Raw genomic sequence first — 49979 nt, 5'->3', positions numbered from 1 at the left:
GCGTCACACGAGCTCTGCGGTCTTCTCCGCCTTCTTGCGGCGCAACCGCAGCACGAACGCCGTCGCCAGGACGATGACGAGGATGCTGTACGTGACCGCCGCGAACGGGCTGGAGACCAGCGCGCCGAGCGAGCCCTCGCTGATCTGCAGCGTGCGCCGGACCTGCTCCTCGGCCATCGGCCCGAGGATCAGGCCGACCACCAGCGGCGCGACCGGGTAGCCGTGCCGCCGCATGAAGAAGCCGACCACACCGATCACCAGCAGCACGATCAGGTCGTCCACGACGAAGTTCACCGCGTAGGTGCCCAGCGCCGCGAACAGCAGGATGCCCGCGTAGAGGTACGGCCGCGGGATCTGCAGCACCTTCACCCAGATCTTCACCAGCGGGAGGTTCAGCACGAGCAGCATCACGTTGCCGATGTAGAGCGACGCGATGAGCGCCCACACCATCGCCGAGTTGTTGGTGAACAACAACGGTCCCGGCTGGATGCCGTAGCTCTGGAACGCGGCCACGATCACCGCGGCCGTCGCCGATGTCGGCAGGCCGAGCGTCAGCAGCGGCACGAGGACACCCGCCGCGGCCGCGTTGTTGGCCGCCTCGGGTCCCGCGACGCCTTCGATCGCACCCTTGCCGAACTCCTCCGGGCGCTTGGAGAGCTTCTTCTCCGCCGCGTACGACAGGAACGTCGACACGTCCGCGCCACCGGCCGGCACGGTGCCGATCGGGAAGCCGATGAACGTGCCGCGCAGCCACGGCTTCCACGAGCGCTTCCAGAACTCGCCCGTCATCCACTTGCCGCCTACGGGAATGACCTCGATCGGCCCGTGCCGCAGCCGCGACGCCACGTACAGCGCCTCGCCGACGGCGAACACGCCGACCGCCACCACGACCACGTCGATGCCGTCGGCCAGCGTCGCCACCCCGAGGGTGTAGCGCTGCTGCCCCGACAGCGTGTCGGTGCCGACCAGGCCGATGAACAGGCCGAGCCCCAGCGAGGCCAGGCCGCGCACCGGGGACGACCCGAGCAGTGCCGCCACCGTCGTGAACGCCACGACCATCAGCGCCACGTAGTCGGCCGGGCCGAGCTGCACCGCGACGTCCGCGATGGTCGGCGCGAGCAGCGTGAGCAGGATCGTCGCGATCGTGCCCGCCACGAAGGACCCGATGGCGGCCGTCGCGAGGGCGGCTGCCCCACGTCCGGCCTTGGCCATCTTGTTGCCTTCCAGCGCGGTCACGATCGATGCCGACTCGCCCGGGGTGTTGAGCAGGATCGAGGTCGTCGAACCGCCGTACATCCCGCCGTAGTAGATGCCCGCGAAGATGATCAGCGCGGCCGTCGGGTCGAGCGTGTAGGTCAGCGGCAGCAGCAACGCCACCGTCATCGCCGGGCCGATGCCCGGCAGCACGCCGACCGCGGTGCCGAGCGTGACGCCCAGCAGCGCGTACAGCAGGTACTCGGGTTGCGCGGCGGTCGCGAAACCCTCCAGGAGGGCTGTGAGGCTATCCATCGAGGAGTGGCACCCCTTCGAAGATCCCGGCGGGCAGCGACAGCCCCAGCCCGGAGGCGAAGACCACCTGCACGACGAGTGCGAGCACGATCGCGATCGGCAGCGCCCGCCACCAGGTCGCTCCCAGCGTCCAGGCGGCGCCGAAGAACAGCAGCGCCGCCGCGACGGGCCAGCCGACGAGGTCGATCAGCACCAGGTGCACCACGAGCACGGCCACGAGCTTGGCCACGGTCACCCAGTCGGTGCGGATCGACTCGTCGACGTCCTCGGCGTCCTCGGCCTGGCCGAGCTTGCCCCTGGCCGTGGCGATGATCGCCGCGATGCCCGTGACGACGAGCAGAATGCCCACGGCGTAAGGGAACGCGCGTGGTCCTACGGCGTTGTCGTCGCGCGCGGCGATCGTGGTCGCGTCGACCAGGGTGAAGACCCCGACCGCCGCGACCAGACCGCCGAACGCGTACTCCTCGACCTTTTCAGCAATCACTTGACGAGCCCGATGTCCTGCAGTGCGGGCTTGACGCGGCCGATCTCCTTGAACATGAAGGTCGAGAACTCGGTGCCGGTCAGGAACGTGTCCGTCCAGCCCTTCTTCTTGAGCTCTTCCTTCCACTGGTCGCTCGCGTGCATGTCGGTGACCAGCTTGGTGAGGCGGGACTTGGCCTCGGCCGAGATCGAGGCCGGGGCGACGACGCCACGCCAGTTGATCAGCTCGACGCCGAGGTCCTTGAAGGTCGGGGCGTTGACGTCGGGGTTCGGGTTCGGGCCCGAGGTGCCGAGCGCGCGCAGCTTGCCGGCCTTGATCTGCTCCTTGTACTCGCCGACGCCCGAGATGCCCGCGTCGACCTTCTTGCCGAGCAGCGCCGCCAGCGACTCGCCGCCACCGGAGTACGGCACGTAGTTGAGCTTGGCCGTGTCGACGTTCTTCGCCTTGAGCAGCAGACCGGCGAGGATGTGGTCGGTGCCGCCGGCGGAACCGCCGGTGATCGAGACCCCCTTGCCCTTCTCGTTCACGGCGTTGAGCAGGTCGTCGATCGTCTTGTACGGCGAGTCGGCCGGGACCACGACGACCTCGTCCTCGGCGGTGAGCCGGGCGATCGGCGTGACCTCCTCGAGCCGCGCCTTCGACGCGTTGGTCTCCACCGCGCCGACCATGACGAGGCCGGTGATCATCAGGAACGACTCGGAACGCTCCGAGGTGAGCTTCTGCAGCCCGACCGTGCCACCGGCACCGCCGACGTTGCTCACCTGGACCGAGTTGGCGAGCTTGGCCCCGCTCACCGCCGCCTGCATCGCCCGCGCGGTCTGGTCCCAGCCGCCACCGGGGTCGGCGGGCGCCATGATCTCCAGCTTGGCGATCTCGGAGTCGTCGCCGGCGCTCCTGGCCTTCTGGCCACAACCCGCGAGCACCAGTCCGACAGCGGCGAGCGCCACTGCTCGTCTCCAGCCCCTACCCATCGAGGAAATCTCCTAGTTTCGTCTCGAACGTTGGGCGGGGACGCTAGGTAACCGCTGCGCCACACGTAAGTGTTCGGTCGTAAGTTCCGTATTGGTCGTTTAGTTCGTGACATGATTCACAGCCGATACGACAGAATCCCAAGCATGTTTCGGCGGTCGGTGTCGTTTGGGGCTTTGCTGCTCGCGTTGCAGGTGGTCATCGTGCTGATGACCACTTGTGCCGCCGGCCTGCTCGCGGCCAAACTCCAGAGCGACCGGATTCGGGAGTCGTACAAGGACAGGATGCTGTCGGTTGCGGAAAGCGTGGCGCAGTTACCCTCTGTGGTCGACGCCTTCGGTTCGAATGACCCGACCGTGACGATCCAGCCGCTGGCCGAGGTGATCCGGAAGGCGTCCAACGTGACGTACGTGGTCGTCACCGACCGCAACGGCGTCCGCTACGCGCACCCGGACCCCGCCCGCATCGGCGAGCGCGTCTCGACCGATCCGAGCGTGGCCCTGTCCGGCGAGATCTTCGTGGGCACGGAAACCGGCACGCTCGGCACGTCGTTGCGCGCGAAGGTGCCGGTGCGCTCCCGCGACGGGCAGATCATGGGCATCGCGTCGGTCGGCATCCTGGAGAGCGAGCTGTCCGACGACCTGGCGGAGGACCTGCCGGAGCTGATCGGCTGGCTGGCCGCCGCCGCGCTGGTCGGCGTGCTCGGCGCGGCACTGGTCACCCGCCACTTCCGCCGCCGCACGTTCCGGCTGGAGCCGGCCGAGATCGCGCAGCTGCTCGAGACCAGGCACGCGATGCTGCACGGCATCCGCGAGGGCGTCGTCGCCGTGGACGACCGCGAGCGGCTGGCCCTGGTCAACGACGAGGCGAAGCGCCTGCTGGGCCTGGACGAGGACCCGAGCGGGCGACCGGCGGCGGAGGTCCTCGACGAGAGCCTGCTGGACCTCGCGCGCGGTGACGACGACGTCGCCGACCGGCTGGTCCTCGCGGGCGAACGCGTGCTGGTCGCGAACCGCACCACGGCCAAGACGCACGACCGCGCCGTCGGCGTGGTGCTCACGCTGCGCGACCGGACAGAGCTGCACGACGCGCTGCGTGAACTCGACGGCCAACGCACCGTCACGGAGGTCCTGCGGGCGCAGGCCCACGAGTTCTCGAACCACCTGCACGTCATCGGCGGCCTGCTCGACCTCGGCCGCGGTGCCGACGCCGTCGCCTACATAGAGAGGGTCGGTGGCGCGGGCTCGGTCACGGCGGAGATCATCGACGGTGCGAACGCGGACCCCGCGCTCGCGGCGCTGCTGCTCGCCAAGTCGTCGACCGCCCACGAACGCGGCGTGCAGCTGAGACTCGACCCGGAGAGCGCGGTGGACGTCCGGGCGGGCGACGACGCGCTGACGGTGCTGGGAAACCTGGTGGACAACGCCGTGGACGCGGTCGAGACGGGAGGCACGGTGCGCGTGCTGGTCCGCTCGTCGGTCAGCGGGGTGAGGGTGGTCGTGGACGACGACGGGCCCGGAGTGGCGGAGTCGCAGCGCGGCCGCATCTTCGACCTGGGCGTGAGCTCGAAGGACGCCGAGGGCGCGCACGGCAGGGGAATTGGACTCGCATTGGTGTCGAGGGTGGTGACCCGGCGCAGCGGCCGGGTGGCGATCAACGACTCGGAGCTCGGCGGCGCGTCGTTCGACGTGTGGCTGCCGGAAACGGGGAACCGATGAGCGTGCGAACGCTCGTGGTTGATGACGACTTCGCGGTGGCCGCGATCCACCGCGGCTTCCTGGAGGCGATGCCCGAGTTCGAGGTGGTGGGGGAGGCGCACCGGGGCGGGGAGGCGTTGCGCGCGGTCGACGCGCTGCGGCCCGACCTGGTGCTGCTGGACATCCACCTGCCCGACATGTCGGGCCTCGAGGTGCTGTCGCGGCTGCGCGCCCGCGGCGGGACACCGGTCGACGTCATCGCCGTCACCGCCGCACGCGAGCGGGAGACGGTGCGGCAGGCCATGTCCAGGGGCGTGGACAACTACCTCGTGAAGCCCTTCACCCGCACGGCGTTCCTCGACCGCATGCGCGAGTACCTGGCCCAGCGCATCGAGGTGCAGCGGTTCGGCCAGGTGCTGGACCAGGACGAGGTCGACCAGCTGATGCACCACCGGCCGCGCACGGCGGCCATGCCCAAGGGCCTGTCCGCCGTGACGCTGAGGCTGGTGATCGACGCGTTGCGGGACTGCCAGAGCGACCTCTCGGCCCAGGAGGTCGGGGACAGGGCCGGGCTGTCCCGCGTGAGCGCGCGCCGCTACCTGGAACACCTGGTGACGATCGGGAAGGCCGAGGTGCAGCCGCGGTACGGCATGGCGAACCGCCCCGCGCACGGTTACCGGCTGACCTGAGCGTCCCAGTCGATGCGGTAGTTCTGGTCCCTCGTGAAAGCGCGGCGTCCCACCGTCTTCATCACGAGGGGCATCAGCAGCCGCGTGATGGGACCGATGCCGCGCTTGTTGCTGTTGGTGCGCGCCGCGCGCGCAGCGATGCCCTCGACGCGAGGGCGGCGCAGTCGTTCGTAGGTGGCGAAAGCCGTGGGGATGTCACGGATGTCGCGCAGGCACCGCGCCAGCTGCACCGCCGACTCCGCCGCGAGCGAGGCGCCCTGACCGGAACTGGCGCTGGGTGCGTGCGCGGAGTCGCCGACGAGCACCATGCGGTCGCGGTGCCAGCGCGGCACGCTCGGCATGATCTCCAGCGGCCCGGCGCCGATGACCTCGCCGCTGTGCGGCAGCAGCTGCTTGGCCGGCATGTCGTCGCCGTAGGCCTCGCGCAGCCGGGCGAGCCAGGTGGCGTTCGGGACGGCGTTGATCTCGGCCGTCGTCATCGGCTCCGGGACCGCGAGGTTGCTGAACCACGCGACCGTGCCGTCCGGCTGGCCCCAGTAGCCGAGGAACGAGCTGCCGAAGACGAAGTACATCGTCTCCGGATCCGCCCGCACACCACTGCCCGCGGCGAACGACCCGAACCCCAGCAGGCCGACGTACTCGGGTCCCGGCGCGTCGGCGTCGATGATCGTGCGGACCGTCGACCGGATGCCGTCGGCGCCCACCAGGACGTCGCCCGACTCGCTGCTGCCGTCGGAGAACAGCGCCGTGACGCCGTCCGCCCGCGTCCGCACGTCCACGAGCCGCTTGCCGTGCTCGACCTTGATCCCCTGCGCCGTCACGAGATCCCGCAGGCGGCGGTAGAGGTCCGTTCGCCACACGACCCGGCTGGGGTCGCCCTCGACGGCACCCAGCGCGTGCCCGGCGCCGTCCGCTATCACCATGCGCCGCACGGGTTCCCCGAAGCCGGGGTCGAGGCCGACGATCCCCAGCGCCGCCAACCCGTTCGGCGCGACGTTGAGGATCCCGCCGACCCCGTCCGCCGCGGCGTCGTACGCCTCGAACACCACCGACTCGATGCCGGCCTTGCGCAACGCGAGCGCCGTGACGGGCCCCGCTATACCGCCCCCGATGACCAGTGCCTTCACTGTTCCCCTCCGAAGTGCTGACGCCACAACCGCTGGTACTCGGCCTTGCCGAGTTCCCCCCTGAGCCTGTCGACGAGCCGCAGTTCCGCCTCCAGCAACGAGATCCGGTACTCCTCCTCGACGAGGAAGATCCACTCCAGGCCGTCGCCGGTGGCCTCGGCGACCAACCTCCGCGTCTCGTCGAGGTCCGCCGTCAACGCCTCCGCGCGCGCTCGGAGCAGCTCCACCGTCTCGACCGGGTCCAGCACCGAGATGAGCGACAGCGCCACCCCGAACCGCGGGTACTCCTGCACCGGGTCGCGGACGAGCTCGCGCATCCAGTCGTGGAGCTCGTGGCGCCCGGCCTCGGTGAGCGCGTAGATCGTGCGCTCGGGCCGCTGGGTGTCCTTGACGGTCTCCTGCTCGGCGACGAACCCGGCCTTCCGCAGCTGCTCGACGACCATGTAGAGCGAGCCGCGGTTGAACTTGATGTTGCGGTCCTTGCCGGTGTCCTTGAGCTTTTTGCCCAGCTCGTAGGGGTGCATGGGCCCCATGGCGAGATGAGCCAGCACTGCCAGTGCCAGCGGGTTCGACACCTTGCGCCGCATCCGGACCTCCGTTGGTTGAAGTCAACTATCCGAGTCTAGCTAGTCGATGTCAACTAATTTAGACCGTGTGGCATGATCGCGGACATGAGAACTGGGGGCAAGATTCTCGTGTTAGCGGCTGCGTTCGCGGGCCTCGTGGGGTGCGGGACGCGGCCGCAGGCGCCATCGCTCCCGGAACCGACGGTCGAGCGGCCGGTCTCTCTGGTCACGCCGACGAACGAGCCCGCGTGCGACACGGGTCTGCGCTTCACGGCCGGTGCCACCGAGGCGGCGTCGGGGCTGCGGGTGATGGCCGTCGAGGTGCTCAACTGCGGCACCAAGCCCGTGCAGCTCCACGGTTATCCGCAGGTCAAGCTGCTCGACGAGGGATGGCAGCCGCTCACCGCCGAGATCGTCCAGGGCTCTGGCGGTATCGCGTCGGTCGCGGGGTTCGACGACGCGCCGCAGCCGATCGCGGTGGCGCCGGGGGAGCGCGCCAAGACGGCGTTCCTGTGGCGCAACACCCACACGTCCGTCGACCCGCCGCAGGTGGGCAGCCACGTCGACATCGCGGCCGCGGCGGGCGGCACGTGGCAGACGCTGGCGCCGGCCTCGCCGGAGCGGGGGATCCTCGTGGACCTCGGCAGCACCGGGCGGATGGGCGTGCGCGCCTGGTACCGCTAGCGGCTCGTGTCCGGCGTGTTAACTCTTCTGGTGCTCCAGCCGTTCCGTGTTCTGATGGCGGCATGTCGACCGCCGCGCTGCTGAGTTTCACGCTCGTCGCGCTCCTGACCGTCATCACGCCCGGACTGGAGACGGTGCTGGTGCTGCGGACCGCAGTGCTGGTCGGCCGCCGTGCCGCGATGGGGGTCGTGGTGGGCAGCACGCTGGGGTGCCTGGTGTGGGCGGCGGCCGGACTGGTCGGGCTGACGGCGTTGCTGCAGGCGTCCGAACTGGCCTACGACATCGTGCGCTGGCTTGGTGCCGGATACCTGATCTACCTGGGTGTCAAGGCCTTGTGGAACTCACGCCGTCCCGTCGAGGTCGCCGAGCCCGCACCGGTGCCGTCGGTGCGCGTGGCCGTGCGGGTCGGGCTGCTCACCAACCTGCTGAACCCGAAGCCGGGCGTCTTCTACATCTCGTTGCTGCCGCAGTTCCTCCCGGTCGGGCAGCCGGCGTGGGGCGCGGTGCTCGTGGCGATCCACCTCGGCATCGGTCTGCTGTGGTTCCCGGTGCTGATCACCGCGGCCGGTCGCGCGCGTGCATTCCTGCTGCGGCAACGGACTCTGCTCGACCGCCTGTCCGCTTCAGCGCTGATCGCGTTCGGCTTGAAGACCGCGGCCGACGCCCGCTGACCTGTGGTCTGATGGGCGCATGTCGACCGCCGCACTCCTGAGCTTCTCGATCATCGCGCTGCTCACCGTTCTCACCCCGGGTCTCGACACGGTGATGGTGCTGCGCACGGCGTTGCTCAGCGGCAGGCGCGCGGCGCTGGGCGTGGTGCTGGGCATCTCGCTGGGATGTCTGGTGTGGGCGGTGGCGAGCCTCGCGGGTCTGACGGCGCTGCTGACGGCGTCCGAGGTGGCCTACGACGTCGTGCGCTGGCTCGGAGCGGCTTACCTGATCTACCTGGGCGCCAAGGCGTTGTGGAACTCCCGCAAGGCGGTGTCGCTGCAGGACTCACGTCCGGTGCCGGGCGCGCGGGCGTCGTTGCGGGCGGGGCTGCTGACGAACCTGCTCAACCCCAAGGTCGGCGTCTTCTACCTGTCGCTGCTGCCGCAGTTCATGCCCGCCGGGCAGCCGGCGTGGGGTGCCGTGCTCGTGGCGGTGCACCTCGGACTCGGTCTGGTGTGGATGCCGTTCCTGGTCGTGGTGGCGGGCCGGGCGCGTGCTTTCCTGCTGCGCCAGCAGGTCCTGCTCGACCGGCTGACCGCCTCGGTGTTCGTCGCGCTGGGGTTGAAGCTCGCGCTCGACGCGCGTTAGTGCTCTCCCGACGTTGAACGGTGCCACGCCGCGAGGGCGCCCCTCGTCGGCAAGCCCAGTTTGACGCGGATGTTGACCACGTGGCGATCCGCTGTTCTCGGTGAGATGAACAGCCGTGAGCCGATCTGGTTCGACGTGAGTCCTTCCGCGACCAGACCGGCGATCGTGAACTCCTGCCGGGTCAACCCACCGGGCAGCAGCGGCTTGGGCGGCCGGCGTTCGGTGTCCGGCACCGGTTCGAGGGCGAACTCCATCGCCTGGTCCGGGCGCAGGTCGAGGCCCAGGGTCGTGATCACCGGGTAGTCGTCGGCGAGCGCGCGGCGCACGGTCCGGTCCGCGCGTTCCAGCAGCGTGCGGAACGGGCTCATCGTGGCGAACGAGATCCGCGAGACCCGTTCCTGCGACCGAACCGCGCCGAGCAGCCGTGCCGCGCGGTCGAACGCGCCCAGCTCCGCGCAGGTGCAGGCCAGCAGCCACAGGCTGTACGCGGGACCCCACGCGTCGCCGATCGCCAGCTGGGTTCGCAGCGCCTCGATCGCCAGCGGGTGCACCTCGGCCGGGTCGCCGTGCAGCAGTTCGTACAGCCCCCGGTGCCACAGGCCCCAGGCACGCGACCACTCGACGCCGCTGTCCTCCGCTGCTCGCAGCAGCCCGGTCGTGGCCTTGTCGGCGGCTTCGGCGTCGAGCAGGAAGCACGCCGCCATCGCGTGCATCAGCTCGGTGAAGTAGGCGTCACCGGGTGGTGCGTACTGCTTGCAGAGCTCGACGTGCTCGTACAACGGAACGCAATCCGCCGAGCCCTCGACGAAGAAGAGGTGCGTGGCCTCGACGATCATCAGGTTCACGTCGGTCGCGGTCTGCCGCGGTAACGCTCGGGCCTCGTTCATCAACGGGATCGCCGTCGCCATGTCTCCCAACGCCTGCGCCATGTACGCGCAGTGCGCCAGCAATGCCGTTCGCAGCGGTGTCTCGGTGACGACCTCGCGTGCCGTGGCGAGCAGATCCCGCGCCTGACCGAGCCTGCCCGCGGACGCCGTGAACCGCGTGCGCTGCACGTTCATCGCCATCAGCGTGCCGGTCTCGACCAGGTCCGGCGTCCGCAGCGCGTGCCCGATGGCGGCCCGGACGTTCGGCCACTCCTCCCGCAACCGCCCCAGCCACCACGCCTCGTCCGGCGAGAACCACAGCCGCGTCGCCTCGTCGACGAACGCGTTGTAGTGCAACGCATGCCGCCGCAACGGTTCGCCGGTGTCACCGAGCAACCGCGCACCGAACTCCGCCACCGCGTGCGGCAACCGGTGACGACCGCTGCGATCCACCGACACGATCGACTTCCGCACGAGCGCGGCCACCGCCGCCCGCGCGTCCGCACCCGCGACCGCCTCCGCCGCGGCCAGGTCGAAGTCCGCCGGGAACACCGACAGTGCAGCCCACACGCGCCGTTCCTCGTCCGTGCAGTGCCGCGCCGCCCACTCGAGAACGTCGTCCAGCGCCCCCGTCCCGAGCTCGTCGAGCACCTGGCCCGCCGACAGCTCCGGCCCGCGCGCGGCCACCAGTTCGACGGCGAGCGGCAGCCCGCCCACGGCCTGGCACAGCGCTTTGACCTCCGGCAGGGTCTCCTCGGCCGGCGCCACGTCCGCCCTGGCGAGGAACAGCTTCAAGGCCTCGTCGCCCAGCGGCGGCACCCGCACCACGCTCTCGCCGTAGACGCCGAGCGGCTCCCGCGAGGTCACGAGGACCGTGACGCCCTCGCACTCCCGCAACAGGTGGTGCACGAAGTGCCGGACCGCCTCCAGCAGGTGGTCGACGTGGTCGAGGACGAGCAGCAGGTGCTTGTCGTACAACGACTCCACGAGCCGCCCGAACCCCGAGTCCGGCGAGTTGTCGACGATCCCCAGCTCGGCAGCGACCGTCCTGGCGAGCAGAGCCGGCTCGCCGAGGTCGCCGAGCCGCACCTGCCGGACGCCGTGCTGGAACGACCCCGCCCCCGCCGCGGCGCGCCCGATCTCCGCGGCGACCCGCGACTTGCCCACGCCCGCGACCCCGGCGAGGGTGATCAGCCGCGCCCGGCCGAGGTGCGCCGCGGCGTCGGCGAGCACGGTCTGGCGGCCGACGAACGTCGTGGTCTGGGCAGGCAGATCGCCCCGCGCGGTCATCGGCGCATCTTCGCCCAGCCGGGCTCGGGTGCGCGGGTGGGAACCGGGTCTCCACCCGTTCGGACCAGGAAGTGGTGCAAGCGTCCGGTCCGCGGTCATCCGGACGAGGGAGCGGTGCCCCGCCGGAAGACCGGCGCACGGCTAGCTGGTCCGGCTCGGCGAGGTCGGCCGCTCGCGCGTCCGGATGATCATCTTGGTCGCCAGCCGGAGGCCCTGGCGCGCGTTGAGGTGCGGGAGGTACGCGCGGCTGACGGCGTTCGCGATGCGCGGCAGAGCGGCCGAGTCCGGGTACGCCATGAACATCGGCCGGTACTTCGGCTGGAACTTCGCCTTGAACGCGAACAGCGAGCGGAAGCCGTACACCGGCTCCAGCACCTGCCCGGTCAGGTCGAGGACGCGCTGCAGCGCCCGCGGGCGTTCGCCGCGGTCCAGCCGCGCCAGCGGTGCTCCCGACAGGCTCAGGAACTTCGCGCCCTCGGCCTGGAGCTGTTGTGCCGCCGAGGCGATCAAGAACTCCATCGAGCCGCGGAACCCGTGCGTGCGACGGCGCATGAAGTCGAGCGTCCAGCCCACGACCTCGCCGTCGGCGTACACCGGCAGCCAGCTCGTGATGCCGTGCACCGTGCGGTCGCCGTCGACGGCCAGCAGGCAGCGCACGCCGTCGCCGGTCAGCTCCTCGAGGCCGCCCAGCGTGAAGCCCATCTCGGGCAGGCCCTTGTCCGCCACCCACTCCGCCGAGATCGACCGGATCTGGTCGGTGATCGCGAACGGCGCGTCGGCGTAGGTGCACCACTCGGCGGTGATCCCGGCCTTGGCGGCCTTGTTCAGCGCCGTGCGCACGTCCTGCCACTTCTTACCCGTGAAGCTCAGCTCGTCGAGTTCGATCACGGTGTCCTCGGCGACCTGCACCGCAGACCACCCCAGTTCCTCGACCACCTCCCTCGTCTCGTTGCCCACGCTGTAGAGGCACGGCGTCCAGCCGTTCTGCGCGCAGAACTCCGCGAACCCGCGCACGGCACCGGCACGCGCCGGGCCGATCGGGTCGCCGACCGTCAGCGCGATCGTCGCCACCACCCGGTAGGCGATCGCCGTCTCGCCGTCGGGCGTGAACCAGTACTGGTTGCCACGCCACGTCGTCATGTACGACAGCGACGAGCCACCGTGGCGCCGCATCAGCTCACGGGCGCGTTCCGCCTCCTTCTCGCAGGTCGCCGGCCACGACCGCCACGACGCCATCAGCAGACCCGCCAGCACGATCAGCCAGAACACGACGCCCGTGTACTCGAACAGCAGCGCCCCGGCGAAGCCCTCCGCCGAGAACTGCAACGGCACCAGGCCGAGGTAGCCCGGCGGCAGGAACCGCGTCGGCAGGTCGGCCAGCAGCGCGCCGAAGCCCGGCTCCGGCGCGAACTGGTCGCGGACCAGGTACCCGCCGAAGACGTACAGCGCCGACAGCAGCGCGACGCTGCCCGCCGTGAACCGCCAGAACTTCCTGACGGCGTGCCGCGGCAGGCGCACGGTGAAGTGCCGCCGTGTCACCAGCAGCACGACCGTGATCGCCAGCGGCGCCAGCATCGGGATGCCGAAGGAGAACGCCATCTCCACCGCACCCACGTCCGGAATCCGCGCGGCCTCCACGACGTACCACCCGATGAAGGCGGTGCACGCCACGTTGCACACCAGCGCCGACCACCACGCGAACTGGCGGCCGCGTCGCAGCCCCTCCGCCAGCACGAGGAGCAGCATCGCGGGCAGCAGCGACATCACGAGCGCGGGGAACCGGCCGTACGACAGCTGGATCACCATCGTCCGGCAGACGTCCACCACGTCCGCGCCGCACACCTCGTCGACGTACTCCTGCGACGGCTGGGCCACCGCCACCAGGTCCGCGAACCACGCCAGCGGGCCGTTCGGGTACGGCGACATCATCGCCACGACCGGCCCGAGCGCCGACGCGGCCAGCAGCAACGCCACCAGCACACGCGTTTCCTGCAACGACCGCGGCGTCCGCGCCGGACCGCTCTTCACGAACAACGCCCCGATCAGCAACCCGGCCACGCCACCGGACAGTCGGAGCAGATCTTCGAGCCAACCTGAGTACAGGGTAAGCACGAGCACCGACAAGATCGTCAGCAGCCGGACGCGGCGCCTCCACAGCGGCGGCATCCGGAACGTCAGCGCCAGCGCCAGGCCCACTCCGCCGATCGACGGCCCCGCGGCGACCTCGCCCACCAGCGACTCGAGCCACGACCAGTGCACGTCCCGGCCGATCAGCACCAGGCCGAGGCCCAGGAACGAGCCCAGGACGTGCGAGGAGAGGAAGATCGCCGCGGTCTTGGCCGCACCGAACGAGCGCTCCGCCACCGGTCCGAAGACCAGCAGCAGGACGGTGGTGGCCACGTAGCCGAGCAGGTCCATCGACCAGAACGCGGAGCTCAGCACCGTCCACAGGGGACTCCCGGTGCCGAAGCCGGTCCACGCGAGCAGCGCGTCGTTTTGGTCGCCGACCGCGCCGGTCAGCGCCCCGGCCGTCCAGAAGACGATCAGGAAGACGCAGGTCAGCGGCGCTCCGCGGAAGAGGCGGGTGATCATCTGGTGAGTCCTGTCCGCGCCGCGAGCCACGGCAGCGACCCGAAGAGGCCCTCCCGCGCCATGTTCCAGTCGTGACCGTTCGGCAGTTCTTTCCACAGCACGTCCATTCCGGCCTTGCGGCAGGCTTCGTACACCTCGGCGTCCGGCTTGCGGTACATCGGGTCGTCCCTGCCCGCGACGACCACGCCCGCGGTCCGGGGGAACCGCTGGCGCGCGAGGATGTCCCTGGGGTTGATGCGGGTGAACGCGGCTTCGTCGCCGCCGAACACCGTCTTCACCGTTTCCTGCCGTGTGCTGAGCGTGGGCTCGCCTTGGGGCGCGAGAGCGATGAAGTTGCCGTAGACGTCCGGCGCGCGCACGGCCAGCTGTACGGAGCACGTGGCGCCTTGCGAGAAGCCCGCGACGGTCCACGCCTCACGGCGTTCGTCGACGGTGAGCCGCTGCTTGATCCACGCGGGCACGTCGCGGGCCAGGAAGGTCTCGGACTGGCCCAGCTTCGAGTCGAGGCATAGCGGGTTCGCGGTCGTGGAGCCGAGCTGGTCGGCCACGACGACGATCGGCGCGAGCCCGTCGTGCGCCCGCGCGTAGGCGTCCAGGTTGTCGAGGATCCGGCCGCCGTCGAACCAGTCGCGCGGACTGCCCGGCTGACCCGCCATCAGCACGATGACGGGCAGGCGCGGGCGTGGCGTCGTGGCGTAGGCGGGCGGCAGGTACACCCACGCCGGCCTGGACTTGAACGCGCCGGGGATCTCCGCCTCGGAGACCGTGCCCTTGTCCGGCAGGCCCGCCGGCCTCGTCCAGACGTCGGCGAGCGTCTTGCCCACGGGCACCTCGACGACGCCGTTCGCCGGGGGAGCGGCCTCGTTCAGGTCGACCCGGTCGTTGCGGAAGACGTCGAGCATCGCGCGCGTGTTGGGGTACTGCCCGAAGTGCGCGTTCGTCGCGACCACGGCGCTGGTCATCACGCCGAGGGCCAGGAGCACGCCGAACGTCCGGCCGTACCACCGCCCGGACCTCAGTCGCGCGATCGCGAGGGCCACCGCGGTCAGCGCCGCGCCCAGCCACACCATCAGGACCACCGGCAGCGGTTCGGGCCACGGCTTCCACAGGTGGTTGATGACGAGCGTCAGGCCGGTCACGAAGAGTGCGCACGACAGCACGACGACCGGCAGCACGCGGGTCCACCAGGACCTGTCCCTGCGAACTGCCAGAAATGTCAGTGCGAGAGCGGCCGCGACCGTGGCGACCTGGGGGATCGGTCCGTTTATCAGGGACAGATCCAACGGGCTGAGCATGTCCGCAATGCTTCAGGAACTCTTCAGGTCCCACATCGGAGGTTCGTCTCTGTTCACGGCCGTGAACATCAGCCTTAAGAATGACAACCCATCAGCCGGGGGATGCGTCGCGCCACGCATTGGTCAACACCCGCAGCGCGTCGGGGTGCTCGGCGATCTCCGCAGCACGGGGCAAATCGGACTCAGCCATCCCCAGTTCGCGCAACGACGTGGCCGCGCCGAACCGGGTGGCCGTGTCGTGGATGCGTTTCACCAGGTCTTGCGGTGCGGTGTGTGCGAGCAACGCGGTGTGTGTGGCGGCATGCGGCAATCCGAACGTACCGCCCAGAACGTGCGCCAGCTTGTGGTGCAGTCCCATCGGGACGGACGCCAGGCAGGTGCCCGCGAGCCACGCCGAGGACAGCAGTTCGGTGCGCGCATCCACAGTGGACGGGTTTCCGCCCAAAGCGTGCAAAACCCCCTCGATCGCCTTAGTCGCGATGGCGTCGACCAACGGGTTCTCGTTGCCCCTCGCGGCGACGGCGTGCGCGAGGGCGTTGAGCGCGCTCGTCACGGTGACGTCGAGCGGCAGGTCCAGCGTCAGGTCGACGTCGTAGATCACCGCGCCCGGCTGGACGGCCGGGTCGCGCCGCGTCTTCTTCAGCCCCGCCGCCGTCTCGCCGAGCACCGGCGTGACCTCGGAACCCGCATAGGTGGTCGGGATGACGATCTGCGGCACGCCCGCGCGCGCCGACAGCGCCTTGGACAACCCGGTGCTGGACCCGCCGCCGACTGACACCACGCAGTTCGCGCCGTGTTCGCGCAACGACGCGAGCGCGCGCTCCGTGACTTCGACAGGCGTGTGCATGACCGCGCCGGTGAACCGGGCGGCGAGCAGCGTGCCGAGCCCGGCCGCCACCTTGTCGCCGCCGTGCCGGGCGATCAGCAGGACCCTCGTCGCGCCGAGCCGTTCGGCTTCCTCGCGCACGGAGGCGGCGGTGCCGCGGCCGAAGACGACACGGGTGCGGCCTGGTTCGAAGGTGAAGCTCACGAAGGTCGAATATTCGCCACGAGGCGTAGCGGCGCAACCGAGGAGGATCAATCCTTTCGGCTCTGACGGGGTGACTTCATCACTCCTTAGCGTGAAAACTCATGAAGCGTGTTCGTGTTGTAGTGGCGTTGGCAGGGGCCCTGACCCTGACGCCACTCCCTGCCACAGCGGCGACACCGGCGTTCACCCTGTCCGGCGGCGTGTCCGCGCCCGTCCACTCGATGGCCGACGCGGTCCGCGAGACCGTCTACGTCGACTCCGGGCTCGACGTCGACGGCGACGGCACCCGCGACCGGGTCGCCGCCGACATCATCCGGCCGTCCACGACCGGGCGCGTGCCCGTGATCATGGAGGCCAGTCCCTACTACCAGAGCACGGGACGCGGCAACGAGAGCGAGGTCAAGACCTACGACTCCGCCGGCGTGCCGGTGAAGTTCCCGTTGTTCTACGACAACTACTTCGTGCCGCGCGGCTACGCGGTCGTGCTCGTCGACTTCCTCGGCACGAACCGCTCGCGCGGCTGCGTCGACGTCGGCGGCCAGTCCGAGATCGCGTCCGGCACCGCCGTGATCGACTGGCTCAACGGCCGCCGCACCGGCTACACCAGCCTGACCGGCACCGCGACCAAGTCGGCCTCGTGGTCGACCGGCGCCGTCGGCATGATCGGCAAGTCGTGGGACGGCTCGATCGCGAACGGCGTGGCGGCCACCGGCGTCGACGGGCTGAAGACCATCGTGCCGATCGCGGGCATCAGCTCCTGGTACGACTGGTTCCGCTCGGACGGCGTCGCGTACAACAGCTACAGCTCGCCCACCGGGCTGGGATCGCAGTTCGAGAACTCCAACGCGCGGTCGCGCTGCGGTGCGGTGCGCACGCAGATGACGAACGGCTCTCCGGCCAACGGCGACTACACGGCCATGTGGCAGGCGCGTGACTTCGTGCGCAACGCCTCACGCGTGAAGGCGTCGGTCTTCGCCATCCACGGTCAGAACGACCTCAACGTGAAGACGTTGCAGTACGGCCAGTTCTGGGACGCGCTGCCCGCCTCGGTGCCGAAGAAGCTGTGGTTCTCGCAGACCGCGCACGTCGACCCGTTCGACTTCCGGCGCGGTGAGTGGGTCTCCACGCTGCACCGCTGGTTCGACCGCTGGCTGCTGAACGTGCAGAACGGCATCGAGAACGAAGCACAGGTGTCCGCGGAGCGCGCTCCCAACCAGTGGGAGGACGACCAGACGTGGCCGCCCGCCGGGACCGTGAGCACCGTGTTGCGTCCGTCTTCTTCGGGTCTGGGCACGGCCGCGGGCACGGGCACGGCGGCGTTCACCGACAACGGCAGCGCGACGCCGTCCACCTGGCTCTCCGGCTCGAACACCGGCCGGGTGATCTACTCGACGGCACCGCTCACGTCGGATCTGCGCGTCGCGGGCACATCGTCCATCACGGTGGGTGTGTCGTCGTCGACGCCGACCGCGCACCTGACGGCGTACCTCGTCGACTACGGCCCGGCGCAGGTCAGGACGGGCGAGGGCATCCGAACCCTGACCACGGAGTCGTGCTGGGGTGAGAGCCGCACCGGCGACGACGCCTGCTACCGCAACACCGAGGCGACGACCGGCAGCGTCGACGCCCAGGTCATCGCGCGCGGCTGGGCGGACCTCGCGAACTACGAGTCGCGCTCGGTCACGCGCACGATCACCCCGGGAACCAGGTACGGCATCACGTTCCGACTGTCCACAACGGACCACGTGGTCCCGGCGGGGCACCGGCTCGGCCTCCTGATCGGCGGTACCGACTCGAGCGTCGTCGTGCGGCCGAGCCAGCTGCCCGGGCTGACCGTCGACCTGGCGAGCACGTCGGTGCGGATCCCGCTGAAGGGCGCGGTGCCCTCCGCCTCGCCCGCCCCGCTCACCGCCAGCAGCGTTTCCGCTGGTACGAGGGGCGAGTTGGGCTAGCCGCCCGGACTGTCGGTGCTGCTCGCTAGCATCGGCGCCATGGGTTCAACCGAGCACGGAGACGCGCTGCAGGTCCTGCAGCGCGTCTTCGGGTACCCCGAGTTCCGCGGCGACCAGGCCGACATCGTCGAGCACGTGATCTCGGGCGGCGACGCGCTCGTGCTCATGCCGACAGGCGGCGGCAAGTCGCTGTGCTACCAGGTCCCCGCCCTGGTCCGCCCCGGCACCGGCGTGGTGGTCTCCCCGCTCATCGCGCTCATGCAGGACCAGGTGGACGCGTTGCGTGCGCTCGGCGTGCGCGCGGGCTTCCTGAACTCCTCGCTGTCCTGGGACGAGCGCCGGATGGTCGAGGCCGAGTTCGTCAACGGCCAGCTCGACCTGCTCTACCTGGCGCCGGAGCGCCTCACGTCGGAGGCGACGCTGAGGCTGCTCGACCAGGGCGAGATCGCGCTCTTCGCGATCGACGAAGCGCACTGCGTCTCCCAGTGGGGCCACGACTTCCGGCCCGACTACCTCTCCCTGACGCAGCTGCACGAACGCTGGCCGAAGGTGCCGCGCATCGCGCTGACCGCCACCGCCACCGAGGCGACGCGCCAGGAGATCCTGACGCGGCTCGACCTCTCCGAGGGCCGCCAGTTCGTCTCGAGCTTCGACCGCCCGAACATCCAGTACCGCATCGTTCCCAAGAAGGAACCGAAGAAGCAGCTCCTCGACCTGCTGCGCGGCGAGCACGACGGTGACGCGGGCATCGTCTACTGCCTCTCCCGGGCCTCCGTGGAGAAGACCGCGGAGTTCCTGGTGGCCAACGGCATCCCCGCGCTGCCGTACCACGCGGGCCTGGACGCGTCGGTGCGCCAGCGCAACCAGGCCCGGTTCCTGCGCGAGGACGGCCTGGTCATGGTCGCCACGATCGCGTTCGGCATGGGCATCGACAAGCCGGACGTCCGCTTCGTGGCCCACCTCGACCTGCCGAAGTCCGTCGAGGGCTACTACCAGGAGACGGGCCGCGCGGGCCGCGACGGCCTCCCGTCCACCGCCTGGCTCGCCTACGGCCTGCAGGACGTGGTGCAGCAGCGGAAGATGATCGAGTCGTCGGAGGGCGACCAGGCGTTTCGCCGCCGCTCGCAGATGCACCTCGACGCGATGCTGGCCCTGTGCGAGACGATCACGTGCCGCCGTGCCCGGCTCCTCGACTACTTCGGCCAGAGCGGCGTGCCGTGCGGCAACTGCGACACGTGCCTCACGCCACCCGAGTCGTGGGACGGCACGGTGGCCGCCCAGAAGCTCCTGTCCACGGTCTGGCGCCTGCGCAAGGAGCGCGGCCAGAAGTTCGGCGCCGGCCAGGCCATCGACATCCTGCTGGGCCGCAAGACCGCCAAGGTCATCCAGTTCGACCACGACCAGCTCAGCACGTTCGGCCTCGGCGAGGACCTGAACGAGAGCGAGTGGCGCGGCGTGGCCCGCCAGCTCCTGGCCCAGGGCCTGCTCGCGGTCGAGGGCGAGTACTCGACCCTCGTGCTCACCGAGGCGAGCTCCGAGGTGCTGGGGCGCAAGCGCGAAGTGAAGATGCGCAAGGACCCGGCCCCGGCCCGCTCGACCACCCGCACGGCCACGGCGGCCGCGGCCAAGGTGAAGGTCGACCTCCCCTCGGAGGCCACCCCGCTCTTCGAGTCGCTGCGCGAGTGGCGTGCCCAGCAGGCCCGTGAGCAGGGCGTGCCCGCCTACGTGATCTTCCACGACGCCACGCTGAAGTCCATCGCCGCCTCCCGCCCAGGCTCGCTGTCCGAGCTGGGCGGGGTGAGCGGCGTCGGCCAGGCGAAGCTCACCAAGTACGGCGAGCAGATCCTCGAGGTGGTGGCGGGAGGTGGCCCGGCACCGGCCGCCGCTCCCGCGGCCGCCCCGGCGAAGCCCAAGCAGCAGAAGACCACGAGCACCGGCGGTGCGGCGTGGGGGTCGGGCGGCGGGGCGGACGAGTGGCCGGAGCCGGAGGAGCCCGACGAGCCGATGGACTGGTGACGCGGTCTGCTCGCCTGCCGAGCGAGGCGTGTCGGCCGGCAGGGCTCAGGTCACCATCTCGATCTGGGCCCGCGTGATCGTGTTCGTCCCGGACTCGCCGACGAGCGCGAACGCCGCGCTGTTCAGCAGCACGCAGGCCGGGCCGACCCCGACGATCCGGACGGTCGCCTGCCGGCCGTTGTCCAGGTTGGTCACCCGCACCGAGGTGCCGACGGGCAGCTGGGACGAGAAGGCACCCGGCGCACCGCCCACGGCGGACAGCCCGACCGCCGCGTCCTCGCACACGACCTGACCGACGACCCCGGAGGCCCGCACGCGGGACGTGGCGGCCCGGACGGACGTGGGCGCCGGCGCGTTCCCGACGATCTCCACCCGGACCCGCCGGAGGGCGGTGTCCGACTCGGCCGAGCGCAGCGCGTCGAAGGCCGCGGAGTTCAGCACGGCACACCCCGAGGAGGCGCCGGTGACCGGCACGGTGATCGCCCGGCCGTTCGCGAGGTTGGTGAGGCGCAACGAGGTTCCCACCGGGAGCCGGTCCGAGGTGACACCGGCCGGGCCGGGCGAGGCCACCGCGCCGAGGGGTTTTCCCGTGCAGACCTCCTTGCCCGCCGTCCCCGGCTCGGACGAGGGAGCCGCGGACCCGGCGACGGCGAAGGCCGCGCCCCCGATGGCGGCGACGACCGAGAACACCCCGGCGCCCGCGAGCCAGCTCTGCGACCAGCGCATGTGCAACACCCGACCCTTCCTGTCAGGCCGTACGGCCCGCAGGTCGGGAAGGTTCAACGTCGCGTGGCCCTGACCAGCGCAGTCGGGTCACATGCGGCCAGATGGTCGCGCAGAGCCACGTGAACGAAGCGATGGTCACCGTCCACTCGGGTGAGCAGCAGGCGATCTTGGGCCAGGTGGAGCAAAGCCTTACGGCGGAACGACAACTCGCCCAGGGACAGGGGCCGGGTGACGCCCTCGGCCGCGACTTCGGCGAGTGCGTCGAACGGCCACACGTAGTCGCGCGATGCCGTCGGCGTCACCAGCAGGCCCAGTGCGACACCGAGTGCGGTGCCCCAGGAGCCCGTCGTGCCGAGTCCTCCCAGCAGACCCACCAGGCCCAGAACCGGGACGGCGGGCTGGATCCACCACGACCGCCCGAGCCTCATCCGCTTCTGCTGCGCCGGACGCACCGTGCGCCACACCCGTCCCACGGCCGCGGCGAAGACACCGCCCGCCACACCCGCCGAGAAGCCCATCCCCATGCCCGCCAGCACGACGTAGGGGCCTGTCCAGATCATCGCGGCACCCGGTGCGGCGGCGATCAGCACGGACCACGGAATCGGTGCGTCGCCCGGCACGAAACCCAACGCCAGGAAGAACGACGCCACCACCACGAACACGTACACCACCGCGTACGGCCATGGTTTCCCGATCTCGCCGAGCCACAACCCGGCGAGTCCGACCATGAACCCGGCGACCACGCCCGCGAGGAACGCCATCGCGGCGGTGATGATCCCGTGGGCCCGGCCGGGCGGGTGGAAGACGTTCGGCAGTTTGTTGACCAGGACGAGCAACGCCGATGCCGCGACCACGAACACCAGGGCGGGCCACAATCCGAGGCGGACCCCGGTCAAGAACGCCACAGCACACACACCGCCGGCGTATGCGGCAGGTACCGCCCGCACGAACAACAACCACAGTGGACGCGTCGGCAGCAACGGGAGCCACGCGCGCCGGTGCGGCATGTGCACCGGCGCGCCGAGGTCCGGTCGGTCCAGCCGGGCGAGGAACTTCAACGCGCGGATCGTGGGGCCGGCACCCCGTTGCCCGGAAAGCCGTTCCACCACGAAGGAACCCACGAAGTCGGTGCCGATCGTGTCGACCTGCTTGTCGAGGTGCGTCAACGCCAGCAGGTTCAGTGCCAGCGGCGAGTCCACCCGCTCCCAGATCTCCGGCGTCAGCGCCGACTCCAAGCCGTCGAGGCGGGGGCTGACCGACGCGATGTACTCGAGCACCTGACCGCGGGACAAGGGTTCGACGTACACCGTCGGCAGGTTCTCGATGGGACCCGTCGAGCACACGACCGACGCGAACGGCGCCAGTTCGGCCTCGCAGAGCGCGCGGTCGACGCGCGGGACCTCGTCCAACCCGTCGACGAGCACGGTCACGCGGTCGCGGCGCAGCCAGATCGTGCTCGCCGAACGGCTGATGCCGTAGCGGCGGTTCATCTCGCGCAGCAGCCACGCGGTGAACTCGGTCGGCTTGCGGGTGCCGTACGCGCGCCACGTGGCCAGGTCCACCACAACGGGGATCGGCGCCTCGGGGTCGTTGCGCGCCCTCTCGACCAACGTCAGGCACAGCTCGCGCAGCAACGTCGAACGGCCGCTGCCGACCGGTCCGACGAGGACCATGCTGTGGCCGAGCCGGTCGTAGATGGCCTCGAGTTTCGAGTAGGAGAGCGACTCGCCCTCGACGCGCACCTCGAGCTTCGGCTGCCGCAGCACGCCGAGCTTGATCTGGGTCTGGGCAGCCAGCGAGGACGCGAGCAACGCCTTCATCCGCGCCTCGACGCGGCCGAGCACGGCGGCGCGGTTGCTGGTCTCGTGACCGCGGACGCGTTCCCAGAGCGCGAGGCCGACCGCGACGAGCACCATCATGCCGACGGCGGGCCACAACCACCTGCCGAACTCGCCGAAGAACTCCGGCACGGTCCCACCGGTGCTCACGCTGATGGCGGCCGGAAGCAGCAGAACGACGGTGACCAGGCACAACGCGGCCAAAGCGGTCAGCCGTGCCGCTCTTGTCACCCCGCTCGGATCCACACACACCTCCGCGATCCCGGCGAATGACGGTAACCGTGTCGCCGGGATCGCGGAAGTGAATCGGGGACGTGCATGCGCCCGCGGGCGCAGATGGTCCGATCAGGCGTAACTCACACGCGAACCAGCCGCGTGCGGAGCCTCACGGACCCACACCGGGTGTGCGTCCTGCTCAGTGCTGCTGGCCACCGAAGTTCCGGAGGCCTTCCTTGAGCTTGTCCTCGCCCTGATCGATGTGCGCGGTGTGCTTGCCACCAGTCTTCTCGTCGGCGAACCGGCCGGCCCGCTCGACACCCTGGTCGACCTTGTCGCCGTGCTGGCCGATCAGGTCCTTGGCCTTGTTCTTCAACTCGTCGAATCCCATGACTGCATTACCTCCCTATGGAGTCGGGGTACCCGGTCTCGGATCCGGTACACGTCGCTGGATCGAGTGATCCGTTAAGACTTGCCGCCCCTCGCGAGCTCGGCTAGGAAACGCGCATGAGGCGAATCGCAGCTGGTCTGGCAATCGCGGCAGTGGCCGCGGGACTCGTCACGGGGACCGCGTCCGCGCAGCCCGAAGCGCAGGTCGGAGCACGTCCCGACTGCGGCTTCACCGCGACTCCGGACGAACCGGCCGCCCGGCCCGTGTCCATTCCCCGCGACCCGTGGCTCACCAAGGGCAAGGTCCTGGTGAAGGTCAGGACCAACCAGGGCGACCTGCCGCTGGTGCTCGACCGCACCAAGGCGCCGTGCACGGCGCACAGCTTCATCCACCTCGCGCACCGCGGCTTCTACAACCAGACCGAGTGCCACCGCCTGACCGCGTACCCGACGCTGAAGGTCCTCCAGTGCGGCGACCCGTCCAACACCGGTGAGGGCGGCCCCGGCTACAAGTACGACGACGAGCTGCCTACCGACCTGCAGCCCGCGCCGAACGACCCCACCGGCGAACGCCGGATCTACCCGCGCGGCACGCTCGCGATGGCCAACGCCGGTCCGGACACCAACGGCTCGCAGTTCTTCCTCGTGCAGTCGGACTCGACGCTGCGCCCGAACTACACGGTGTTCGGCCAGATCCTGCCCGAGGGCATGAAGACCCTGGACAAGATCGCGGCCGGCGGCATCGCGGGGGAGAACCCGCTCGACGGCCGCCCGAACGTGAAGTCCGAGCTGAAGTGGGTGCTCCCGCTCGGGATCTAGTGGGCCGACCAGCCCGCCAGCGCACCGTAGAACGCGTCGCAGAGCCGCCGGACCACCTGCTCTTCGGGGAGTCCGGCGGTCTTCGTGAGGTCCATGATCTCGCGCGGGTCGAACAGCGAGTGGTGCAGGAACCGCGCCACGTTCAGCAGGGTGTCCGGCAGCGCCAGGTCGATCAGCACCCCGCGCAGCGCGCGGTCCCACGCGTGGCACGACAGCGCCGTCATGGCGTCCGCCGCCTGCAGGCGTTCCAGGAACCCGCGCTGCGACCAGAACCGCACTATCACCGGCCCGTGCACGTTCTGCAGCTTCACCCAGCGTGCGGCTTGGTGCTCGAACAGTTCCTTGCCGTTCTTGCGAGACCGTTCGCCGTGCTCGACCAACGACGCGATGACGTCCTCGTGGTACGCGGTCACCAACGCTTCCACGGACGGGAAGTGCCGATACGCCGTCGCTTGCGAAAGCGCTGCCTTGCGCGCGATGGACTGCATCGTCGCCGTAGCTGGTTCAGCCCGCAGGACGTGCGTCGCGGCATCCAGCAATCGCTTGCGGTTGCGGCGCGCGTCACTGCGGCTGCTTGTCTCCTCCGGCAGAACGTCCTCCCACCCGCGATCCCCCATTGTGGGTTGCAGGATAAGGCGAACGATCAGCGGAACGAGGCGATTCCGGTCAACGCGTGGCCGATGGATAGCAAATGGATGTCAGAAGTGCCCTCGTAGGTCAGCACGGATTCCAGGTTGTTCGCATGACGCAGCGGCGAGTACTCCGAAGAGATGCCGTTGGCGCCGAGGATCGTGCGGCTTTCCCGCGCGATCGAGATGGCCGCCTCGACGTTGTTGTACTTGCCGACGCTGATCTGCTCGGGCCGCAGCGTGCCGGCCTCCTTGAGCCGCGCGAGGTGCAACGCGAGCAGCATCGCGGTGTTCACCTGCACGGACATGCTCGCGAGCTTGCGCTGCGTCAGCTGGAACGCGGCGATCGGTTTGTCGAACTGGACGCGTGTGGCGGAGTAGCCGAGCGCCGCCTGCAGACAATCCCGCGCGGCGCCGACCGCGCCGAACACGATCCCGAACCGCGCCTCGTTCAGACAGGAAAGGGGAGCGCGCAGGGAAGTCGCGAGCGGAAGCCGCGCGCTTTCCGGCAGCCGCACGTTCTCCAGCACCAACTCGGATGTGACGGATGCTCGCATTGACAGCTTGTTCTTGATGTCTCGCGTCGAGAATCCCGGCGTGCCCCTCGGAACGAGGAATCCGCGAATTCCCTCCTCGGTCCGCGCCCACACCGTCGCCACGTCCGCGAGGCCGCCGTTGGTGATCCACGTCTTGGACCCGTCGAGCACCCAGTCGGCGCCGTCGCGCACGGCACGCGTGCGCATGCCCGACGGGTTGGAGCCGAAGTCCGGCTCGGTCAGCCCGAAGCACCCGATCGCCTCACCGGCGGCCAGGCGCGGCAGCCACTCCTGCTTCTGCTCCTCCGACCCGTACTCCCGGATCGAGTACATCGACAGCGAGCCCTGCACCGACACGAAGCTGCGGATACCGCTGTCCACCGCCTCGAGCTCCAGGCACGCGAGCCCGTAGGCCAGCGCGGACGTCCCCGCGCAGCCGTAGCCCTCCAGGTGCATGCCCAGCACGCCCAGCTTGCCGAGTTCGCGAGCTAGTTCGCGCGGCAGCACGCCCTCCTCGAACCAGGACGCGATGTGCGGCCGGACGTGGTCGGCGAGGAACGCCGCGACGGTGGCCTGGATGTCGCGGTCCTCGTCGCTCAGCAGCGACGGGACGTCCAGCAACTGCAACGGGTCCTGCACGTCATCGCTCCAGCTTCGGCGGGCGCAGCCGGTAGGTGACCGGCGTGCGCGACAGGCGGATGGGGTTCGCGACGAGCGTCATGTCGCCGATCGTCGCGGTCGGGTCCAGGTCGAGCGACTCGGCCAGCGCGAACGCGCGGGCCACGTCGTTCACCGGGCCGCACGGCACACCGAGCGGCGTCAGCGTCTCGAACCAGTGCTGCGCCGGCCGCGTCCGCAGCCGGGCCGAGAGGATCTCGAACAGCTCGTCGACGTGCTCGACCCTGGCGGAGTTCGCGACGAACCGCGGGTCCGTCGCCGCCTCCGGCACGTCCAGCACCGAGCACAGCCGCCGGAACTGCCGGTCGTTGCCCACGGCGAGCACGATCGGCTGGTCGGCCGTCGGGAACACCTCGTACGGCGCGATCGACGGGTGCCGGTTGCCCATCGGCTTCGGCACCGAGCCCGCCAGCGTGAACCCGGCGCTCTGGTTCACCATGCTGGACAGCAGCACGGTCAGCAGGTCCAGCTCGACGAGCTGACCCAGCCCGGTCGCCTCCCGGTGCCGCAGCGCCGCCAGGATGCCCACGCACGCGTGCAGCCCGGTGAGGACGTCGACCAGCGCGACACCGGTCTTCACCGGTTCGTACGGGCCCGGCCCGGTCACGCTCATCAACCCGCCCACGGCCTGCACGACCAGGTCGTAGCCGGGTAGGTCCGCGCCCTTGCCGGACCCGAACCCCGAGATCGAGCAGTAGACGAGGTCGTCGCGCCCCAGCGACTCGTAGTCCAGCCCGAACTTCTTCATCGTGCCCGGCTTGAAGTTCTCGACCACCACGTCCGCCCGTGCGATGAGCTCGCGGGCCTGCTCGCGCCCCGCCGCGGTGGACAGGTCGATCTGCACCGACGTCTTGTTCCTGTTGACGGACAGGAAGTACGTCGCCTCGTCCTCGTAGTGCGGCGGGCCCCACGTGCGGGTCTCGTCGCCCCTGCCGGGCTGCTCGACCTTGACGACCTCGGCCCCCAGGTCGCCCAGCACCATCGTCGCGTAGGGCGCCGCCAGCACGCGGCTGAAGTCGGCGATCACCACGCCTTCGAGAGAGCTCATGGGGTTCGCCTCCGCAGCGTCGTCGTGCACTCCCCGGCCTGCGCCGGAGCGGGGTGCGGCACCGGTGCCGCCGTCACGCGACCCGGCCCCGCAGCTTCATCGCGGCCAGCACGCGTTCCTGTGCCAGCTCGCGCGCGGCCGCATGTGGTGTCGTGCCGCGGGTTCTGGCCTCGGCGACGATGCGGGCCGCATTCGCCCTCAGCTTCGAGGACACGGCGTCCAGCACCGTCGCGGGGTCCACCGGGAACGCCGAGTACCGCGCGTCCATCCCGAATGCCGCCGCGATCACGCCTCCGGCGTTCGCGACGAAGTCCGGCACGACGGTGATCCCGCGCCCGGCGAGGACCTCCTGCGCCGCAACGGAAGTAGGCAGGTTGGCGCCCTCGACCACCAGGGTGGTGTCGAGCTCGCCCGCCAGGTCCGCGTCGATGACGTCCTGCAGCGCCGCCGGCACCAGCACGTCGCACGGCACCCTCAGTTCGGCACCGAGTTCGTGGACGTCGCCGTACTCCTTCACCGCGAGGTCGCCGAAGCGGCCCCGCAACGCCAGCAGCCGTGCGACGTCGAGGCCGTCGGCGTCCACCAACGCGCCGTGCACCGACGAGACCGCCACCACGACGGCGCCGAGCTCGGCGAACCGCTTGGCCGCCGCGGCACCGACCGCACCGAAACCCTGGACGGCGACGCGCTTCCCGCGCAGCTCCACCAGTTCGTCCGCCACCTCGGCCACGCCGAACCCGGTGACGCCCAGCTCGTCGTACGGGAGACCGCCGAGTTGAGCCGGTGCGCCCATCATAGCGCCGCGGTCCGACAGTTCGTCCTGGACGATCGCGGCGTCCCGTTCCGTGAGGCCCATGTCGAGGCCGAGCACGTACTCGCGCGGCACCTCGTTGGACAGCTTGCGCGCGAACGCCCGCAACGCGGACTCCTTGTCGGGAGAGGCGGGATCGAACACGATGCCCGCCTTGGCGCCGCCGAAGAACAGGTCGACACCCGCCCACTTCCACGTCATCACGCGCGCGAGACGGGCGATCTCCGCGACCGTCACGTGCGGGCTCATCCGCGTGCCGCCCTTGCCCATGCCGCGCGCGGTGTTGTCGATGACGAGGACGCCCTTCATGCCGGTGCGCCGGTCGGACACGCAGACGACCTTCTCCGGTCCCCACTCGTCCATGAGCTGAAGAACGTCCATCGCTGTCCTCACACGCAGTTGAGTTCGGGCCGCGCCCGGTCGGCGGCGAAGCGGGAAGCGTCCAGGGCGGACACGTCGACGAAGGGCTCGCGGCCGAGCACGAGGTCGCGCACGACCTCGCCGACCGCGGGACCCTGCAGGAAGCCGTGCCCGGAGAAACCGGTGGCGTAGAAGAACCCGCCGGCCGAACCGATGAGCGCGTTGTGGTCCGGCGTGACCTCGTACAGCCCGGCCCACCCGTCGCGCACGCCCACGTCGAGCAGTCTCGGCGCCCGCCGGCCGATGGCCTCGGTGAGGCGCGGCAGCCACGCGTCGGACATGCCGAGCTTGAAGCCCGGCGTCTCGTCCGGGTCGGACATGCCGAACAGCAGGCCGGGTCCCTCGCGGTGGAAGTAGAAGGTGCTGCCGAAGTCGATGGTGAACGGAGTCACCCGATCGTGTAGCTCCGGCAGGGGACCGGTGAACATGATCTGCCGCCGCAGCGGGGAAACCGGCAGGTCGACGCCCACCATCTCGCCGATCTCCCGCGACCACGCGCCGGCCGCGCAGACGACGACGGGCGTCGAAACGGCACCCCGGTCGGTCTCGACGCGAAAACTGTCGGACCCCGTCCCTACTATCGATCTCACGGCAGTTCTGGTGCTGAAGCGGGCACCGAACCGGCGGGCCGCGGTGGCATAACCGAGGACGACCGACTCCGGAGTGCAATGGCCGTCGTCCGGGGAGAAGGCCGCGGCGAGCAGTCCGTCCGCTTCGATCAACGGCGACCTACGCCGGGCTTCCTCGACCGTGATCATGCGGCTGGGTACCCCGAGGGAGTTCTGGAGGCCGACGTTGCGCTCGAACGCCGTCACGTCATCGTCGGAAGAGAGGAGGAACAGGTAGCCGACCTGGTGCAGATCGATCTCCTGCCCCGGTCGCTGCCGGAAGCGCTGGAACAGTTCGATGGACCGAGCTCCGAGCCTGATGTTCAGCTCGTCGGAGAACTGGGCGCGCACCCCGCCGGCCGCTTTGCTGGTGGAGCCGGAGCCCAGATCGTCCTTCTCGACGACCAAGACATCCCGGACGCCTGCCTCGGCGAGGTGAAAAGCGATGGACGTGCCCATCACCCCGCCGCCGATGACGACGACCTCGGCCTGACCAGGCAGCTCAGGCCAGCCGGAAGTCAAGGTTCGCCTCGATCTCGAGAGTGTCCATCTGCGCTTTCTGCAGCGTCCCCGAGTAGTCCCAGTTCATGGACTGCCAGCGGGTGAACTGGTCGAGCACCCACACGCCCGACTGCCGGGAGCCGTTGCCGCTCTTGCCGTTGCCGCCGAACGGCAGGTGCGCCTCGGCCCCGGACGTCGAGTTGTTCACGCTCACCATTCCGGCGGAGATGCCGGCGCGGAACCGGAAGGCCTTGTTCGGGTCCGTGGTGTAGATCGAGCACGACAGGCCGTAGCCCGGCTTGTTGCCGAGCTCGATCGCTTCGTCCAGGTCCGAGTACGCCATGACGCCGACGATCGGGCCGAACGTCTCCTGGAGGAACAGTTCGTCGTCGGCGCGGACACCGGACACGATTGCGGGGTGGTAGAAGAAGCCGTTCTCCCCGGCGAAGCCGTTGCGCGGGCTGGAGTCCGTGATGCGGCCGGTCGGGCCGTGCACCCGGTGGTGCTCGCCGATCCAGCCGAGGTACTTCTCGTAGGCCAGCGCGAACTTCTCGTCCAGCAGCGGTCCGTAGAGGACCTCGCCGGCCGGGTCGCCCACGGTGGCCGCGGACACGGCCTCGACGAACCGGGCCAGGAACTCGTCGTGCACCGACTCGTGCACGATCGCCGTGCCGAGCGAGGTGCAGCGCTGGCCCGCGGAGCCGAAGCCGGCGAACAGCGCGCCCTGCACGGCCAGGTCCAGGTCGGCGTCCTCGGTGACGACCATCGGGTTCTTGCCGCCCAGTTCCAGGCACGGCGTCTGGAGGTGGCGTCCGCACAGTTCGCCGATCCGCACGCCGACCTCGCTCGACCCGGTGAAGCCGACCTTGTCGACGAGGCCCTGCCGGAGCGACTGCTCCAGGCCGTCGAACGTCTCCGAGCCCTCGGCGAAGACGATCTCGAAGACGCCGGCCGGGATGCCGGCTGCCTGGAACACGTCGTAGAAGGCCTGGGCCGACGCGGCGGAGTACTCGGCGGGTTTCCACACGACCGAGTTGCCGCACAGCAGCGCCGGGACGATGTACCACGACGGCACGGCGACCGGGAAGTTGCCGGCGGTGATGATCGCCGCCGTGCCGACCGGGGTGCGGAAGGTGAAGAGCTGCTTGTCGGGCATCTCGGACGGGACGGTCTGCCCGTAGAGGCGCCTGCCCTCGCCGACGAAGAAGTCGCAGGTGTCCACGATCTCCTGCACCTCGCCGCGGGCCTCGGCGATCGGCTTGCCGATCTCGCGGGTCACGAGCTGGGCGAGCCGCTCGGAGTTCGCCGCGACGAGCCTGCCGATGTTGCCGATGACCTGTCCGCGCACGGGGGCGGGCACGCGTGCCCACGCGCGTTGTGCCGTCTTCGCCCGCTGCGCTGCTTCGACGAAGGTGCGGCTGGTCCCGAGCTCGATCTCGGTGACCACGTCAGAGGTGTTCGCCGGGTTCGTGGAGACGTAGGGCATCCATCCACCCTGGTGCGTGCCCGGTGGTTCCGCCAGAGGTCGCAGACTGAAACCTGGCGTGGTCGAGCATAAGCTGTCCTGATGCTCAACCCGGTCCATCTCCGCACGCTCGTCGAGGTCGTGAAGACGGGGTCGTTCGCCGAGGCGGCGCGCCGGCTCGGCTACACGTCGTCGGCCGTGTCGCAGCAGATCTCGGCGTTCGAGCGGGCGGTCGGCGTGACGCTGTTCGAACGGGAGGCGCACTCGATCAGGCCCGCCGGCGCGGCGTTGATGATCGCCGACCGCGGCGGGGAGCTGCTCGCGGCGTTCGACGGGTTCGAGCACGAGGTGAAGGCGATGGTGCAGGGGCTGCGGGGGCGCCTGCGGATCGGCACGTTCCCCACCGCCAGCGCGCGGGTGGTGCCCAGGGCGCTGGCGCGGTTGTCGGCGGACCTGCCGGACGCCGAGATCCGCCTCGACGAGGCGGAGCCGGACGACGTGCTGCCGCTCGTGCTGACCGGCGAGCTCGACGTGGCGCTGGTCTACGCCTACGACCTCGTGCCGAGGACGTGGCCGGAGGAGCTGACCGTCGTGCCGTTGCTGGACGAGGCGCTCCTCGTCATGGTGCCGGCCGGGCACCCGGCGGCGAAGAACAACGTCAGGATCGAGGATCTCCGGGGCGAACGCTGGATCGCGTCACGGGACGGCACTTCGGGTGCCACCTGTCTCACGCGGTTGTGCGCGGCCGCCGGATTCGCGCCGAGAATTGCTTTCCGGAGCAACGATTACGAGGTCGTGCAATCGCTCGTGGCGGCCGGCGTCGGCGTTGCCCTGGTGCCCGCGCTCGGGTATAGGGCATTGCCGGGGACGCACGCGATGCCGTTGCGGCACCGGCCTTTGCGCAGGCACGTGCACGTCGTCCACCGCACCGCGAACACGAACCCGCTGGTGCGAGATGCGGTAAGCGCTCTCCGGGAAGTGTGCGAAAACGCTGTGGGTGAGCACACGAGTCGGCCATGATGGGGAAATGGGGGAACTCAGCAGCGATGGGGCGCTGGCTGGGACCGGGGACTGGGGATCGCCGGACCAGCGTGCCCACATCAGGAATTTGATCGAGAGCGCCGAGCCGGGCGTCGAGGACATCATTCTCGGCACCCTCGACGACGCGGGTCCGGTGCGCCCGCTCCTGTGCCGGGTGCTGGCCGAGCGCGATCCCGACCGCGATCCGCGGTTCGCGCTGCGGCACTTCTACGCCGAGACGGACGGGCCGGTCCGCCGGTGGCTCGGCCAAGAGGTGTACCGGAGCCCGTGGGTGTGGCTGTACGGCATCACCAGGCTGCGCCGGGCCCGGCCGGTCGAGCGCATCACGCCGGACGCGACCCACTGGCTGGCCACCCGGCGGCAGGTGGCGATCACGGCCCTGGGCGACACCGCCGATCCGGCCGCCCTGCCGCCGGTCGTCGGGCGCCTGCGCGACTCGAAGTGGTGGGTGCGCAGCCAGGCGGCGGCCGCGGTCCGCAGGCTGGCCTGGTCCGGGGTCCGGGTGACGGGGGCGTCCGACGCGTTGCTGCGGTGCCTGCAGCACGACCGCCAGGAGGTGGTCGAGCAGGCCGCGGCGGCGCTGGCGTTCCCGGCGCTGCGCGAGCGGCTGGTGTGGTCGCGGGCCTCGCTGATGCCGCTGGCCGGTGCGATCGTCGACAACGCGCTGGACGGCGTCGTCGTGCCGCTCGCGCCGTTGTGGCCCGGGGAGGCTTGACGGGGAACGAGGGCGCTACTCGCCGGTCTGGCCGTCCGCGAGCTCGCGGAGCAGGTCCAGGTGGCCCACGTGCCGGGCGGTCTCCTGGGCCACGTGGGCCAGGATCCAGCGCACGGTGCGCTCGTCGTCGGCCGCGGTGTCGCCGGGGTCTCGCTGCCGCAACGCCTCGGCGTTCGCCCACTCCTCGCGGTAGGCCTGGATCAACGACTCCGGGGTGTCGCTCTCGGAGAGGTCCCACGACGGGTCGGGGTCGCCCTGCCACAACGACGGCAGCTCCAGGCCCGCGCCCGCGATGCAGAGCCAGTACCGCTCGACCGCGACGAGGTGCTTGAGCACGCCGAGCGCCGTCAGCTTCGGCGAGGTGGCGACGGGGGCCGCCGCGGCCTGGTCGCGGGTCAGGCCGTCGACCTTCAGCACGGCGGTCTCGCGCAGGAAGGCGAGGAACTGCCAGGCGAGCGCGGTCTCGTCGTCGGCGTGGGTCTGGGGCCAGGTCCGGGTCACCGGGTGAGTCTGCCAGCCGTCAGTAGTAGCGGCGCAGCTTCGGCCAGATTTCCGTCCACGGCTGGGACGGTGCCGTGCAGGTCCATATCTCCGTGCCGTCTTCTTCGTTCTCGACGACGTTCTTCTGCTGTGCGACGCGACTGCAGTCCGTGAACGGCGGGGCGTGGAAGCCGACGAGGAGCACTTTCCCGGACGGTGTTCCGGGTGGCGGTCCCCAGTCGTAGAAGGACATGTGGCCGGAGTGGACGGGGATGTCGGTGTAGGCCTGGATGGCACCGGCCTGGCCGTAGTTGCGGGTGATGACGACGGGGCGGTCGTTCTCGTCCCAGGCCTTGGCGACGGTTCCGGCGAGTTCGGGCCAGCCGATCTGTTCGCCCTGTTCGGGGTTGATGGCGAGGATCGGGCCGATGGCGCTCGGCGGGAGGACCGGCAGCGAGCCGACCACCGCCGGTACGACGCTCAGCGCTGCGAGCACACCGCCCAGCGGCTTGTGCCGCTGGAGCCACTCCCCGCTCCGGCGGGCGCCCGCCGCCAGCAGCACGAGCAGCAGCGGGACGGCGTAGTAGGGCTTGCCGCCGGTGATCAGGCACAGCGCGCAGAGGACCGGGTAGGCGAGGGCCAGCGAGCGGAAGGTCCTGTCGCGCCACAGCGTCCGGAAGCCTGCCACCCAGACCGGCACCAGCAGCGGTGACAGCAGGACGAGTTGCATGGGCAGGAAGAGGACGCGGTTCTCGGTGCCGTCGTCCTCGCTGATGCCGCGGGCCACCGTGAGCAGCGGGAAGCCGTGCACCGCCTGCCACACCACCACGGGCGCGGCGATCACGAGGCACAGCGCCGCGCCGGCGGGCAGCCACCAGGTCCGCAGGACGTCGCGCGGACCGGCGGCGAGCAACGCGATCGCCAGTGCCGCCAGGAGCAACAGCAGCAACCACTTGTTGGCGAGCCCGATCCCCGCGGTCGCGCCGAGAGCGAGCCACCAGCGTCCGTCGCGGGTCTTCAGCAGTCTCACCGCGAAGTAGCCGATGAGCACCCAGACCAGCAGGTCGACCGACGTGGTGGAGAGTATGTGGGCCAGGGCGAGCACGAACGTCGACGTCGCCGACGCTGCCGCGGCGAACACCGCGCCGCCACCGAGCTCCTTCGCGATGAGGGCCACCACGACCGTGGTCGCCAGTGCGAGGAGCGTCACCACGACACGGAGACCGGCCGGGGTCTCGCCGAACAGGCCGACCGCGGCGCGGGCGAGCATAGGCGTGATCGGCGGCTGGTCGACGTAGCCCCACGCGGGGTGGCGGCCCGCCGCGATGAAGTAGAGCTCGTCGCGGTGGAAGCCGTACCGCCCCGACAGCGCGGTCAGCACCACCGCCTGCACGGCGAGGACGACTCCCAGCCCACGTCTCATGGCCGGACGGTACCGGCAGGACGCCTGGTCAGGTGGTGTTTCGCCGGTACCAGCGGGGCGAGGTGTTCACCGGCGGGCGCAGGCTCGCCCCGACCACGATCATGGCGGGACCGGAGGTGGCGGCCAGCGCGTCCGCCAGCCCGTCGAAGCCCTGCAGCGAGACGGCCGGGATGCCGAAGCTCTCCGCGAGCTTCACGAAGTCCGGCCGGGTCAGGTCGACGCCGGTGGTCGCGTGCCCGGCGGCGCGCTGGTCGTAGCGCAGCATGCCGTAGCCGCCGTCGTCGACGAGGACGATCGTCACCGGCAGGTCCTCCTGCCGGAGCGTGGCGAGGTCTCCGCACGCGAACAGGAAGCCGCCGTCCCCGACCACCGCGATCGTCCTGCGCGCCACGGCCGCGCCGATCGCCGCCGGGAAGCCGAAGCCGAGCGTGCCCCAGCCGACCGGGTATGCGAGGCCGCGTGCGCCGGTGACGTGGTGGAAGCCGCCGATCCAGTAGCCGGGAATGCACATGTCGGCGACGACCATCGCGTCGGTTCCTTCGAGTGCGCCCAGGAACGTCATGGCTTCGGGCGAGTCGGCCTCCGCGAACGCGCGCACGTCGGCGTTGACCGCGCCGACGTCGAAGACGGCTTCTTTTTCGCCGACCACGTCCGCGAGTGCGGAGGTGACCGCGGCCGCGTCGCCCACGAGCGTGACGTCGGCCGGGTAGTTCTTGTTCGCCTCGGCCTCGTCGACATTGATGGCCAGCAGTGCGGACGGCTTGGGCTGCAACCAGTTCTGCGTCATCATGCCGTCGAAGTCCGTGCCGATCGCGATCACGAGGTCGGCCTCGTCCCACAGCCTGCCCACGGGCGGTGCGTGCACCGGGCCCCTTACGACGTAAGGACTGTTCGCCAGTCCGCGTGCGCCATACGTGGTGATGATCGGTGCTCGGAGCTTCTCCGCCAACGACTCGACGGCGGTGCCGGCGCCCGAACGCGCCGCGCCGCCACCGGCCCAGATCAGGGGCCGGGTCGCCCGCGCGATCAACGCCGCCGCATCGGTCAGGTCGGGGACGAGGTGGGTCTCCTCGACCCTCTCCGGCACGTGGCGCGGAACCTCCGCCGTGAGGAAATCCGTTGGCACGCCGAGGTAAACGGGTCCCTGCGGGCTCCGCAGGGCCTGGTGGACGGCCCGGTCGGCGCACGCGCCCAGTTCGTGCGCGGCGGGCACGTCGAACGACGCCTTGGTGACCGGCTCGAACATCGCCTTCTGGTCCCGCGTCTCGTGCAGCACGCCCCGGTGGACGCCGGGGCGCCGCAGGGTCGACGGGATGTCGGTGGCGATCACCAGCACCGGACTGCCCGACGACCAGGCCTCACCGGTGGCGCCCACTGTGTTCGCCGCGCCGGGTCCGGTGGTCACGACCGCCACGCCGAGCTTGCCCGTGGCGCGCGCGTAACCGTCCGCCGCGTAGACCGCGGTCTGCTCGTGGCGCACGCCGATCATGCGGAGTCCGGGACGGGTGCGCAGCGCCTCCCAGACGGCGAGGTTGTGCACGCCGGGCAGGCCGAACACGACCTCGACGTCGTGCGCGGCCAGCACTTCCAGCAGGGTCTCGGCACCGTTCGGCATGCGGCCGACGCTAAGACCCGCTTGGCGCGGCGGCAACGGACGCGCAGCAGTTCTGGTGCTCAGCGACATCCGTCCCATCGCTGGTGAAACAGCTCTCGAGCGGAGGTCGTTTGTGCCACGATGGTCGGCGATCGCGCTACCTGGGGGTGGAGATGCTGTACTTCGGCGGTCTGTTCGGCATGCTCGTGCTGGGCATGGTGATCTTCGCGGTGGTGGACGTGGTCACGACCGACGACGGCTCCGTGCGCAACCTGCCGAAGCTGTTGTGGCTGCTGCTGGTGCTGCTGTTCCCGTTGGTGGGGTCCATCGCGTGGTTCGTCGCCGGACGTCCGGTCGCGGGGAGCAGTCGTGTGCGCTTCGGTGCGCACGAACGCAGTGCGCCCGCCTTCCCCGAGTACGACCGGCCGGGCCGGTTCGCGGCCACGAGCGCGGCGGACGACGAGGAGTTCCTCCGCCGGTGCCGGGAGCGCGCGGAGGAACAACGGCGCAAGGCTCGCGGCGAGTGAGAAAACCGGGTGCGCCGGTCCGGTAACGTGGTCGGTGGCGTCCGAGCAGACGTGAGGCTGGAGCCGCTCCCCGGCAGTGGGCGGCAGACTCCGCCGCAGTGTTCAGCAACTCCTGCTCACCGAAGCGAACCGACCACGTAGACGCGTGCACATGCGTCCTTGTCGTGCCGAGCCGGGCGGCGGAAACGAGGACTGCTGCCATGGCACGTCTGTCCACCACGGACCAGCTCGCCGACCTGCGGCGCGCCTACACGGGCGAGAACCTGTCCCAGGCGGTCCCGGCCGTCCGCGACGGCGCCCCGCTGCCCGCCGCCGGCACCGGGGCGCAGCGACGGCTCGAGGCCCGCACGCTGGTCGCGGCGTGCACCGCCGCGAGCGTGCTCCAGCTGATGCCGCCCGCGAGCATCGTCAGGCCCTGCCACGTGTTCCGGACCGTGGAACCGGGGGAGACCCCCAAGCTGCACCTGAACGACCGGGCGCTGGGGCCGCTGCTGTTCGAGCTGCTGCCGCGCACCGAGGGCGGCTTCGGCATAGGGGTCGCGGGCCTGCGGCACCAGCAGTACCGGCGGTCGTCCGAACTGACGACCGGTGACGCCGCCATCGTCCTCGTCGGGGTCGACGAGGACGCGTGGGACCTCGGCATGCGCTACGTGCGCTGGATGCACGAGTTCCGCGGCGTCGAGTACACCGACGGCGGCGGCAACGACGACGACATCGCCGACGCCGCCACTGGGAGCGCTCTCCTGCGCCGGGTGCACCTGTGGCACGACGCGAGCTGGTTGCGGGCGCTCCCCCTGGACGGGGCGTGGTTCGCCGAGTGGGCGGGCGGGCCCTCCGAGGCGGAGGTCCGCGAGCGGCTCGGGCACCCGGAGTTCGGCACGTCCGCGCAGGTCTCGCTGCGTCGCCTCGACCCGCCTGCCGAGGACGTCGAGGAGGGGCTGCGGACCTACCCGTGGCCGGAGGAGTTCGTGTCTGCCGTCACGGCCGCCGAGCCTGATCAGGGGCCTGACCGCCGGTAGACTGCCCTTTCGCCCGCAGGAACGATCGTCAGGAGGACCCCGGTGACCCAGCAGGCTGCCGAGGCCCAAACCGAAGCCACGCGCAAGGCCCCCCGCGTGCTCGTCGCGGAGGACGAGGCGCTGATCCGCCTCGACCTCGTGGAGATGCTCCGCGAGGAGGGCTACGACGTGGCGGGGGAGGCCGCTGATGGCGAAGAGGCCATCAAGCTCGCGTCCGAGCTCGACCCCGACCTCGTGATCCTGGACGTCAAGATGCCCAAGGTCGACGGGATCGAGGCGGCGCAGCACATCGCGGGCAACCGGATCGCGCCGGTCGTGATCCTCACCGCGTTCAGCCAGCGCGACCTGGTCGAACGCGCCCGCGACGCCGGTGCGATGGCCTACCTGGTCAAGCCGTTCGCGAAGCGGGACCTCGTGCCCGCGATCGAGCTGGCGATCAGCCGGTTCACCGAGCTGGCCGCGCTGGAGCAGGAGGTCGCGGGGCTGACCGAGCGCCTCGAGACGCGCAAGGTCGTGGAACGGGCCAAGGGCGTGCTCATGACCAAGCAGGGACTGAGCGAGCCGGAGGCGTTCCGGTGGGTGCAGCGCACCGCCATGGACCGCCGCACGACGATGAAGGCCGTCGCGGAAGCCGTCATCGAGAACTTCGGCTGAGTTCCAGCCACACGGAGTTCGTCTGCCGCCCCGGATCCTCGGGGCGCAGGCGAACTTCGACGTTGTGGCTGCCCTTCAGCGAGAGCACGAGCTCGTGCCGGCCGCCGACACCACCCGGAATCGGCAGCGTCGCGGCGTGGCCGCTGTCCACGTACACCTCAAAGCCCGCCACGGGCGCCACTGAGCGCGCGGCGGACGCGTCGAGGGTGATCGCCAGTGTCGCCTCGTTCGGGGTCACACGGATCAACTCAGCCGTCATCACGGGCAAAACGGGCGGTGGCTCGGGAACGACGTTCCCCGCCCGCACCGGCGACCGGCCCGGCACCTCGAAGTAGCTCTCCAGCACCTGGGCCTGCGACGCGCCGGGCATCCGCAGCACGAACGGCGTCAGCGCGTCCGGCCCGTCCTGCGCGAGCAGCTCGGCCGGCACGTCGCCGACGACGGTCAGCTCGCCGTTCTCCGCGGTGGACCACCCGCCGACCACCGGCCGCATCGGCACCCGTGCCGTTCCGAGCTGCGCGACCAGGCCGTTCAGGTCGCCGCCGTCGCCTATGCGCACCGTCGCCCGCAGTCGCGCCGACGACGCTCCACGCAGCGGAGCGCGCGCTGTGCCGATGCCGGGTGCCTCCTCCTCGGGCTCCAGCACGCGCAACGTCCCCGCCACGACCTGCGTCTCGGTCACGTCGGCGGGCGCCTGCACCGGCGTGGAGAGGCCGATCGCGTCGATCTCGACCCGTCCGGGGTAGCCGGGCGGCGGGGTCACCCCGACCAGCACGCTCGCCTCGCGCCACGACGGCACCACGGGTGACGTGGCGATCTGCGCGCCGTCCTGCAGCACGCGCACACCGGTCCGCGTCAGCACCACCTCGAACCGGTGCAGCACGCCCGCCCCGCGCGTCCCCAGCAGGACGGAGTCGTTCACCACCACCCGCACCGCCTCGGCGGGGGGCACGGGCCCGGTGCGGTCCGGAGTCCCGGGGACCAGGTCGACCACGAGCTCGCCGTGCGGCCCGGCGGCGTCCGTCACGACCGCCACCCGGCCCAGCTCGTCCGCCTGCCGCAGCCGCAGGAGCGCCCGCGAGCGCAGCACCGCCGCGTCGTTGCCGCACGGCATGTCGAGCACGAGCCTGCCGGAGCCCGACAACGGGTTCACGCACCCCCGCCGGGCGCTCAGGTGGTACCGCCGCTCGAGGAACGGGTCGTCGAACTCGTCCAGGCCTCCGGCGAACGCCCGTCGCCACGAGTCGTCACCGGCGCGCTCCTCTGCACGAACGGGTGAAGAACGTCGTCCGAAGGCGTCGACCGCGCGGACCTGCGGACGCCCGGATCCCGCGATCTCAGGCGTGGCGACGAGCCTGCCGTCGACCTCGTAGCCGGCGGCGCCGGTCACGGGGGTCCAGTGGACCCTGCCGTCACTGCTCCAGACGGAGGATGGTGGTTCGGGTCCAGCCGGTTGAGACGGCAAAGTGACGAAGCCGGCGGCGTACTGTGTCAGTCGTACCGTCTCTGAACTGGGCTTATCAGGAGCCTCGTCGGCCTCGCGCAGCACCAGCACCGCCGTGCCGAGCACGGCGGCGGCGCACACGAGTGCGACCAACCGACGACGCGGAGTCATACGTCCACGTTATGGCAGCCGTCCAAAGAGTGAACTGGAGTTACGGTATGTGACATTCCTTAAACAAAACATAACGCCGAGTTGCGTTATGGTCACGAGCCCATTGGCCTTGATGACTGCGGTCACAGTCATCGCCTAGGTTCCGGCCATCCCTCAGGAGAGGGTGATGGAGCGGCGCGCGGAGATCTCGCGTTGCCGGGAGCAGGGATAGAGGAGGGACATCACGTGCGTAAGCACTCTGTGAAGTCCGCAGCGATGGTCGGCGCGGCGCTGCTTGTTCTTGCAGCCTGTGGCTCGAACAAGGATGAAGCCGGCGGCAACAACGGGGGCAGCTGCGACACGTCGAAGGGCACTCTGACCGTCGGTGTTGTCGCTCCGCTGTCTGGCAACCTGTCCGCTCTGGGCCTGGGCATCAAGCAGTCCGCCGAGCTCGCGGTGGACGAGGCGAACAAGAAGTGCACGGTCAAGGGCTACAAGCTGACCGTGTCCGCCCAGGACGACGAGGCCAACCCCGCCAAGGGTGCTCAGGCCGCCACGAAGCTGTCGACCGACCCGAACGTCGTCGGTGTCGTCGGCACGCTGAACTCGTCGGTCGCCCAGACCGTGCAGCCGATCCTGCGGGACAAGAAGATCCCCCAGGTGTCGCCCGCCAACACGAACCCGTCGCTCACCAGGGGCAACGACTTCCTGACGGCCCCCAAGCGCCAGTTCGACAACTACTTCCGCGTCTGCACCACCGACGACCTGCAGGGCCCGTACGCGGCCAACTACCTCGTCGAGAAGGCCGGCAAGAAGAAGATCGCCATCATCACCGACGGCAAGACCTACGGCGAGGGCCTCGCCGCGGAGCTGTCGAAGCAGGTCGCCAAGAAGGGCGGCACGATCGTCGGCTCCGAGAAGGTCGGCGAGAAGGACACCGACTTCTCCGGTGTCATCTCCAAGATCAAGGCGCTCGCGCCGGAGGCCGTCTACTACGGCGGTGAGTACCCGGTCGCCGGTCCGCTCTCGAAGCAGATGGCGTCCGCCGGTCTCAACGTCCCGCTGATGGGCGGCGACGGCATCTTCGACGGCAAGTACATCGAGCTCGGCGGCAAGGAGGGCGACCTCGCCACCTCCGTCGGCGCCCCGACCGAGTCCCTGGCCACCGCCAAGGCCTTCGTCGACGCCTACAAGGCGAAGTTCGGCAAGGAGGACTACGCCGCCTACGGTGCGTTCTCCTACGACGCCGCGAACGCCATCATCGGCGGCCTGGCCAAGACCGTCGACGGCGCTGCCTGGGACGAGTCGAAGCGCGACGCGATGCTGCAGAACGTCGGCTCCTACAGCGGCTCCGGCGCCACCGGTGAGGTCAAGTTCGACCAGTACGGCGACAGCACGAACAAGGTGCTGACGGTCTACTCGGTGACCTCGGGCAAGTGGAAGGACGTTCAGACCGGCGAGTTCACCGGCTGATCGACTACCTAGTCACTGATTGAAGCCACGGCGGGGGCGGGCGTTGTTTGCTCGCCCCCGCCGTCTACGGAGGTAGTCGTGTCAGTCCTGCTCCAACAGCTGGCCAACGGGGTCGTGCAGGGTGCGTTGATCGCCCTGATCGCCCTCGGGTACACGATGGTGTACGGCATCATCCAGCTGATCAACTTCGCCCACGGCGAGGTGTTCATGGTGGCCTCGTACGGAGGCCTCGCCACGTTCACGCTTCTTCCGGGAGACCTCCAGAAGACGCCGGCCGTGGCACTGCCGCTCATGTTCGTCGGCGGCATCCTGGTGGCGGTCGTCGTCGCCCTGATCATGGAACGGTTCGCCTACCGGCCGTTGCGCAACGCGCCCCGGCTGGCCCCGCTCATCACAGCGCTCGGCGTGTCCGTGTTCCTGCAGGAAGCCGTGCGCGTGTGGTACCCCGACGCCACGTCGAACCTGCCGTACCCGAAGGTCTTCCCGGAGGGCAACCTGTCCCTCGGCCCGATCAACGTGCCGTGGACCGGCGTGCTGCTCGTGGTCCTCTCGGTCGGTCTGTCGGTCGTCCTGCAGACCTACATCAACAAGTCGCGGATGGGCCGGGCGATGCGCGCCACCGCGCAGGACCCCGACACCGCGAAGCTGATGGGCGTCAACCCCGACCGCGTGATCGTGATGACGTTCCTCTTCGGCGCCGTGCTCGCGGGCGTCGCCGGCGTCATGTACGGCGGCTACCTGAGCAACATCAACATCGACATGGGCTTCCAGAACGGCATCTTCGCCTTCACGGCGGCCGTCCTGGGCGGCGTCGGCAGCATCCGCGGCGCGGTCATCGGCGCGTTCATCATCGGTCTGATCAAGACCCTGGCCGGCCAGTACATGCCGGGCGGAACCCAGTACGACTACGTGTGGATCTTCGTCGTGCTGATCCTCGTGCTCGTCTTCCGCCCGCAGGGTCTGTTCGGCGAGCCGGAAAGGGTGCGCGCATGAGCACGGTTGACACGTCCTCTGGCGTGGTGGCGAAGCGTTCCGCGCTCGCACCCCTGGGCAAGCCGTTCGCGATCGCCGGCGGTGTGCTCGGCATCGTCGCCGCGCTCCTGCCGTGGGTCACGTTCGCCCTCAACGACGGCAACTGGCCGGACAAGTCGACGCTGCAGTTCTTCGACGCGCCGTTCGCCGTCACGGGCTTCCGCTGGCACGTGCTGCTGCTCGGCGTGCTCGTCCTCGTCGCGACCTTCGCGCCGATCCCCTCGCGCGGCCGGGTCGTCCGGGCGCTCGGCTGGGGTCTCACCGCCGTGTCGTTCGTCAACGCGGCGTACATCACGGTCAAGGGCGGCGGCCTCGGCGCCATCACGGCCCTCGACGGTGCGACGGCGTTCGGCGGCGTCGTGGGCATCGTGGCCGGTGTGCTGACGATCCTCGCGGGCTACGGCATCGGCATCGAACCGGTGGGCGCGTGGAAGTTCAAGGTCGCGACCCCGGTCGCGTACCTGGTGCTGCTGGTCTCGTTCGCCGCGGTGCTCTACGCCGTCGCGGCGATGCTGACCACCGGCGGCGTCGGCAGCTCGAACCCGTACGCGGGCGCGATCTTCCTGTCGTTCCTCGGTTTCGCCGGCGGTGTGCTCGGCGCGCTGAGCGGCGTCGGGTTCGTCCGCTGGATCTCGGTCCTGTCCGAGCAGCACCGTGTGTTCAGCGTGATCGTGCTGGCGGCGTGCGCGCTGCTGCTGCCGCTCACCGACGCGGGCAACGAGTACTGGATGACGGTCGCGGCGAACATCGGCATCTACGCCGCCACCGCGATCGGCCTGAACATCGTCGTCGGCCTTGCGGGTCTGCTCGACCTCGGCTACGTGGCGTTCATGGGCATCGGCGCCCTCGTGGCGGCGAACTTCTCCGGTGCGGCCACCGCCCACTTCGGCATCGAGCTGCCGTTCCCCGTGGCCGCGGTCATCGCCGCGGTCGTGGCCGGCATCTTCGGCGCCATCGTCGGTTCGCCGACGCTGCGGGTCCGCGGTGACTACCTCGCGATCGTGACGCTGGCGTTCGGTGAGATCTTCACCCGCTCCGCGCAGAACGACATCGGCGGCATCACCAACGGCTCCAACGCCATCCCGGGCATCCCGGCGCTGTCGCTGTTCGGCACCGAGTTCAACAAGTCGATCACGCTCGGCGGCCTGAAGCTGCCCGCGGGTGTCCTCTACTACGTCCTGATCGTGCTGCTCGTCGCGGCGACGATGGCGGTGTTCGCGAACCTCAAGTTCAGCCGCATCGGCCGGGCGTGGATCGCGATCCGCGAGGACGAGGACGCCGCCCGCGCGATGGGCATCCGCACCGGCAAGATGAAGATCCTCGCGTTCCTCATCGGTGCCATGCTCGCGGGTCTCGCGGGCGCGGTGTTCGCGCACAAGAACGGCACCGTGTCGTACGAGTCGTTCAAGTTCCTCGAGTCGATCACGTTGCTGGCGGCGGTCATCCTCGGCGGCATGGGGTCGATCCCCGGCGCCGTCCTCGGTGCCGCGCTGCTGTTCGTGCTGCCCGAGAAGCTGCGGGACTTCGAGGACTACCGCCTGATGATCTTCGGCCTCGCGCTGATCCTCATCATGCGGTTCCGGCCGGTCGGCCTGATCCCCGATGCGCACAGGCGTGCTGAGATGGTCGAGCGCGCCGACGAGAACGCCGAAGAGGCGCATGTGGAGGCGAAGAAGGCATGAGCACGCCAGTTTTGGAGGCGCGCGACGTCTCGATGGTCTTCGGTGGCCTCAAGGCGTTGAAGGGCGTCACGCTGACGCTCGACGAAGGCAAGATCGTCGGCCTGATCGGCCCGAACGGCGCGGGGAAGACCACGTTCTTCAACTGCCTGACGGGTCTCTACACGCCGACCACGGGGCAGGTGCTGCTCAAGGGCGACGTCCTGCCCGGTGACCCGGCGAAGGTGACGGACGCGGGCGTGGCCCGCACGTTCCAGAACATCCGCCTGTTCCCCAGCATGACCGTGCTGGAGAACGTCATGGTCGGCCGGCACGTCCGGATGAAGCAGGGCCCGCTGGCCTCGCTGTTCCACGGGCCCGCCTACCACCGCGGTGAGAAGGCGGCGCGCGAGCGGTCGCGGGAGCTGCTCGCGTTCGTCGGCCTCAAGAACGTCGACGACGAGCTCTCGCGCAACCTCCCGTACGGCGACCAGCGCCGTCTCGAGATCGCGCGCGCGTTGGCGACGGATCCGGCGGTGCTGCTGCTGGACGAGCCCACGGCAGGCATGAACCCGCAGGAGACGGAAGCGACGCAGCAGCTGATCTTCCGCATCCGCGAGACGGGTGTGTCCGTCGTCGTCATCGAGCACGACATCAAGTTCATCTTCGGGCTGTGCGACTCGGTCTCCGTGCTCGTGCAGGGCGAACTGCTCGTCGAGGGCAGCCCCGAGGTCGTGCGGGCGGACCCGCGGGTGGTCGAGGCCTACCTCGGCAAGCCGCCGGAGGAAGTCCAGTCCGACGTCGAGGCCGCGAAGGGAGAGCAGGCATGAGCCCGCTGCTCGAAGTCCGCAACCTGTCGGTCGCCTACGGCGCGATCGAGGCCGTCCGCGACATCTCGTTCACGGTCGAGGCCGGCCAGATCGTGTCGCTCATCGGCTCGAACGGTGCGGGCAAGACCACGACCCTGCGGACCATCTCCGGTCTGCTGCGCCCGGCGTCCGGCGAGATCCTGTTCCAGGGCAAGCCGATCCACGCCGAGCCGGCGCACGCGATCCTGGGCATGGGCATCTCGCACTCGCCCGAGGGCCGGCGGCTCTTCCCGCGGATGACCGTGGAGGAGAACCTGCAGCTCGGTGCCTACGTCCGCAAGGACGACGGCGTGCAGGCCGACATGCAGCGCGTGTACGACCTCTTCCCCGTCCTGGGGGAGCGGCGGCACAACAAGGCCGGGCTCTTCTCCGGTGGTGAGCAGCAGATGCTCGCCATCGGCCGCGCGATGATGTCCAAGCCCCGCCTGCTGATGCTCGACGAGCCCTCCATGGGTCTCTCGCCGATCATGACGCAGCGGATCTTCGACACCATCAAGGAGCTCCAGTCGCTCGGCACCACCATTCTGCTGGTGGAGCAGAACGCGCTGGCGGCGCTGGCCCTGTCGGACCACGGGTACGTGATCGACCTCGGCAGGACCACGCTCGACGGCCCGGGGCACTCGCTCCTGGCCGACCAGCGGGTGCGCGACGCGTACCTGGGCGAGGCCCACTGAGGGTTCGGTCGTGGGAGCGGGGCGGAGGACTTTCCTCCGCCCCGCTTCTTCGTGTCAGCCCCGGTCGAAGCTCGCGAGGATGCGGGGCAGGGCGATCTTGGCGGCCCTGCCGTGGCCCACGTCCGCGCCGAGGTCGACGAGCGTGCTGCGGGCGTGGTGCTGCTCGAGCCGCTGGTCGCAGTACTCGGACGTCTCCAGCAGCGTGTCGCGGTCGCCCGCCGAGGAGTAGAGCGTGACGGGCACCTCCGGGCGCCAGTCGCAGGTGCTGTCCGCCTCGCGCAGCCTCTCCTCGAGGACTCCGGTGGGGTGCTGGAGACGGGCGGCGTAGCTGTCGGTCAGGAGCTCCCGCACGGTCGCGGGGAGGCGCGCGAAGATGTCCTCGTTGCGGTGCTCGCCGTCGAAGAGGGCCTCGACCGACGGGTCGCGGAAGACCTCGGCCGGGTCGTCGTACAGGGGGAAGAGGCGGTTCCAGGCCACCGTCCAGTACGCCATGTACGCGACGCCGTTCTCGATCTCGCCGTTCAGCGCCCTGGCCACGAGCAGGCTCGGCCGGAACGGGCCGCCGATCGGGGCCAGTGCGCCCACGCGCAGGCGCGGGTCGGCGCCTCGCTGCAGGGCTTCGCCCAGGGCCATGGCCGCGTGGCCGCCCTGGGAGTGGCCGGTGATCATGACGCGCTGGTCGGGGCGCAGGCCGTGCGCGGTGGCGTACTCGCGGGTCGCCCGCAGTGCGTCGACCGAGGCCGTGACGGTGGACCTGGCGTCGACGTACGGGTGGAAGCCGGGGCCGGTGCCGAGGCCGAGGTAGTCCGGGGCGGTGGTCAGGTAGCCCGCCGAGGCGAACAGGTAGGTGGCGGCCCGGTCGTTGCCGTCCGCGACGGACGCGACGGAGCCCCGGTAGCCGGTGGTGCCGTGCAGCCAGGTGGCCTGGCGCGGAGTGCGGTCGCCGTTGCGCGGCAAGGCGATCAGCGCGCTCGCGGTGGTGGGTCTGCCGAACGCGTCGATGGTCCGGTAGGTGATGCGCTTCGCGTCCACCGCGAAGCGGACGCGCGAGGCGTCCAAGGCGTGGTCCCCCAGGTAGCCGACCAGCTGGGTGGTGTCCATCGTGGACACCGGGACGACGTCGAGGAGGCTGCCGCGAGCCGGGTGCGCGGACGCGGTGGCCGGGACCAGGGCCGCGACCACCGCACCGCACAGGACTGCCGCTGTCAGTCGAGTCGTGAAGGTCATGGACACACGATCTCGGGACCGTCCCGGTCGCACACTGGGGCTCACCGCAGAGAAGAGGTGGGGTTCACCCCAGTGCTCAGGCGCCCGGCGGCTTGGAGCGCAGCAGGCAGGTGAGGCGGGCGGTGCAGGTGCGGTTGCCGTCCTCGTCGGTCACCACGATCTCGTACGTCGTCGTGCTGCGGCCGAGGTGGATGGGGCGGGCCACGCCCGTGACGGTGCCCTCGCGCGCCGCCCGGTGGTGGGTGCAGGACAGCTCGAGGCCCACCGCGATGGAGCCGAACTGCGCCGCGTGCATCGCCGAGGCGATCGAGCCGAGCTGTTCGGCGAGCACGGCGTTCGCGCCGCCGTGCAGCAGGCCGAACGGCTGGCGGTTGCCCTTGACCGGCATCGTGCCGACCATCTCCTGGACATCCCATCGGGTGATTTCGATGCCCATGCGCGTGTGCAGCTGCTCGTCGGCGAACTCGAGAGGCAGGTCGAAGGTCACGCGCGCTCCAAGGGCTCAAGCAAAACTGTCAGACCCCCACCCTAGACTCGGGCCCGTGACTTCCTCAGACGTGAAGCGGCTCCTGCTCATCGACGGTCACTCGATGGCCTACCGAGCGTTCTACGCCCTGCCCGCCGAGAACTTCGTGACGAAGACGGGCCAGGTCACGAACGCCGTGTACGGCTTCACGTCCATGTTGATCAACATCCTGCGCGACGAGAAGCCCACGCACGTGGCGGTGGCGTTCGACGTCTCGCGCAAGACGTTCCGCTCCGAGCAGTACCCGGAGTACAAGGCCGGTCGCTCCTCGACGCCGGACGAGTTCCGCAGCCAGGTCTCCCTCATCAAGGACGTGCTCGCCACGCTGAGCATCCCCACGATGGAGAAGGAGAACTACGAGGCGGACGACATCATCGCGACCCTGACCACGCAGGCCGTGGCGCAGGGGGTCGAGGTGGAGATCGTCACCGGCGACCGCGACGCGTTCCAGCTGGTCAGCGACAAGGTCACGGTGCTGTACCCGGTCAAGGGCGTCTCGGAGATGGGCCGGTTCACCCCGGCCTACGTCGAGGAGAAGCACGGCGTGCGGCCCGAGCAGTACGCCGACTACGCGGCGGTGCGCGGCGACTCGTCGGACAACCTGCCGAACACGCCGGGCGTCGGCCCCAAGACGATCATCAAGCTGCTCAACCAGTTCGGCGGGCTCGACGAGCTGGTCGACCGCATCGACGAGGTGCCGGGCAAGGTCGGCGAGGCGCTGCGCGGCAACCTGGCCAACATCATCATGAACCGCCAGCTCACCGAGCTGGTCAAGGACGTCGAGCTGCCGTACGCGATCGACGGCCTCGAGGTGCGGCAGTGGGACCGCGACGCGGTGCACCGGCTGTTCGACGAGCTGGAGTTCCGCGTCCTGCGCGAGCGCCTGTTCCAGACGCTGACGACCGCCGAGCCCGAGGCCGAGGAGGGCTTCGAGGTCTCCGGCGGCGCGATCCCCGCGGGCACGCTCGGCCGGTGGCTCGGCGAGAACGCGCGCAAGACCCGCGTCGGCGTCGCCCTGCGCATCACGACCGACCTGGAGGGCGTCGCGCTCTGCACGGCCGACGGCGAGGGCGGGTACGTCGACGTCACGCAGCTGGACGAGGCCGACGAGCAGGCGCTCGCCGCGTGGCTCGCGGACGAGGGCGTCGCCAAGGCGGGCCACGACCTGAAGCTGCCGCTGCGCCGCGTGCGGGCGCGCGGGTGGAAGCTGCGCGGCCTCACCTCGGACACGGCGCTCGCCGCCTACCTGGTGCGTCCCGGCCAGCGCTCGTTCGCGCTCGACGACCTGGCGCTGCGCTACCTCAAGCGCGAGCTGCGCGCGGAGGAGTCGGGCGACGGCCAGCTGTCGCTGCTCTCCGACGAGTCCGAGGAGGCGCAGAAGGTCGCCACCGGCGCGATCCTGCGCGCGCGGGCCGTGGCCGAACTCGCCGACCGCCTCGACGAGGAGCTCGTCACGATCGGCGGCGCCGACCTGCTGGCGAACCTCGAGCTGCCGCTGATGAACGTGCTCGACGACGTGGAGGCCGTCGGCATCGCCATCGACGTCGACCACCTCTCGGAGCTGGAGTCTCACTTCGCGGCGGGCGTGAAGAACGCGGCGCAGGAGGCGTACGCGGTCATCGGCAAGGAGATCAACCTCGGCAGCCCGAAGCAGCTGCAGACGGTGCTCTTCGACGAGCTGAACATGCCGAAGACGAAGAAGACCAAGACCGGCTACACCACGGACGCGGACGCGCTGCAGAACCTGTTCGAGCAGACCGAGCACCCGTTCCTGCAGCACCTGCTCGCGCACCGCGACGTCACGCGGCTCAAGTCCACGGTGGACGGCCTGCTGAAGTCGGTGGCCGACGACGGCCGCATCCACACGACGTTCCACCAGACGATCGCCGCCACGGGCCGGCTGTCCTCGACGGACCCGAACCTGCAGAACATCCCGATCCGCACGGACGAGGGCCGCCGCATCCGCCAGGCGTTCGTCGTCGGCGAGGGCTACGCGGAGCTGATGACCGCGGACTACAGCCAGATCGAGATGCGGATCATGGCGACGCTGTCCGGCGACGAGGGCCTGATCGCGGCGTTCAACTCCGGCGAGGACCTGCACACCTACGTGGCGTCGCAGGCGTTCTCGATCCCCACCTCCGAGGTGACGGGCGAGATGCGCCGCCGCATCAAGGCGATGTCGTACGGCCTCGCGTACGGCCTGTCGGTGTTCGGCCTGTCGCAGCAGCTGCGCATCCCGACCGAAGAGGCGCGCGAGCAGATGGAGGCGTACTTCAACCGCTTCGGCGGTGTGCGCGACTACCTCAACGAGATCGTGAAGAAGGCGAGCAAGGACGGCTACACCGCGACCGTGCTCGGCCGCCGCCGCTACCTGCCCGACCTGAACTCCGACAACCGCCAGCGCCGCGAGATGGCCGAGCGCATGGCCCTCAACGCGCCGATCCAGGGCAGTGCGGCCGACATCATCAAGGTGGCCATGCTGGGCGTGTACCGCGCCCTGGAGTCGTCCGGCCTGCGGTCGCGCATGCTGCTGCAGGTCCACGACGAACTGGTGCTCGAGATCGCCGAGGGCGAGCGCGAGGCCGTGGAGGCCCTGGTGCGCGACCAGATGGGCAACGCCTACCAGCTCGACGTGCCGCTGGAGGTCTCGGTGGGCGTCGGCCGCTCGTGGGACGACGCCGCGCACTGACGCACGCGAGCCTCGCCGCCGGAGTGCGTGGCGG

General features: G+C 70.2%; 43 protein-coding genes and 1 pseudogene. 19 read left to right on the top strand and 25 right to left on the bottom strand.

Features of this window, described 5'->3' with window-relative positions:
* Nucleotides 1-3: 3 nt before the first annotated feature.
* Genes ACFWGZ_RS10060 through ACFWGZ_RS10050 form a run of 3 tightly spaced genes read right to left on the bottom strand, consistent with a single transcriptional unit; the run spans nucleotide 4 to nucleotide 2940 of the window.
* Nucleotides 4-1509 (bottom strand): tripartite tricarboxylate transporter permease, encoded by a 1506-nt coding sequence (locus ACFWGZ_RS10060; RefSeq protein ID WP_382451130.1) that lies wholly within the window; start codon nucleotides 1507-1509, stop codon nucleotides 4-6.
* Nucleotides 1502-1993: a tripartite tricarboxylate transporter TctB family protein gene (locus ACFWGZ_RS10055; protein ID WP_382451129.1), complete on the bottom strand. Its 492-nt coding sequence runs from the start codon at nucleotides 1991-1993 to the stop codon at nucleotides 1502-1504. The genes ACFWGZ_RS10060 and ACFWGZ_RS10055 overlap by 8 nt, the downstream gene beginning before the upstream one ends.
* The gene (locus ACFWGZ_RS10050) at nucleotides 1990-2940 is read right to left on the bottom strand and encodes a Bug family tripartite tricarboxylate transporter substrate binding protein (RefSeq protein WP_382451128.1); all 951 of its coding nucleotides are present in this window, start codon (nucleotides 2938-2940) and stop codon (nucleotides 1990-1992) included. The genes ACFWGZ_RS10055 and ACFWGZ_RS10050 overlap by 4 nt, the downstream gene beginning before the upstream one ends.
* Before the next feature lie 168 nt (nucleotides 2941-3108).
* On the opposite strand from ACFWGZ_RS10050, the gene ACFWGZ_RS10045 reads away from it, so the two are divergent.
* Together ACFWGZ_RS10045 and ACFWGZ_RS10040 are read left to right on the top strand one after the other, a co-directional pair.
* Nucleotides 3109-4680 carry an ATP-binding protein gene (locus ACFWGZ_RS10045; RefSeq protein WP_382451127.1) on the top strand — a complete coding sequence of 524 codons (1572 nt, stop codon included), beginning with the start codon at nucleotides 3109-3111 and terminating at the stop codon, nucleotides 4678-4680.
* On the top strand, nucleotides 4677-5348 hold the full coding sequence (locus tag ACFWGZ_RS10040) for a response regulator (protein WP_382451126.1): 672 nt from the start codon (nucleotides 4677-4679) through the stop codon (nucleotides 5346-5348). Before ACFWGZ_RS10045 ends, ACFWGZ_RS10040 begins: the two co-directional genes overlap by 4 nt.
* Here the strand turns inward: ACFWGZ_RS10040 and ACFWGZ_RS10035 are convergent.
* Nucleotides 5333-6475, bottom strand: coding sequence for an FAD-dependent oxidoreductase (locus tag ACFWGZ_RS10035; RefSeq protein WP_382451125.1), 1143 nt, complete (start codon nucleotides 6473-6475; stop codon nucleotides 5333-5335). The genes ACFWGZ_RS10040 and ACFWGZ_RS10035 overlap by 16 nt on opposite strands.
* A complete protein-coding gene (locus tag ACFWGZ_RS10030) occupies nucleotides 6472-7062 on the bottom strand; it encodes a helix-turn-helix transcriptional regulator (protein WP_382451124.1) in 591 nt (196 codons plus the stop codon). Before ACFWGZ_RS10030 ends, ACFWGZ_RS10035 begins: the two co-directional genes overlap by 4 nt.
* An 84-nt stretch (nucleotides 7063-7146) precedes the next feature.
* Between ACFWGZ_RS10030 and ACFWGZ_RS10025 the strand changes: the two genes are divergently transcribed.
* The 3 genes from ACFWGZ_RS10025 (at nucleotide 7147) to ACFWGZ_RS10015 (ending at nucleotide 9024) form a co-directional block, all read left to right on the top strand.
* On the top strand, nucleotides 7147-7725 hold the full coding sequence (locus ACFWGZ_RS10025) for a DUF4232 domain-containing protein (protein ID WP_382451123.1): 579 nt from the start codon (nucleotides 7147-7149) through the stop codon (nucleotides 7723-7725).
* 62 nt (nucleotides 7726-7787) lie between these two features.
* Nucleotides 7788-8396 (top strand): LysE family translocator, encoded by a 609-nt coding sequence (locus ACFWGZ_RS10020; protein ID WP_382451122.1) that lies wholly within the window; start codon nucleotides 7788-7790, stop codon nucleotides 8394-8396.
* 19 nt (nucleotides 8397-8415) lie between these two features.
* Nucleotides 8416-9024, top strand: a complete 609-nt coding sequence (locus ACFWGZ_RS10015; protein ID WP_382451121.1) for a LysE family translocator — start codon at nucleotides 8416-8418, stop codon at nucleotides 9022-9024.
* Here the strand turns inward: ACFWGZ_RS10015 and ACFWGZ_RS10010 are convergent.
* The 4 genes from ACFWGZ_RS10010 to ACFWGZ_RS09995 all read right to left on the bottom strand — a co-directional run bounded on the left by ACFWGZ_RS10010 (nucleotide 9021) and on the right by ACFWGZ_RS09995 (nucleotide 16097).
* Nucleotides 9021-11180 carry an ATP-binding protein gene (locus tag ACFWGZ_RS10010; RefSeq protein WP_382451120.1) on the bottom strand — a complete coding sequence of 720 codons (2160 nt, stop codon included), beginning with the start codon at nucleotides 11178-11180 and terminating at the stop codon, nucleotides 9021-9023. The two genes, ACFWGZ_RS10015 and ACFWGZ_RS10010, sit on opposite strands and share 4 nt — an antisense overlap.
* A 141-nt stretch (nucleotides 11181-11321) precedes the next feature.
* Nucleotides 11322-13772: a phosphatidylglycerol lysyltransferase domain-containing protein gene (locus ACFWGZ_RS10005; protein WP_382451119.1), complete on the bottom strand. Its 2451-nt coding sequence runs from the start codon at nucleotides 13770-13772 to the stop codon at nucleotides 11322-11324.
* Complete coding sequence (locus ACFWGZ_RS10000; protein ID WP_382451118.1) at nucleotides 13769-15067, bottom strand: alpha/beta hydrolase; 1299 nt, start codon at nucleotides 15065-15067, stop codon at nucleotides 13769-13771. The genes ACFWGZ_RS10005 and ACFWGZ_RS10000 overlap by 4 nt, the downstream gene beginning before the upstream one ends.
* A 91-nt stretch (nucleotides 15068-15158) precedes the next feature.
* On the bottom strand, nucleotides 15159-16097 hold the full coding sequence (locus ACFWGZ_RS09995; RefSeq protein WP_382451117.1) for a maleylacetate reductase: 939 nt from the start codon (nucleotides 16095-16097) through the stop codon (nucleotides 15159-15161).
* Between the two features lie 101 nt (nucleotides 16098-16198).
* On the opposite strand from ACFWGZ_RS09995, the gene ACFWGZ_RS09990 reads away from it, so the two are divergent.
* Together ACFWGZ_RS09990 and recQ are read left to right on the top strand one after the other, a co-directional pair.
* Nucleotides 16199-18049, top strand: a complete 1851-nt coding sequence (locus ACFWGZ_RS09990; protein WP_382451116.1) for a Xaa-Pro dipeptidyl-peptidase — start codon at nucleotides 16199-16201, stop codon at nucleotides 18047-18049.
* A gap of 39 nt (nucleotides 18050-18088) precedes the next feature.
* Nucleotides 18089-20065: a DNA helicase RecQ gene (gene recQ, locus ACFWGZ_RS09985; RefSeq protein ID WP_382451115.1), complete on the top strand. Its 1977-nt coding sequence runs from the start codon at nucleotides 18089-18091 to the stop codon at nucleotides 20063-20065.
* Between the two features lie 45 nt (nucleotides 20066-20110).
* On the opposite strand, the gene ACFWGZ_RS09980 is transcribed toward recQ, so the two are convergent.
* The 3 genes from ACFWGZ_RS09980 to ACFWGZ_RS09970 form a co-directional block, all read right to left on the bottom strand.
* Nucleotides 20111-20791 (bottom strand): hypothetical protein, encoded by a 681-nt coding sequence (locus tag ACFWGZ_RS09980; protein ID WP_382451114.1) that lies wholly within the window; start codon nucleotides 20789-20791, stop codon nucleotides 20111-20113.
* Nucleotides 20792-20844: 53 nt separating this feature from the next.
* The gene (locus tag ACFWGZ_RS09975; RefSeq protein WP_382451113.1) at nucleotides 20845-22860 is read right to left on the bottom strand and encodes an NACHT domain-containing protein; all 2016 of its coding nucleotides are present in this window, start codon (nucleotides 22858-22860) and stop codon (nucleotides 20845-20847) included.
* Nucleotides 22861-23044: 184 nt separating this feature from the next.
* The gene (locus ACFWGZ_RS09970; protein ID WP_382451112.1) at nucleotides 23045-23236 is read right to left on the bottom strand and encodes an antitoxin; all 192 of its coding nucleotides are present in this window, start codon (nucleotides 23234-23236) and stop codon (nucleotides 23045-23047) included.
* Between the two features lie 116 nt (nucleotides 23237-23352).
* Here ACFWGZ_RS09970 and ACFWGZ_RS09965 point away from each other — a divergent pair, with 116 nt between their 5' ends.
* Nucleotides 23353-24054 carry a peptidylprolyl isomerase gene (locus tag ACFWGZ_RS09965; protein WP_382451111.1) on the top strand — a complete coding sequence of 234 codons (702 nt, stop codon included), beginning with the start codon at nucleotides 23353-23355 and terminating at the stop codon, nucleotides 24052-24054.
* On the opposite strand, the gene ACFWGZ_RS09960 is transcribed toward ACFWGZ_RS09965, so the two are convergent.
* From ACFWGZ_RS09960 to ACFWGZ_RS09930, 7 genes and pseudogenes are all read right to left on the bottom strand, one after another.
* Nucleotides 24051-24467 (bottom strand): hypothetical protein, encoded by a 417-nt coding sequence (locus ACFWGZ_RS09960; RefSeq protein ID WP_382451135.1) that lies wholly within the window; start codon nucleotides 24465-24467, stop codon nucleotides 24051-24053. The two genes, ACFWGZ_RS09965 and ACFWGZ_RS09960, sit on opposite strands and share 4 nt — an antisense overlap.
* A gap of 3 nt (nucleotides 24468-24470) precedes the next feature.
* Nucleotides 24471-24671 (bottom strand): annotated as a pseudogene (locus ACFWGZ_RS09955) (TetR family transcriptional regulator); the annotation flags it as partial.
* Between the two features lie 26 nt (nucleotides 24672-24697).
* Nucleotides 24698-25858, bottom strand: coding sequence for an acyl-CoA dehydrogenase family protein (locus ACFWGZ_RS09950; RefSeq protein WP_382451110.1), 1161 nt, complete (start codon nucleotides 25856-25858; stop codon nucleotides 24698-24700).
* Nucleotide 25859: 1 nt separating this feature from the next.
* Nucleotides 25860-26945 (bottom strand): CaiB/BaiF CoA transferase family protein, encoded by a 1086-nt coding sequence (locus ACFWGZ_RS09945; protein ID WP_382451109.1) that lies wholly within the window; start codon nucleotides 26943-26945, stop codon nucleotides 25860-25862.
* Nucleotides 26946-27018: 73 nt separating this feature from the next.
* Nucleotides 27019-28137 (bottom strand): Glu/Leu/Phe/Val dehydrogenase, encoded by a 1119-nt coding sequence (locus ACFWGZ_RS09940; protein WP_382451108.1) that lies wholly within the window; start codon nucleotides 28135-28137, stop codon nucleotides 27019-27021.
* Between the two features lie 8 nt (nucleotides 28138-28145).
* On the bottom strand, nucleotides 28146-29243 hold the full coding sequence (locus ACFWGZ_RS09935; protein WP_382451134.1) for an NAD(P)/FAD-dependent oxidoreductase: 1098 nt from the start codon (nucleotides 29241-29243) through the stop codon (nucleotides 28146-28148).
* A gap of 43 nt (nucleotides 29244-29286) precedes the next feature.
* Nucleotides 29287-30771, bottom strand: a complete 1485-nt coding sequence (locus tag ACFWGZ_RS09930) for an aldehyde dehydrogenase family protein (protein ID WP_382451107.1) — start codon at nucleotides 30769-30771, stop codon at nucleotides 29287-29289.
* 81 nt (nucleotides 30772-30852) lie between these two features.
* On the opposite strand from ACFWGZ_RS09930, the gene ACFWGZ_RS09925 reads away from it, so the two are divergent.
* Both ACFWGZ_RS09925 and ACFWGZ_RS09920 read left to right on the top strand, forming a co-directional pair.
* The gene (locus ACFWGZ_RS09925) at nucleotides 30853-31770 is read left to right on the top strand and encodes a LysR family transcriptional regulator (RefSeq protein WP_382451106.1); all 918 of its coding nucleotides are present in this window, start codon (nucleotides 30853-30855) and stop codon (nucleotides 31768-31770) included.
* Between the two features lie 88 nt (nucleotides 31771-31858).
* The gene (locus ACFWGZ_RS09920) at nucleotides 31859-32506 is read left to right on the top strand and encodes a HEAT repeat domain-containing protein (protein ID WP_382451105.1); all 648 of its coding nucleotides are present in this window, start codon (nucleotides 31859-31861) and stop codon (nucleotides 32504-32506) included.
* Between the two features lie 15 nt (nucleotides 32507-32521).
* On the opposite strand, the gene ACFWGZ_RS09915 is transcribed toward ACFWGZ_RS09920, so the two are convergent.
* Genes ACFWGZ_RS09915 through ACFWGZ_RS09905 form a run of 3 tightly spaced genes read right to left on the bottom strand, consistent with a single transcriptional unit; the run spans nucleotide 32522 to nucleotide 36024 of the window.
* Nucleotides 32522-33007 (bottom strand): DUF664 domain-containing protein, encoded by a 486-nt coding sequence (locus tag ACFWGZ_RS09915; RefSeq protein ID WP_382451104.1) that lies wholly within the window; start codon nucleotides 33005-33007, stop codon nucleotides 32522-32524.
* Between the two features lie 19 nt (nucleotides 33008-33026).
* Nucleotides 33027-34409: an ArnT family glycosyltransferase gene (locus tag ACFWGZ_RS09910; RefSeq protein WP_382451103.1), complete on the bottom strand. Its 1383-nt coding sequence runs from the start codon at nucleotides 34407-34409 to the stop codon at nucleotides 33027-33029.
* Nucleotides 34410-34437: 28 nt separating this feature from the next.
* Nucleotides 34438-36024, bottom strand: coding sequence for a thiamine pyrophosphate-binding protein (locus tag ACFWGZ_RS09905; protein WP_382451102.1), 1587 nt, complete (start codon nucleotides 36022-36024; stop codon nucleotides 34438-34440).
* Between the two features lie 152 nt (nucleotides 36025-36176).
* Between ACFWGZ_RS09905 and ACFWGZ_RS09900 the strand changes: the two genes are divergently transcribed.
* From ACFWGZ_RS09900 to ACFWGZ_RS09890, 3 genes are all read left to right on the top strand, one after another.
* A complete protein-coding gene (locus ACFWGZ_RS09900; RefSeq protein ID WP_382451133.1) occupies nucleotides 36177-36530 on the top strand; it encodes a PLDc N-terminal domain-containing protein in 354 nt (117 codons plus the stop codon).
* 200 nt (nucleotides 36531-36730) lie between these two features.
* Entirely contained in the window at nucleotides 36731-37549 is an 819-nt protein-coding gene (locus ACFWGZ_RS09895; protein ID WP_382451101.1) for a hypothetical protein, read from the top strand.
* A 42-nt stretch (nucleotides 37550-37591) separates the two neighbouring features.
* Complete coding sequence (locus tag ACFWGZ_RS09890) at nucleotides 37592-38203, top strand: ANTAR domain-containing response regulator (protein WP_382451100.1); 612 nt, start codon at nucleotides 37592-37594, stop codon at nucleotides 38201-38203.
* Here ACFWGZ_RS09890 and ACFWGZ_RS09885 read toward each other — a convergent pair.
* On the bottom strand, nucleotides 38184-39593 hold the full coding sequence (locus ACFWGZ_RS09885) for a hypothetical protein (protein WP_382451099.1): 1410 nt from the start codon (nucleotides 39591-39593) through the stop codon (nucleotides 38184-38186). The genes ACFWGZ_RS09890 and ACFWGZ_RS09885 overlap by 20 nt on opposite strands.
* A 450-nt stretch (nucleotides 39594-40043) precedes the next feature.
* Between ACFWGZ_RS09885 and ACFWGZ_RS09880 the strand changes: the two genes are divergently transcribed.
* The 5 genes from ACFWGZ_RS09880 (at nucleotide 40044) to ACFWGZ_RS09860 (ending at nucleotide 45503) form a co-directional block, all read left to right on the top strand.
* Nucleotides 40044-41270 (top strand): branched-chain amino acid ABC transporter substrate-binding protein, encoded by a 1227-nt coding sequence (locus ACFWGZ_RS09880; RefSeq protein WP_382451098.1) that lies wholly within the window; start codon nucleotides 40044-40046, stop codon nucleotides 41268-41270.
* A gap of 78 nt (nucleotides 41271-41348) precedes the next feature.
* A complete protein-coding gene (locus tag ACFWGZ_RS09875; RefSeq protein WP_382451097.1) occupies nucleotides 41349-42263 on the top strand; it encodes a branched-chain amino acid ABC transporter permease in 915 nt (304 codons plus the stop codon).
* On the top strand, nucleotides 42260-43984 hold the full coding sequence (locus ACFWGZ_RS09870; protein WP_382451096.1) for a branched-chain amino acid ABC transporter permease: 1725 nt from the start codon (nucleotides 42260-42262) through the stop codon (nucleotides 43982-43984). The genes ACFWGZ_RS09875 and ACFWGZ_RS09870 overlap by 4 nt, the downstream gene beginning before the upstream one ends.
* Nucleotides 43981-44790 carry an ABC transporter ATP-binding protein gene (locus ACFWGZ_RS09865; RefSeq protein WP_382451095.1) on the top strand — a complete coding sequence of 270 codons (810 nt, stop codon included), beginning with the start codon at nucleotides 43981-43983 and terminating at the stop codon, nucleotides 44788-44790. The genes ACFWGZ_RS09870 and ACFWGZ_RS09865 overlap by 4 nt, the downstream gene beginning before the upstream one ends.
* Nucleotides 44787-45503: an ABC transporter ATP-binding protein gene (locus ACFWGZ_RS09860; RefSeq protein ID WP_382451094.1), complete on the top strand. Its 717-nt coding sequence runs from the start codon at nucleotides 44787-44789 to the stop codon at nucleotides 45501-45503. The genes ACFWGZ_RS09865 and ACFWGZ_RS09860 overlap by 4 nt, the downstream gene beginning before the upstream one ends.
* A gap of 54 nt (nucleotides 45504-45557) precedes the next feature.
* Here the strand turns inward: ACFWGZ_RS09860 and ACFWGZ_RS09855 are convergent, their stop codons facing one another.
* Nucleotides 45558-46730, bottom strand: coding sequence for an alpha/beta hydrolase family protein (locus ACFWGZ_RS09855; protein WP_382451093.1), 1173 nt, complete (start codon nucleotides 46728-46730; stop codon nucleotides 45558-45560).
* Between the two features lie 76 nt (nucleotides 46731-46806).
* Nucleotides 46807-47166 (bottom strand): hotdog fold thioesterase, encoded by a 360-nt coding sequence (locus ACFWGZ_RS09850; RefSeq protein WP_382451132.1) that lies wholly within the window; start codon nucleotides 47164-47166, stop codon nucleotides 46807-46809.
* A gap of 154 nt (nucleotides 47167-47320) precedes the next feature.
* Between ACFWGZ_RS09850 and polA the strand changes: the two genes are divergently transcribed.
* Complete coding sequence (gene polA / locus ACFWGZ_RS09845; RefSeq protein WP_382451131.1) at nucleotides 47321-49945, top strand: DNA polymerase I; 2625 nt, start codon at nucleotides 47321-47323, stop codon at nucleotides 49943-49945.
* Nucleotides 49946-49979: the final 34 nt, after the last annotated feature.

Origin of the sequence: Lentzea sp. NPDC060358 (genome assembly GCF_042725365.1) — a bacterium.
Classification (GTDB): Bacteria; Actinomycetota; Actinomycetes; order Mycobacteriales; family Pseudonocardiaceae; genus Lentzea.
This window is presented reverse-complemented; position numbering and strand designations above follow the sequence as displayed.

What these genes read in the sequence shown, in the direction of transcription:
- ACFWGZ_RS09860 (WP_382451094.1), top strand. Translation starts at nt 44,787, where the DNA reads ATGAGCCCGCTGCTCGAAGTCCGCAACCTGTCGGTCGCCTACGGCGCG.
- ACFWGZ_RS10060 (WP_382451130.1), bottom strand. Translation starts at nt 1,509, where the DNA reads ATGGATAGCCTCACAGCCCTCCTGGAGGGTTTCGCGACCGCCGCGCAA.
- ACFWGZ_RS09900 (WP_382451133.1), top strand. Translation starts at nt 36,177, where the DNA reads ATGCTGTACTTCGGCGGTCTGTTCGGCATGCTCGTGCTGGGCATGGTG.
- ACFWGZ_RS10000 (WP_382451118.1), bottom strand. Translation starts at nt 15,067, where the DNA reads ATGCTCAGCCCGTTGGATCTGTCCCTGATAAACGGACCGATCCCCCAG.
- ACFWGZ_RS10010 (WP_382451120.1), bottom strand. Translation starts at nt 11,180, where the DNA reads ATGACCGCGCGGGGCGATCTGCCTGCCCAGACCACGACGTTCGTCGGC.
- ACFWGZ_RS10005 (WP_382451119.1), bottom strand. Translation starts at nt 13,772, where the DNA reads ATGATCACCCGCCTCTTCCGCGGAGCGCCGCTGACCTGCGTCTTCCTG.
- ACFWGZ_RS09895 (WP_382451101.1), top strand. Translation starts at nt 36,731, where the DNA reads ATGGCACGTCTGTCCACCACGGACCAGCTCGCCGACCTGCGGCGCGCC.
- ACFWGZ_RS09925 (WP_382451106.1), top strand. Translation starts at nt 30,853, where the DNA reads ATGCTCAACCCGGTCCATCTCCGCACGCTCGTCGAGGTCGTGAAGACG.
- ACFWGZ_RS09940 (WP_382451108.1), bottom strand. Translation starts at nt 28,137, where the DNA reads ATGGACGTTCTTCAGCTCATGGACGAGTGGGGACCGGAGAAGGTCGTC.
- ACFWGZ_RS09855 (WP_382451093.1), bottom strand. Translation starts at nt 46,730, where the DNA reads ATGACCTTCACGACTCGACTGACAGCGGCAGTCCTGTGCGGTGCGGTG.
- ACFWGZ_RS09965 (WP_382451111.1), top strand. Translation starts at nt 23,353, where the DNA reads ATGAGGCGAATCGCAGCTGGTCTGGCAATCGCGGCAGTGGCCGCGGGA.
- ACFWGZ_RS09910 (WP_382451103.1), bottom strand. Translation starts at nt 34,409, where the DNA reads ATGAGACGTGGGCTGGGAGTCGTCCTCGCCGTGCAGGCGGTGGTGCTG.
- ACFWGZ_RS10030 (WP_382451124.1), bottom strand. Translation starts at nt 7,062, where the DNA reads ATGCGGCGCAAGGTGTCGAACCCGCTGGCACTGGCAGTGCTGGCTCAT.
- ACFWGZ_RS10020 (WP_382451122.1), top strand. Translation starts at nt 7,788, where the DNA reads ATGTCGACCGCCGCGCTGCTGAGTTTCACGCTCGTCGCGCTCCTGACC.
- ACFWGZ_RS10040 (WP_382451126.1), top strand. Translation starts at nt 4,677, where the DNA reads ATGAGCGTGCGAACGCTCGTGGTTGATGACGACTTCGCGGTGGCCGCG.
- ACFWGZ_RS09990 (WP_382451116.1), top strand. Translation starts at nt 16,199, where the DNA reads ATGAAGCGTGTTCGTGTTGTAGTGGCGTTGGCAGGGGCCCTGACCCTG.
- recQ (WP_382451115.1), top strand. Translation starts at nt 18,089, where the DNA reads ATGGGTTCAACCGAGCACGGAGACGCGCTGCAGGTCCTGCAGCGCGTC.
- polA (WP_382451131.1), top strand. Translation starts at nt 47,321, where the DNA reads ATGGCCTACCGAGCGTTCTACGCCCTGCCCGCCGAGAACTTCGTGACG.
- ACFWGZ_RS09905 (WP_382451102.1), bottom strand. Translation starts at nt 36,024, where the DNA reads ATGCCGAACGGTGCCGAGACCCTGCTGGAAGTGCTGGCCGCGCACGAC.
- ACFWGZ_RS10045 (WP_382451127.1), top strand. Translation starts at nt 3,109, where the DNA reads ATGTTTCGGCGGTCGGTGTCGTTTGGGGCTTTGCTGCTCGCGTTGCAG.
- ACFWGZ_RS09850 (WP_382451132.1), bottom strand. Translation starts at nt 47,166, where the DNA reads ATGGGCATCGAAATCACCCGATGGGATGTCCAGGAGATGGTCGGCACG.
- ACFWGZ_RS09865 (WP_382451095.1), top strand. Translation starts at nt 43,981, where the DNA reads ATGAGCACGCCAGTTTTGGAGGCGCGCGACGTCTCGATGGTCTTCGGT.
- ACFWGZ_RS09870 (WP_382451096.1), top strand. Translation starts at nt 42,260, where the DNA reads ATGAGCACGGTTGACACGTCCTCTGGCGTGGTGGCGAAGCGTTCCGCG.
- ACFWGZ_RS09970 (WP_382451112.1), bottom strand. Translation starts at nt 23,236, where the DNA reads ATGGGATTCGACGAGTTGAAGAACAAGGCCAAGGACCTGATCGGCCAG.
- ACFWGZ_RS09980 (WP_382451114.1), bottom strand. Translation starts at nt 20,791, where the DNA reads ATGCGCTGGTCGCAGAGCTGGCTCGCGGGCGCCGGGGTGTTCTCGGTC.
- ACFWGZ_RS10025 (WP_382451123.1), top strand. Translation starts at nt 7,147, where the DNA reads ATGAGAACTGGGGGCAAGATTCTCGTGTTAGCGGCTGCGTTCGCGGGC.
- ACFWGZ_RS09945 (WP_382451109.1), bottom strand. Translation starts at nt 26,945, where the DNA reads ATGAGCTCTCTCGAAGGCGTGGTGATCGCCGACTTCAGCCGCGTGCTG.
- ACFWGZ_RS09935 (WP_382451134.1), bottom strand. Translation starts at nt 29,243, where the DNA reads ATGGGCACGTCCATCGCTTTTCACCTCGCCGAGGCAGGCGTCCGGGAT.
- ACFWGZ_RS09930 (WP_382451107.1), bottom strand. Translation starts at nt 30,771, where the DNA reads ATGCCCTACGTCTCCACGAACCCGGCGAACACCTCTGACGTGGTCACC.
- ACFWGZ_RS10015 (WP_382451121.1), top strand. Translation starts at nt 8,416, where the DNA reads ATGTCGACCGCCGCACTCCTGAGCTTCTCGATCATCGCGCTGCTCACC.